Below are 57,671 nucleotides of genomic sequence, written 5' to 3'. Positions count from 1 at the left end.
TACAATAATATGGGAGTGCCGGGAGCAAAATCATTTCACCTATTAACACCAAATTATGGCGATATTGGTGTTGTGGCGATTGGTTTGTCAAATCCGTATTTTGCTCGTCATGCGACTTCTAATGCAGCTACAGTTTTAGGTGATGCAATGACTAAAAACCCAACATTCTTTACCAATTGGATTGGTGCTAATGATGTTTTAGCATATGCAACTTCAGGAGGTTCGGGTGTAGATCAAACTGGAAATCCAAATCCCTTAAGTTATGGTTCTAATGATATTACTGATCCAACTTATTTTGCAGGAGTGTATTCAACAATTATAAATACGTTAACGGCAAATGGAGCTAAAGGTGTTGTTGCAACTGTGCCAAGTGTTACATCTATCCCTTATTTTACTACTGTTCCTTACAATCCGCTTTCTCCAGCCGCTTTAGGAGGTCAAGCAAATATTGACGCGCTTAATGCAGCCTTATACGGACCTTTAGATGCTGTTTTTACAACTTTTGGTGAACCAAATAGAGTTAATCCTTTGTCTGGAACATCTGCAAACCCTATTTTAATTTGGGATGTTGACGCAATTGACAGAACTGCTGAAATTACAGGTGGATTAATGTTGCAAGGTGTTCCTGCGCCAGTGGCTGCTGAAATTGGAGCTGCATTTGGTAAAGCGCGCCAAGCTACGGCTAATGATTTAGTTGTTTTACCAGCTTCTGGAGTTATTGGTACGCCAAACGCTAATGCTTCGGCTACTTTAGTTGCTTTAGGTGCAAATATCAATGGAGTTTCTTACCCAATGGCAAACAGATGGGTGTTAACGGCAAATGAAAGAGCTAAAGTTGCAGCTGCAACAACCGCTTATAATAATGCTATCATTTCAATTGCAAGCGCTAATAATTTAGCTGTAGCAGATATGAATGCAATTTTAAATCAATTAGTTTCAGGGTTAAGGATTGAAACTGGACAATTATATACGGCTAACTATTTTAGCGGACCATCAAATGAAGGAGCTGTATTGTTTTCTTTAGATGGTGTACATCCTAATGCTCGTGGATATGCAGTTATTACAAATGAAATTATAAAAGTAATTAACAGACATTACAAGTCTAACTTACCTTTATATCATCCTTCTTATTTCCCAGGTATAAATATTTTACCTACAAATTAAGACAGGAGTATTTATAAAAAAATGAAAAAGGCACCATTTTTGGTGTCTTTTTTTTGTAATTTTAAAAATAAAAACATGAATTTACTTATCCGATTATTAATTACAACTATTCTTGTGTTTGTAATTTCCTATTTCTTGCCTGGAATAACAGTTGTTGATTTAACTACGGCTTTAATTGTTGCGGCAGTTTTAGGAGTTTTGAATGTGTTTCTAAAACCAATTTTAATCTTCTTAACTATTCCAGCAACAATAATAACTTTGGGATTGTTTCTTTTGGTAATTAATGCAGTCATTGTTTTAATTGCGGATCATTTCGTTTCTGGATTTCTAGTTTCCGGATTTTGGAGTGCTTTATTTTTCAGTATTTTACTTTCTTTCGGGCAATCTGTAATGAATAAAATATTGATTAATGAAGAATAAATTATAGTATTCTGAAATTGCCATAAATAAAGTCGTTTCCTTGCAAATATCTATAACTAAATGGCGATACCATATGTTACTTCTAAAAATAAAATTTAAACATATGAAATTCAATTAATTAAAAACTTGTTTGAGTTGTAAAAAATATATAATTTTGCAACCCGAATTTCATGATATAAAAATAAAGAAATAATGAACATTTCAAGATCGCAGGTGGATGCCTTAAATGCTATTGTAACAGTAGCAATTTCAAAAAATGATTACGCTGACAAAGTTGCTAAAGTTTTAGCAGATTACAGAAAAAATGCTAATATTCCTGGTTTTAGAAAAGGAGCTGTGCCAATGAGCTTAATTGAAAAGCAGTATGGTAAAGCAGTTTTGTTAGATGAAGTGAATAAAATTTTACAAGCTTCTTTAAATGATTATTTAGTAGAAGAAAAATTAGATATATTAGGAAACCCTCTTCCAAAAATCACTGAAGATTTCAATTGGGATAAAGAAGATTTTACTTTTGAATTTGAATTAGGTTTGGCTCCAGAATTTAAAGTTGACTTAAATGCAAAATCAAGTGTAGTAAAATACGAAATTGTTGCTGATGAAAAAATGTTAGACGAACAAGTGGAACGTATTCAAAAGCAATATGGTAAATTAATCTCTCAAGATAAAGTTGCTGAAGATCACACTTTAAGAGGAACTTTTACTAATGAAGAAAAAGGAATCAACAATACAACTACAATTACTTTAGATATATTCAATGATAAAAAGACAGCAAAATTATTTGTTGGTAAAAAAGTAGGTGATATAGTTGAATTAAAAACCAAAGGTTTATTTGACGACGATCACAAATTAATGGATTATCTAAAAGTGGGTCACGATGATGTACACGGTTTGGACATTGTAGTTAATTTTACTATCGAAGAAATCAATTCAGTAGAAAAAGCAGAATTAAACCAAGAATTATTCGATAAATTATTTGGTGAAGGTGTTGTAACTTCTGTTGAAGATTTAAAAGCTAAAATTAAAGAAGATGCTGAAGGTCAATTCGCGCAACAAGCTGATCAGAAGTTTTTAAATGATGTAATTGAATCGTTAATTGAAAACACCAAATTCGATTTGCCTGAAACATTCTTAAAAAAATGGATTCAAACTGTAGGTGAAAATCCACTTTCTGAAGATCAAGCTAATGAGGAATATGCAAAATCTGAAAAAGGATTGCGTTACCAATTAATCGAGGGTAAAATTATTGCTGAGAATAACTTGCAAATCACTTTCGAAGATTTACGATCTCATACAGCGGTTTTAATTAAACAACAAATGGCGCAGTTTGGACAATTAAACCCAACAGACGAAGAAATTGACGGAATCGTAGCTAGAGTAATGTCGAATCAAGATGAAGTGAAGCGTTTATCAGAACAAGTAATGAATGAGAAAATGATGCACTTGTTCAAGGAAAAAGTAAATGCTAAAGCTAAAAAAGTAAATTACCAAGAGTTTATTAAAGCAATGTACGGAGAAGAATAATTTCTCATAAAAAATAATTATCTTTGAACGTCAGACTCTATAGTTTGACGTTCTTATTTTAAACCTTTAATATTTTTATATATGAATTTTGGTAAAGAATTTAAAAATTACGCTACAAAGCACCATAGAATCAATAGTTTGTATTTGGATAAATTGGTAAGTAGAGTAACGCCAATTGGTATGACGCCATACATCATGGAAGAGCGCCAAATGAATGTAACTCAACTTGACGTTTTCTCTCGTTTGATGATGGATAGAATTATCTTTCTTGGAACAGGAATTGACGATCAAATTGCCAATATTGTACAAGCACAGTTGTTGTTTTTAGAAAGTTTAGATGCTTCTAAAGACATTCAAATTTATGTAAATTCTCCTGGTGGAGGTGTTTACGCTGGATTAGGGATTTATGACACTATGCAATTTATTAAGCCAGATGTAGCTACTATTTGTACAGGAATGGCGGCTTCAATGGGTGCGGTTTTATTATGCGCTGGAGCAGCTGGAAAAAGAAGTGCCTTGCCACATTCAAGAGTGATGATTCACCAACCATTAGGTGGCGCACAAGGACAAGCTTCAGATATCGAAATTACAACGCGTGAAATTTTAAAATTAAAAAGCGAGTTGTATGAAATTATAGCTAAACATTCAGGACAAGACATCGATAAAGTTCATAATGACAGTGATAGAGATTATTGGATGATTGCTAGCGAAGCAAAAACTTACGGAATGATTGATGAAGTATTAACAAGATAAAATCAGTTTTCGGTTTTCAGTCTCAGTTTACATTTTACTGCGACTGAAAACTGCGACTGTTGACCGAGAAATGGCAAAAGAAGTATTAGAATGTTCGTTTTGTGGAAGGAAAAAGCCAGAAACTAATTTATTAATTGCAGGTATTGATGCGCATATTTGCGACAGATGTATCGAGCAGGCACATGGTATTGTCCTAGAAGAATTACGCCAAAGTGGCAAAAGTGAGCTTATGGTTGACTTGGTGTTGCAGAAACCCAAGGAAATAAAAGCATTTTTAGATGCTTATGTAATTGGACAAGAGCAAACCAAAAAAGTAATGAGTGTAGCGGTTTACAACCATTACAAAAGATTATTGCAAAAAAATCAAGAAGACGAAGTAGAGATTGAGAAGAGTAATATCATCATGGTTGGGCAAACGGGAACAGGTAAAACATTAGTAGCAAAAACCATTGCTAAAATGTTGAATGTGCCGCTAGCTATTGTTGATGCAACTGTTTTAACTGAAGCAGGTTATGTAGGAGAAGATGTGGAGAGTATTTTAACACGTCTACTTCAAGCCGCAGATTATGATGTGGCCAAAGCAGAAAGAGGAATTGTTTTTATTGATGAAATTGATAAAATTGCACGTAAAAGTGATAATCCATCAATTACAAGAGATGTTTCTGGAGAAGGTGTGCAACAAGCATTATTGAAGCTACTTGAAGGAACAGTTGTAAATGTTCCGCCGAAAGGAGGAAGAAAACATCCAGATCAGAAATTTGTTGAGGTGAACACCCAAAATATTTTATTCATAGCTGGTGGTGCCTTTGACGGAATCGAAAGGATTATTTCTAAACGATTAAATCGTCAAGCAGTTGGTTATGGTTCTTCAAAAAATACTGATAATATTGACCAAGATAACTTACTGCAATATGTAATTCCAAAAGATTTAAAAGATTTTGGTTTAATACCTGAAATTATTGGACGTTTACCGGTTTTAACTTACATGGATCCATTGGACGCAGCTACTTTAAGGGCTATTTTAACGGAACCAAAAAACGCTTTAATCAAACAGTATAAAAAATTATTCCTAATGGATGATGTGGAATTTACTATTGATGAAGAAGCATTAGATTTTATTGTTGGAAAAGCGCTAGAGTATAAATTAGGAGCAAGAGGTTTGCGTTCTTTATGCGAAGCAATTTTAACAGATGCTATGTATGATTTACCAAGTTCTGACGACAAAGAATTACACATAACAAGAGATTTAGCTGCGCAAAGTTTAGATAAAAATTTATTACAACGTTTGAAGACTGCTTCATAATAGAAAATCATTGTAAAAAAACAAAGGCGACCAATTGGTCGCCTTTTGTATTATGCATTCTTTTTGTTTTCTATCGTGTTTTGCTTTTTGTCACTTTTAACGTATCTACTTTTGCAACTCCAGCCGCTTGAGCAAGAGGTTAGTAAAAAAGAACCTGAAATTAATGTAATTGCTACTGCTTTTCTCATGATTTTGATATAGTTGTGTGTTTATTTGATAATTTTAAATTCAACGCGTCTGTTTTTCTGATCTTCTTCAGTTGTACATTTTGTGCATTTTACAACCGGATTAGCTTTTCCAAATCCTTTTGAAGTTAAACGGTCTTTTGTAATTCCTTTTTTAACTAAATAGTCATAAGCTGCTTTTGCTCTTTTATCTGATAAAGGCAAGTTGTAATTTTGTGAACCTTTAGTGTCGGTATGTGCCTCAAGAGCTAATTTCATATTTGGAAATTGTTCCAAAACTTCCACAATTTTGTTTAAAGATAATTCCGATTCAGGAAGTAAGGTTGCTTTGTTGAATTCAAAGAAGATGTTTTCAATAACAATTGCATCTTCAGTAACAATTGCTTTTGCTTGTTTTAATTCAATCGGGTTAGTTATGATTTTCTCTGAAGTGAAATTGGTAGAAAATGGTTCGTAACCTTCTTTGTCAATAGTAATATAATTATAAGAAATAGGATTGATTTCTACATTTACCTTTCCATCTTTGTCTGAAATTGTTTCCGTTATGGTTTTACCAAATTCATCTTTAATAATAACTTTTGCATTTGGTAAAGCTACTCCAGTTTTTTTCTCAACAATGGTGAAATTAGTTTTTCCTTTTTCTAATTGTTTGATTTCGAACTTTAAAATATCAAAATTTCCTGCATTTGATTTGTCAGTAGAAACATAACCTTTGTTGCTATCAACTAATACAAAAGCTAAATCATCTCTTCTAGAGTTTAAAGTAACTCCTAAATTTAAGGCTTGTAAATAGTTGTCTCCAACAATAGAAGATCTAAATACATCATAACCACCCATATTCAAATGGCCTTTAGAAGAAAAATACAAATGTTTATTGTCAGGAGTAACATTTGGGTATTTTTCATCTTCTTTAGTATTTACATTTGGGCCTAAATTTTTATAAGCGCCAATTGTTCCGTCAGGATTGATTTCAGCTACATAAATATCAAATCCTCCAAATCCTCCAGGGATATCTGATGCAAAATAAAGTTTAGTGCCATCAGCAGAAATTCCCGGTGTTTCAACAGAATAGTTTTCAGGTAATAAGTCAATTTTTTTGATATTTCCCCAAAAAGGTCTGTTTGTTGTTGTGTCTAATTGCGCACTATACAATTCGTAATGATTGGTTTTGTTCGGATTTTCTTGCGTAAAGAAAATAGTTTTTTGATCTGGAGAAAAAGTTAAAGATCCTTCGTTGTTTTTAGAATCCAAATCTTTTGAAAACAATAAAGGAAAAGACAAGTTGCCATCTTTATCAACGTCTACACAATATAAGTTGTTGTTGAAAGCGTTAGTTTCTTCGTTAAAAGTAGTTTCGTAATGTCTTCTCTTTTTATTTGATAAGATAATGTATTTGTTTCTAAAAAAAGTGGTGCCAACTTCATTTAATTCCGAGTTTATTCCTGAATCGCTTAAAACATAACGCAATCCTTTAGTAGAATTCTTTAAAATGTTTGAAATAGAATCAGCACCTTCAACACGTTGTGGTTCTTGTGCAATTAAAGCTTGGCTTAAAAATAATGTGGCAATTAATGTTTTTACAAATACTCTCATAAAACCTTTTCTTAATATAAATTTAAAATCGGGTGCAAAAGTATGAGAATTTCTTTAAAATAGATACTTTAATTCATTAATTTTTAAACATTTGTTAAACATTTCGATAAAGTGTACAAATAATCGACGAAATGCGTTTTTGTTATATTTATAGTTAAGCTAAACTATTTTTGTTATAAATATAACTTTCAAGAATTGGAACTTCTGTTTTTTTAATTTCACATCGTCTTGGTCCACAACCATATCTTTTTGGTCCGCAAGAAGCAAGAAAACCTAAGATTAAAAGGGTGAAAATAATTTTATCTTTTTTCATATTTTTTTAAATTGTAATTAGTTGTAGCTTTAAAAGTTCGTCTAAATACTTTCTATCATTAGATAACCTTGGAACTTTGTGTTGTCCACCCAGTTTGTCATTTTCTTTAAGCCAGTCATAAAACAAACCAGAACGCGCTACATTAATTGTTAACGGGTTTAATGTCATGTTATTGTGTCTTTTAGCTTCGTAATCCGAATTGAGTTGTTGTAGGTTGTTATCCAAACATTTTGCGAAATTTGCTATACTATCTGGATAGGACTTAAATTCAACAATCCACTCGTGAGCTCCTTTTGCTTTGCCTTCCATGAAAATAGGGGCAACGGTATAATCTATTACTTCACAGTTCAATTCAGAACACGTTTTAGCAATGGCTTTATCGGTATTCTCAACCATTAATTCTTCACCAAAAACATTAATATGATGTTTAGTTCTACCAGTAACCATAATACGATACGGATTCAAAGACGTAAATCTAATGGTATCACCAATCATATAACGCCAAAGTCCAGAATTAGTAGTGATAACCAAAGCATAATTTTTAAACAACTCCACTTCACTCAATGGAATTACTTTTTGATTGGCAGTTCCAAAAGTATCCATTGGAATAAATTCATAGAAAATGCCATAATCCAACATCAACAGTAATTCATTGGAATTATTTTGGTCTTGAATAGCGAAAAATCCTTCTGAGGCATTGTAAATTTCATAGTATTTGAAGCTTTCTTTTGGAAACAACTTTTTATATTGTTCGCGATAGGGTTCAAAATTTACGCCACCATGAAAATAGACTTCTGCATTAGGCCAAATTTCCAATAAATTTTCTTTGCCTTTGGTTTCCAATGTTTTGTTAAGTAAAACTAACATCCAACTAGGAACTCCAGCCAAACTGGTTACATTTTCATTAATGGTTTCATTGATGATGGCTGGTAATTTGGTTTCCCAATCGCCCATTAAAGAAACTTTATTGCATGGTGTGGAACTAAATTCTGCCCAAACAGGCATATTGTCAATTAAAATGGCCGATAAATCACCAAAAAAAGTATTGTTGTTTTCATACAGTTGCTTGCTGCCACCCAAACGCAAACTTTTTCCGGTGAACAATTGCGAATCTTCATTATTGTTCAAATACAAACACAACAAATCTTTGCTCGCTTTGTAGTGACAATTTTCTAAAGCTTCACTACTAACAGGAATGAATTTGCTTTTAGCATTGGTAGTTCCAGAAGATTTTGCAAACCATTTTATAGGGGTGTTCCAAAAAACGTTTTGTTCACCTTTTCTGGTTTTTTCAATTAGGGGTTCCAATTCTTCGTAAGTGGAAACAGGAACTCTTTCGGCAAAGGTTTTGTAGTTTTTTATGCTTGAGAAATCGTAATTCTTGCCAATTTCAGTTTGTTCTGCGGCTTTTAGTAAACTATGCAAAAGTTCTTCTTGTACCTCATTGGGATATTTTAAAAACAATTCCATTTGATGAATTCGTTTTTTGAGCAACCATGAAGCTATAGAATTTATGAGTAAAGACATAGTTTAATTATGAAATTTGCTTGAAGCGTTATAACTTTACCAAAAATAACATTTTTTTTAAATTATTACTCATAAAAATTCATTTCATAATGACATACCAAGGCGTACTTCAGAAAATGCAAACCGAATTCACCAATCCAATTGCTTATTATTTGGTTTTTGAAGATAGTTTTTTGAATGTAAATCAGCTGCTTGGTAAAGAAATTGAAATTAATTTTCAAGGGTACCAATGTTTAAATTGTAGTCAATCCAAAAAAATATTTCGTCAAGGATTTTGTTACGATTGTTTTATGAAAAGTCCAGCAGTAGGGGATTGGATTATGAAACCCGAATTATCAACAGCACATTTAGATATCGAAGATAGAGATTTAGACTACGAAAAACGCGTACAATTGCAACCACATATTGTTTATTTGGCATTATCGAGTGAAGTTAAAGTTGGTGTTACAAGAAAAACGCAAGTTCCCACCCGATGGATTGATCAAGGTGCCATTCAAGCTATTCCGATTGTTGAAGTGCCCAATCGTTATTTAGCAGGAATTACCGAAGTAGCTTTAAAAAACCATTATGCGGATAAAACGAGTTGGCAAAAAATGCTAAAAAATGAAGTAGCACCAGCCGATTTATTTGCCGAAAGAAACAAAGCCGCCGATTGGTTACCAAGTGAAGTACGCCAACATTTTGCAACAGAAAGTCAAATTTTTGATTTGCATTATCCTGTTTTGCACTATCCAAAAAAAGTAACAAGCTTAAACCTAGACAAAACTCCAAATTACACCGGAACCGTAACCGGAATTAAAGGACAATATTTGCTTTTTGAAGACGGCACCGTTTTTAATGTTAGAACGTATGAAGGTTATGTGGTGAAAATGAGTTTATAAAAAAAAAGCGGTTTTTGAATAAAAACCGCTGTAAAGATTATTGTTTTATTAAAATATACTCTCCAAAAGGAATTTTGAATGGAGCAGGGATGATAGGATTACCATTTGCATCATGACGCTGGGTTTGATTAGTAGTAAAGAACCAAATTTTAATTTTTTCTACCCCATTTTCAATAAATTTTCTTACTACCATATAACCATTTGCAACACCCATACCATCGTAATTGGGTTCTGAATAGGAAAACTTCATTCGTTTTTCATCTTGTGAACATTCACTGCATTTTGGGAAATCAGTTGAACGACGTAAAAACATATCGCCAATTAAATTGTGCTCTAAATTTGAATCATAATCATTGCCATAATTAGTGTTAATATTGTGAAGGGTATTTATTTTTTCTATACCGTTTTCTATATAACGGTATTCTCCTATTAATAAATCTTCATTATATGAATTCAAACCATTGAAATTGGATATGTTATCTCTTTTTTGTATTTTTATTGTTAAGCTTGTGTTCCCTTGCGTTAAAATCCAAGTTCCAACAAATTGATCTCTAAAGTTATTAATGTCTTTGTAATAGACACCTCCAACTTTTCCAATTATTGTATTGTTGTCGTATCTATCTATAATTTGTGCTTTACAGCTTATGCTGAAAATAAGTAAAAAAATAATTGATTGTTTCATAGAGTTAAAAATACAGCAGTTTTTTTATAAAACCGCTATAAAAATTATTGTTTTGTTAAAACATACTCACCAAAAGGAATTTTGAATGGAGCAGGGATGATAGGATTACCATTTGCATCATGACGCTGGGTTTGATTAGTAGTAAAAAACTGTAAAATGTATTAAAATTTTTCAGTAATTATAATAGAGTTGTCTTTTGTGAATTTTATTACAAATTCATCAAAATACATTACGCCATTAGTATAATAACCAAAACCTTTAGTTATTTCATTATTGTCTACATAAAGTTTCAAAATATAAGAACCATCGCCACCAGATTTATTACAATTATCTAGCGCCCCTGTCTTTGAATTGTTAGGTGTTATGTTTTTTAGAACTAAAGGACTACATTTTTGATTACCAATTAATAAAATGCTATCAATTTTACTTTCGGATTCATTAATGATTTTAACAATATTATTTGAACTTGTGCATGATGAAATAATAGAGAAAATAAAAACACACAAAATGGATTTTTTCATAATTTATTGGTCAGTTGGTATTAGTATTGAATATATAGTTGGATAATAAGGTGAATTCGGATTTAAATTATTTAAATATCTCAAACCGCCTATATTTAAAAAATCTATAACATTTTGAGTTACAATAAAAATATTTGAAGTTTCTCCAATTAGCCTCCCTTTTTCATTATTATATAAATCCATATCAATTTCTTTTTGAGGAAAGGGATTGTCGGGATCAATATTTTCTTCGTGTGCGGTTGTTAATTGTTCAGCTAATGTTGCACCGCAGAAACCTGTAAAATAAGCATTCCATAATGCATGTCTTAACGCATCACCTTTTCCATTATGCGAATTTGATGGAATGAAAGTGTTTGGGAAAAGTTCGTTTGATTTTTCTAAAGCCTTATAAGCTGAAGCCATATACCACATTTTTCTATTTGGTAGTAAGTCATCAAAAATGGCTCTTTCAGTATTAGACATTTGATTTCTAAACTCTTCATATTTATTATTCCAAATGTTTACAACATCTAGTTCTAAATTAATTGATGTTTCAATTAACTCATTGGCAAACTCTTTACTATCATTGCTCCAATTTTGATTTATTAAATAACTTAAGATTTGATTGTATTGATCAGGATTTTGATTAACCCATAATTTTTGATGTAAATATAAACTATTATAAAATAAAATTATGTTTCTAGACTCATTAAAATTGTCTTGGTTTAAAACAGGTGAAGTAATAGTTTCATTCTCTTCATCTTGAGAAGGAGAAGCAAATGGGTCGCCATCAGCGCTTCCGCCGCCACTGCCAACACCAGAAAATGAATCGCCAAAATTATTATCGTTGTTATTACCACCGCCAGACCAAAAATCATCATCGCCACTGCCATCTTTATCAATAATAAAACAAAAATAGTAGCCTTAATTTTACAAAGCTACTATTTTAAAAAGAATGATTTTTAGAGGTTTTATTGTTTAATAAGTTCACAATTAGTTGGTACTCTGAAGTCTAATTGCGGAGCTGGTTCGCCTGGCAAAATTGGTAAATATCCAGTTACTACTAGTTCCCAATGCAATTTTTCAATACCACCAATATTTGAATAAGTTAAATAAACTTTTGCGCCAATTTTTGGTCTTTCAGGGTCATCAAAGAATAGAGCAATTTTTTCTGTACCATAATTCAAAAATGTAAAGCGAATTTTCGAATCATTACCTGTGAAATTTTCTGTATTCACAACTGTATTACCATTTACAACATATTTATATTTTCCTTGAATATCATCTCTAAAATGGTCGGCAATTGGAACCATTAACCCTTTATTTAAAGTAACTGTAAATGTATTTCCATTTTGGCTAAATATCCATGTTCCTGTAAACTTATTTAAAATATTATTGTTGTCTTTTACATAACAGCCATCAGGTGTCTCATTGCGAATTTCACCTAATGTATAAACAGGTGTTTGACCTTTACAAGCCGTAGCAATTAAAATTGCAGTTAAAATTATTAGTTGTTTCATATTTTTAATTTTTAATTACAAGGTGTCGTTACTTTATTGTTATTTGCATCTACTGTGATTTTACTCCAGTTACTTATATCTGAATTAGCTTGATATAAACCAATACCATAATTTGCTAAACCTTTAGTTACTTCAATAATCACATCTTCATCTGTTAAGTTTTGCTTTTCTTGCATCGATTTGTTAAAATTATCCCTTAACTGAGCATTTTGCTCAGTCCAAAGATTATACCCATTTGTATCAAACATGGATTCATTTTCAATCATCATGGCAAATACCCCAGCACGCGTTACTACCATTAGAGTAAGTTTGTCTTGTGATTTTTGATTGTATTTTCTCCATTGATAAATTGCGTTGAAAGTCATTAAGTCTTCAAAGGTAAATGTAGGCAACATATCTGGTCTGTCAAAATGTGAATGAAGTAAGCCTGACATTGAACCGTCTTCTGGAACAGTTACGGTTATAAAAGTACTATTTACACTACCATCATTTTGTATTAATTGTGTTTTGTTTTGATTGTCATCTACAAAATTAAATCCTTTTTCATAATTTAAATTTAGAACTTGTGGAGTCTTAAAATTATTAATTTTATCTTTTAAATTTGGAGTATTGTTAGTGATATTTTTAACTTTATTGCAGGGTGTCAAAGAAGGTAAATTACCTGACAAACCTGGTTTAACAGGTGAAGTAATAGTTTCATTTTCTTCATCTTGAGAAGGAGAAGCAAATGGGTCGCCATCAGCGCTTCCACCTCCACCGCCATGTGGGTCGTCAAAACCATCATTTCCACTTCCTCCAGACCAAAAATCATCATCACCGCCACTGCCATTTCCACTTCCGCCTTCGTCAATGCAATTCACTTTTACTCGTTTAGTATACGTTTGAGTACAATTTGCCCCTGCATGATGCTCAGTTCCTCCCCAATTACACATTGTATATTCAACATAACAATCTGAATTAGTTGTGTTTTCAAAATTAGTTTTATTTAAACCTGAAAAATGAATAGCTCTACTTTTTTGAATTGTTCCCTCAAATATAAAGGAATTATCGATTGAATTTGTAATGCTTGTAGGTGTATATTTTATTAATACCGCTTTTTGGTTGGCATTGTTGTCTTCTTGTATAACCAAATTTTCAAAAAAAGAATCATCAGTAACATTATCTCGATTGATTAACATAGTGTAAGAAGTAATGGAGTTGTATTCTATCACTTTTACATTCCCATCTAAAATTGTAAAACCATGTTGATTTTCGAAACTACTTCTTTGATTAGTTGAGGTAATTTTTTCAAACAAACTACTAAATTTTTTATCCTTTTTAAATAATTCATTAAATTTTACCTCTCTGATTTTAGGTTTTGAATTAGAATTTTGCCTTTTCTCATAAATTTCATCTTTTTCGCAACTGCCTAATAGCATTGCTGTGATAAAAAGCAAAGTAATTTTTTTAAGATTATGCTTCATATATAGTTTAATAAAAATTTCTACAAAACTAATCTTTAAAAACAACCTAATTTTACGGTAAAACCGTAAAAATGCAATAAATTTTATTTTTTTCAAAGTACTTCTTTTTAAAGATAATAGAAACCCTTTCAAAATTTGAAAGGGTTCAATCACTTTGTACTTTACACTTTATATTTTGCACTTAAAACTATTCATCTTTTTTCTTCTTACCAAAAAGATTCTTAACCGCGTCTTTCACACCATCTTTTACTTGTTCTTTTGGTGTTGGTGTGGTTTTAGTGGTATCGGTTGTTGTTGCATTTGTTGTTGCTTTATCACCACCTAATAAATTACTTAAGGCAGAAGTTCCTTGATTGACTAATTTATCCTTTTGCATTTTTACCAATTGTGTTGCTAAATTGGTAGTAGCTTGTTTCATATCGGTTCTCACGTTTGGTTGCGAAAAACTTCCCGTTAAATTGGCTGTTACTGGAACACTTTCAATTTTTTGTTGTTCTGCTGGTGTTAATTTTGAAAGTAAATTGGTTACTTCTGAACCTAAATATTTGGCAGGAACATCAAATTTTACGTCGTAATTCATTTTTTGGTCAAAACCGTGTGTTCCGCCTAATTCAATTCCAATGTCCTGGTATTTCAATTGCATTGGTTTTAGCGCTACTTTTCCGTCTTTGAAAGATAATGCTGCTTTTACATCGTTTAAGTTTAATTTACTAACATCTAAAAACTTCACATTGTTGCTCAACGAAGATAGCAATTGCGAGTTTTGTTGGTTCACAGAAGTATTCAACAATTGTCCGAATAAATCACCTGAAATGGTTTTTAAATCGGGAGTCATATCGTTAGTTAAATCACCCGATAGCTTAATGGTTGAATTTAATTTTCCATTTATAGTATTGGCAATTGGCGCAATACTTTTTAGCATGTCTAATTGGGTGAAAGATTCTGCAATATTTACCGCATTTAAAACTAAATCCATATTGAATTTTGGCGTATCTGTTTTGGTAGAAACCGTTCCGTTTAATCCAATATTTCCACCAAAAATATCCATTTTTAAGTTGCTCAAGGTTACAGCTTCATCTTTAATGGCTAAATTTCCTGAAACATTTTTCAAGTTCAAATTGTCATACACAACTGTCGTAGCTTTTGCAGTTAAATTACAATCTAAAAATGACGGAATTTTCACTGCTTCAGTTGCTTTTTTTCCAGCATCATCAGTCGTGGTTGTTGGTGCCATAAAATCAGAAACCACTAATTTATTGGAAGCCAAATTGAAACTTCCTTTTAACACTTGATTTTTGAATAAGAAACCATAGAAATTATCTAAATTTCCAGTAATATTCACGTCGCTACTTCCTGTTTTAGCATCAAATTCATTTAACTTGATTTGGTTCGGATTAAATGTGATGCTCGTTTTATTGATTTGGAATGGTTTTGCCATTTCCGGACCTTCATAATTGAAACCGGTTAACGACATTGTTCCCGAATTTTGAATGTTTTGATACTGACTAGTTTCAACGGATTTCATGTCGAATTTAGTTGTCACATCGGCTTTTAAAATTCCAGTTAATGGTTTGTCTAATTGCACTGGATACGCTTTGGTAACATTGGCCAAATTAATTGTTCCTTTTAGTTCGGCGTTTACCAATGCGTTTTCGGTTAAGTTACGCACATTAGCTTTCGCATTAAAAACATCTTGATCGATGGTGAATGACAATTGGTCTAAATTCACATACGTATCATTCATCAAACCCGTTTCGTTGATAATGTGTGTATCAATGACAATGTTTTTAACTGATTTTGGTAAATCAGGATATTGGAACGAAGCGTTTTTAGAGGTAATTTCAATGTTGAATTTTGGAATAGTCGTTTCGGTAAACTCACCAGCTACTTTTCCTTCTACTTTAAATTCGCCAGTTGTTTTTACTTGATTGATATTTCCAGCATAAGCTTCTGGAACCAAACCTAAGAAGTTTTTGAAATCAGATGTTGGAGTTTTGAATGTTAAGTCATACAATTGACCGTTTTCTTGCATTTGTAAAAATCCATTAAATTCCAAAGGCAATTGATTGATTAAAGCTTTATTGTCTTTGAATTCGAATTTCATTTTATCCAAATCGATTCCTAAAACAGCATCCAAACTTAAAGCTACATTTTTCATGTAGTTAGTACCTTCCATATCAAAAGATAATTTCGTAGTAGTTTTGGTATCCAAATCTAATTTTTGTTCAGCGAAATTTCCTTTTCCAGTATGATTCAATTCGTTCAAAGCCAGTTTTATATTGGAACCTTGATCCCAATATGCCATCTTCAAATTTTCTATTTCATAGTTTTGAATGCTTAAATTGAACGGTTTGCTCTCCGGATCGTCTTTCTTTTCTTCGTCATCTTTTAGAGCAATATCAAAATTTCCAATGCCATCTTTATTGAAAATAACATTTACAATGGCATCCTTCAAACGAAAACTCTGTAAATTCATAGTTTCATTTTCGCTTTTAAATAATTCTTTGATACTCATTTTCAGATGAGTTTCGCCAGCAAAAAGCAATGTGTCGCCTTCAAATGGTGCTTTATTAATAATACCTAAATCAGTAATGGTAACATTGGCATTGGGAAAACTTTTAAGCAAACTCAAGTCAACATCTGCAAAAGCCACCGTTGCATCAACATTTTCATTGATGGATTTCAGTACCATTGCTTTAATTTTATCTTTAAAAATAAAAGGAGCAGCCGCTAAAACAATAATAGTTACCAACAAAAAGATTCCTAAACCTTTTAATATTTTCTTAGTCATACGATTCAAATTTAAATTTTGAACAAAACTTATTCTGTTCAATACTACAAAAGTAGTACCAAATTAATCAAAGTAAATTAAGATTTCGTTAAACTTAGTAATTAATCAATAGAAAGTTCTTCATTGATTTTTAGATTGAATTTTCTCCTGAAAAAGTAAACAGCAATATATAAAAAGGGCGTATCAATCAATGCGATAAATAGTTTGAAAACAAATCCACTGATGAATAATCCGCTAAAAAGATGCCAAGGCAAAATATTGAAGGAACAAAGCAAAAATAAGACTGAAAAAGTGTCAACTGCTTGAGAAGTGATGGTTGAAAAATTGTTTCGTAACCAAAGCATTCTTCCTTTAGTCAATTTCTTCCAAAAATGATAGATTTGAATATCAATATACTGGGCAAATAAGTAAGCCAACATAGATGCCAAAACTGCCAAAGCGGTTTGACCAAAAACTGTTGAAAATGTAGCGTTATCGACTGGAGAATTCGGAATAGCTGGAACTTCATTAGCCAAATAAATAATTCCCAATGAAAAAACGGAAGCAAAAATTCCAGTAGTAACTACTTGATTGGCTCTTTTCTTACCGTAAATTTCTGAAATAATATCAGTTATCAAAAAAGTAATAGGATAAGGCAAAATACCAACGGAAATTTCAAATAATTTGGCACCAAAAATAGTCACATCACCAAACGGATACCAATAGAAAAACTTCTGAAAAATTAAATTCGAAACTACTAACGAGCAAATAAATAAGCCACTTAAAATAAAGTAGATTTTTTGTGCCAATAGTTTTTGTTGAATTTCCATTTGTTTAATAAAAAGCAAATATAATTAAACAAATTGATTAAAATAAAAATGCCGCTCCTTTTTTTGAAGCGGCGTTTTTATATTTTTAAAAGTAATCTAAAACATTAGAATTTATTATTAATCATTTTTTTAATTAGTCACAACAACAATTCCTCCGTCAAATGATTTTTCTCCGTATATCATGTTATGTATGTCATTTTTGCTTAATATTTTAATACTAGTTATTGTTTTAGGGTCAATTAAAAAGTTCTTTTTTCTTGGCAATCCATTTACTACTACTAGTATTTCTAATTGATTAACATCATGATTTTCATTTGTTTTCATCACACGATCTATATACAATCTGCTTACTTCAATAAGTTCAATAGTCTTTAATTGTTTAATGTGTAATGTTTTATTTTGCTTATCAATCTTTACATACTCTATATTGTCTTTATCAAGATACACATTTTCAAAATCTATTTTTTTATCATCAACATAAATGATATAATTACTTGAATATTTTTCTATTATATTAATGTGATTATATCTAATATTTTTTGTTGCACAACTTAAAGTTATATTCAAAAAAAGCAAAACAAGTAATATTTTCATTCGTTTATTTTTCAATATGTTGTGATTCAAAATAGCATATTTTTGATCGTTAGATTAAAGCTAAATTGTACGATTCGTGTTATTTGAATTATTTAATTTTAATCTCAAAAGGCATCAACGCTTGCACACCTCTAATTTCATTTGCACGTTTGATTTGTTGTAAAACTTGGTAATTTTCTTCGCCAATTTGCTCTCTAATCAAAGCTTCTTTCGATTGGAACATACCAAATCCGGTTAATTGTGCTAATAAATCTTCAAAACTCTTTTCGTATTCTGGATAATTTACCGTTTTATATTCTTTAGCTTTTCCAAGTTTTGCAGCATGAGCAATGGCTTTCTCTAGTCCACCTAATTCATCCACTAAACCGTTTTTCAAAGCATCATTTCCTGTCCAAACTCTTCCTTGAGCAATTTCGTTTACTTGTTCCACTGTCATTTTTCTTCCAGTGGCAACTCGTTGTAAAAATACCGAATAAATATTTTCAATGCTTTCTAAAGTAACGTTTTTGAAAGTATCATCAATTGGTTCAAATAAACTGTAACCATTTGCGTTATCATGTGTTTTTACTTGCTCTGCGTTTATACCAATATTTTTCGCTAATTGTGTCATGTTTGGTAATACACCAAAAACGCCAATCGAACCTGTAATTGTACTTGGTTCCGCAAAAATTCTATTGGCATTACAAGCAATATAATATCCGCCTGAAGCAGCCACATTACCCATAGAAACTACAACTGGTTTGGTTTTTTTGGTAATTTCAATTTCTCTCCAAATCAATTCGGATGTTAAAGCACTTCCACCTGGACTATCCACACGTAATACAATTGCTTTTACATTGTCATCTTCTCTAGCTTCTTGTAACGAACGTTTGATTGAACCTTCACCAATAATATTAATATCGCCTTCACCACCACGAATTTCACCTTGTGCATAAATGACAGCAATAATATCTTTTTTGGAATAATTTTTTACGGTTTTAGCATTGTTTTTTGCATAATCTAAAATGCTTACTTTGTTGTATTCTTTTCCTTCTTTAACTTTTAAATTTGATTTAATAGCATTGTGATATTCATCTTCGTAAGCGATTTTGTCAATCATGTTTTTTGCCAAAGCCAATTCAGGAGTTCTTGCGCCTAATGTGTTAGCAATTCCATTTAAACTGTCCACAGAAATTTTTCTGCTTTTAGCAATATCTTCTACCATAGTTGCCCAAGCCGAATTTAATAAAACCGTCATTTGCTCGCGGTTTTCTGGACTCATTTCTTGTGCCAAATAAGGTTCAACCGCACTTTTGTATTTACCGTGGCGCAATACTTCCATTTTAATGCCTGTTTTTTCTTGTAAATCTTTCAAGTATAAAATTTCAGACGATAATCCTTTAAATTCCAATTCTCCCACTGGATTCAAGTACAAACTATCCGCTACCGAGTTTAAATAGTAATCTCTTTGTGTGATGAAGTTGCTATAGGCAACTACAAATTTTCCTGATTTCTTAAAATCTTCTAATTGATCGCGAAGTGCTTTACTTTGGGCTAATCCCAGAAGCGATTGGTTATTTAAAATTGAAATTCCTTTGATTTTATCATCATTTTTAGCACTTTCAATTGCATTTAATACATCAATCAATCCGTTGTGGTTGGTTTCAAAATAGTTAAAATCTTTGAAGTTTACTTTTCCAGCATAATCAAGCGTTACTTTAGATAAATCTAACTCAATAACAGAGTTGTCTTTAACTTTTACCACATCATCATCACCACCTGCAATTACACCAATTAACAAGATTCCAAAAAAAGCAATCATAAAGAATACGAAGATTCCAATGATAGTTGCCAATACATTACTTAAAAATTTCATTTTTTTATTCCTTTGAATGTTATGCTTATAAGTAGTAGAAAAGCAATTTTTGTTACATGTTCATAAAAAAATATAATTAGACAAAAGAAAGTGTAAAAATGTTTGTTATTTTGCCACTAGATGAAAGCACAAAACCAAATCATAGTATCAATTGGAAGTAATCAAGGAAATCGATTAGATAACTTATTGGTTGCTATAGATTTAATTCATCGGCAAGTGGCAACAGTGGTTAAAGTTTCCGCTATTTATGAAACGCCAGCTTGGGGTTTTGAAAGCGATGCGTTTTACAATGCCGCTATATTGTTGCATTCCACTAAAAATCCGCAGAAGCTATTAAACCAACTTTTGAAAGTTGAAAAGCAATTGGGTCGCATTCGTACCAACGAAAAAGGATACCAAGCCAGAACTATTGATTTGGATATAATTGCTTTCAATGATGAAGTTATTTTAACCGAAAATTTACAAGTGCCGCATCCACAAATGCAACATCGCAAGTTTGTGTTATTGCCACTTCGTGATTTGGATAACCAATGGCAACATCCAGAATTACATCTTTCGGTTACAGAATTATTGGCAACAACTTCAGATGAAAGTCAGTGTGAAGTGGTGCATAAAATTACTTCTCCGATTGAAAAATTGCGTTTACCTGAATTCAATTATATTGCTATTGAAGGAAATATTGGTGCTGGAAAAACCACATTGGCAACAAAAATCGCGGAAGATTGTAATGCTAAATTGGTTTTGGAACGTTTTGCAGACAATCCTTTTTTACCCAAATTCTACAAAGACCAAAGCCGATTCGCTTTTCCATTAGAAATGTCATTTTTGGCTGATAGATACCAACAGTTAACGGATGATCTAGCGCAATTTGATTTGTTTAAGGATTTTATCGTAGCCGATTACCATATTTTTAAATCGCTAATTTTCGCTAAAGTCACGCTACAAGAAGACGAATACCGCTTGTACAAAACCATGTTCGACATCATTTACAAAGAAATGCCAAAACCTGATTTGTATGTGTATTTGTACCAAAACAGCGAACGATTATTAGCCAATATCAAAAAAAGAGGCAGAAGTTACGAACAAGAAATTCCACAAGAGTATCTAGAGAAAATTAATCGTGGTTATTTAGACTATATCAAAACCCAAACCGATTTGAACGTTTTAGTAATCGATGTTTCCGATTTAGATTTCGTGAAAAAACAGGAAGATTATGTGTTTTTGTTAGAAGAGATAAATAAGAAAATAGCATTAGCACGCGGATGAAACGGGATGCTATGCAACATTTATTTATGCAGATTTTCATACAAAATTGTCACGCTGAAAGCGTCTCTTTTGACTTATTTAAACACGAATTCCTAGCGTTCTTTGCGAAAAACTTTGCTTCTTTGCGTTTAAAGAACAAAATTTTTATTGAAGTTTTTGAAACAAATCCCAAATTACAATCCCAGCACTAACTGAAATATTCAATGAATGTTTACTTCCCAATTGCGGAATTTCAATCACACCATCACTCAAATTAATGGCTTCCTGCGAAACACCTTTTACTTCGTTTCCAAAGATTAAAGCGTATTTTACTTTTTTCTCAGGTTGAAAATTGTCTAACATAATCGCATTTTCTGTTTGTTCTACCGAAAAAACTTTTACATTTTCTGCTTTCAATTGGTTGACCACTTCCAAAACATCTTTGGTATATTCCCAAGTTACAGTTTCTGTTGCACCAAGTGCTGTTTTATGAATTTCTTTATTGGGTGGCGTTGCGGTAATGCCACACAAATAGATTTTTTCCATCAAAAAAGCATCAGCCGTTCTAAAAACCGAACCAATGTTGTGCAAACTTCGAATATCATCTAAAATAATAATAATCGGTGTTTTTACAGCTTCTTTAAATTCTTCGATGTTCTTACGTTCTAATTCCGCGTTGGCTAATTTTCTCATGTTGCAAAAATAAGGGAAATGTACCAACTAGGCAATTTGTTTTTTTAACCACAAGACTCACGAAGAAGGCACAAAGCGCACAAAGATTTTTTTAAATGAAAATTTATCAGAACATCCAAAAATCTAATTTCTATTTTCTTTATTCTTTCAACTTAATACTTTATTTTATTACCTTCGCCAATGCACTAAAAATTTCAAAATCGTGGCTAAAAAAACGGAAGTAACTACTGATAAAACACCAAAGGAAACCCCTTTAATGAAACAATACAACGAGATAAAAAGGAAATATCCTGATGCTTGTTTGTTGTTCCGTGTTGGCGATTTTTATGAAACTTTTGGTGATGACGCTGTGCGAGCAGCTCAAATTTTAGGCATAACTTTAACCAAACGTGGAGCTGGAAGTGAAAGCGAAATAGCATTGGCAGGATTTCCGCATCATTCTATTAATACCTATTTGCCAAAATTAGTAAAAGCTGGACTTCGAGTAGCGATTTGTGATCAATTGGAAGATCCTAAAATGACTAAAACCATTGTCAAAAGAGGCGTTACCGAATTAGTAACTCCAGGCGTTTCAATGAATGATGAGGTGTTGCATTCCAAATCCAATAACTTTTTGGCAGCCATTCATTTTGGTAAGAAAAACTTAGGAATTTCCTTTTTAGATGTTTCAACTGGTGAATTTTTAACCGCTCAAGGCAACGAAGAGTACATCGATAAACTATTGCAAAATTTCAATCCAAGTGAGGTTTTAATTCCAAAACAATTCAAAGCGCGTTTTAAAGAAGTTTTTGGTGAAGATTTTCATGTTTTTCATCTAGAAGATTGGGTTTTTAAAGATGATTATGCTTTGGAAACACTAACCAAACATTTTCAAACGGCTTCTTTAAAAGGTTTTGGAATTGAAGAATTAGCAGAAGGAATCGTGGCTTCAGGAGCGGTTTTGTATTATTTATCAGAAACGCAACACAATAAAATCCAACATATTACCAATATCCAACGTATTGCTGAAGACGCTTACGTTTGGATGGACCGCTTTACGATTCGAAATTTAGAATTGTATCATTCTACCAATCAAAATGCGGTTACGTTATTGGATGTTATCGATAAAACGCTTTCGCCCATGGGAAGTCGTTTGTTGAAACGCTGGTTGGCATTGCCATTAAAAGATGCCAATAAAATTAGAAGTCGACATGAAGTTGTAGCTTATTTGAAGGAAAATCAAGAAATGCTGCAACAAATTCAATACCAAATCAAGCAAATTTCAGATTTAGAACGTTTGATTTCTAAAGTGGCAACAGGAAAAATTTCACCGCGAGAAGTTATTTATTTGAAAGAATCTTTAGATGCTATTATTCCAATAAAATCGTTGGCACTTTCAAGTAAAAATGAAGCATTGAAAGTTATTGGTGATAGTTTGCACGCTTGTGAATTGTTACGAGAAAAAATTGGAAACACATTAAATCAAGATGCTCCTGTAAACATCAACAAGGGAAATGCCATTGCATCAGGAATCAATACAGAATTGGATGAATTGCGTGCCATTTCTTCCACTGGAAAAGGCTATTTAGACGATTTGGAACAAAGAGAAAGCGAACGAACAGGGATTCCATCGTTGAAAGTTTCGTTTAACAATGTTTTTGGTTACTATATTGAAGTTCGAAATACGCACAAAGATAAAGTACCAAGCGAATGGATTCGCAAGCAAACTTTGGTAAGCGCGGAGCGTTACATTACCGAAGAATTAAAAGAATACGAATCGAAAATTTTAGGAGCCGAAGAGAAAATTCAAGCACTCGAAAGTCAGCTGTATGAGCAATTGGTCATTTGGATGGGAACTTACATTAAACCGGTGCAGCACAATGCCAATTTAATTGCGCAATTGGATTGTTTGAATTCATTTACACAATTGGCAATTGAAAACCACTATACCCAACCCATTATAGACGATAGTTTTGCATTGGAAATTAAAGAAGGTCGCCATCCAGTGATTGAAAAGCAGTTGCCAATAGGTGTTCCGTATATTTCCAATGATGTGTATTTGGATGCAGATTCCCAACAAATCATTATGATTACGGGACCAAATATGTCGGGTAAGTCGGCCATTTTGCGTCAAACAGCTTTAATAGTGTTATTGGCACAAATGGGGAGTTTTGTTCCAGCGGAAAGTTTGAAAATGGGAATTGTTGATAAAATTTTTACTAGAGTAGGAGCGAGCGATAATATTTCAATGGGCGAATCTACTTTTATGGTAGAAATGAACGAAACGGCTTCGATTTTGAATAATATTTCCAATAGAAGTTTGGTTTTGCTAGATGAAATTGGAAGAGGAACGTCAACTTACGACGGAATTTCGATTGCTTGGGCCATTTCGGAATACTTGCACGAACATCCAAACCGACCAAAAACGCTATTTGCAACCCATTATCACGAATTGAATGAAATGGAAGTCACCTTCGATAGAATTCATAATTTTAATGTTTCTGTGAAAGAATTGAAAGATACGGTTTTGTTCTTGCGCAAATTGGTACAAGGCGGAAGCGCGCACAGTTTTGGTATTCACGTAGCAAAAATGGCGGGAATGCCTCAAATTGTGATCCAACGTGCCCAAAAAATGCTAAAAAAATTAGAGCAAAATCATTCAAGTGATGTTTTGGCAGGAGTAAAAGTAGCGAACGATGAAATGCAACTTAGTTTTTTTAATTTAGATGATCCGTTATTGGAAGAAATTAAAGAAGAAATCATTAATATCGACATTAATACGTTGACTCCAGTTGAAGCATTGATGAAGTTAAACGAAATAAAGAGGATGCTGACGAAAAAATAGTTTTGAATAAATTATTCGTTATCAAAAGGTTAAAGAAATGTTCCGAAAAAGTTTGTTTTTTTATTGAAAAAGTTCTTGCAGAAATAAAAATATGTTTTATATTTGCACTCGCAATACGGAACAAGTATGGCGACGTTCTTAAAAAAGAAAAATACGAAACGCGAAAATAGCTCAGCTGGTAGAGCGCGACCTTGCCAAGGTCGAGGTCGCGGGTTCGAACCCCGTTTTTCGCTCTACTACCAAAATAATTTGCTCGAGTGGTGGAATTGGTAGACACGCTGGACTTAAAATCCAGTGGGTAGTAATGCCCGTGCGGGTTCAAGTCCCGCCTTGAGTACAAAAAGCTTCTAACATTGTTAGAAGCTTTTTTTGTTTCAATAATTTTTTATTTTTTTATGAATAGAAATTATTAATAACTTCTAGCGTTTAAACTTCGAATCATCTTATAAAATGTTTATTTTGCAACAAATTCATTAGTGATGGGAGCATTTGTTATTAGTCAGCGTGTAAGTGGTTTGTATAAATTTGAATATGCTTCACGTAGAGGAAAAACTATAATAACGAGTAATGATTTTGAATTGCGTTTTGAATGTGAAGAGCAAATTGATTATTTGAAGCAAGCTATGGCGCGCGTAGTTTTTATGAAATTTAAATCTGGTAATGGTAAATTTTTCTTTCGAATGGTTTTGGATAAAAAAGAAATTGCAATTAGCAGAAAATATTCCACACAATTATTATTGCAAAAAGGGATTGATGAACTTTTGCGTTCGGTTGCAATAGCAGAAATTTTAGATTTTTCTTCCAACGAAGCTATATTTCCGGAAATCAATTGGGAATAGACATAAAAAAATCCCGATACAATCGGGATTAATTTTTCTGTTTGCTTAGAATTATTGAGCAACTTCTTCAGTAACTACTTCTTCAGTAGTAGCAGTAGTATCTTCAGCAACTGGAGCAGCAACTTCTTCAACTACTTCAACAGTTTCTTCAACTACAACTTCTTCAGTATTAGCTTCAGCTTCTTTACAAGAAACGAACATCATAGCAACTAATGCTAAGCTTAAAACAACTTTTTTCATCTTACTAAATTATAAAAGGTTAATTATTAATTCGGAGCAAAGATATAAATTTTTTGACATGTCAAAATATTTTTGCAACTTTTTTTTTATTTTTTTTTATTTCAGTTTTTCTTTAGTAATCAATAAGTTACTTAGAAGTACTTGCTTGTTTTTTTGGATGAACCAATTTCATTTCGTCAATAAGATGTTTTGCATTTGCAAATTTGTCTACAATAAATAAGACATAACGAATATCCACCATAATATTTCTACAAATCGCAGGGTCGTAATAGATGTCGCTCATAGTGCCTTCCCAAACCCTATCGAAGTTTAATCCAATTAAATTTCCGTTGGCATCAATAGCTGGACTTCCAGAATTTCCTCCTGTTGTATGATTGGTAGCAATAAAACAAACTGGCATTTTCCCGTTTTCTGCATATTGACCGTAATCTTTTTTGTTGATTAATTCAATTAACTTAGCTGGGACGTCAAATTCGTAATCACCTGGAACATATTTCTCTAAAACCCCTTCTAAATGCGTTACTGGTTCATAGTAAACCGCATCACTTGGACTGTAACCTTTCACTTGACCATAAGTTACACGTAATGTACTGTTAGCATCTGGAAAATATCTTCCATCAGGGAATAATTCCAATTGGGCTTTCATATACGTGCGTTGCAATGCTGCAATTTCTAAATTAATTTCATCGTATTTTGGTGAAATGGTATTGTAGAAATTATCAGCTAATTTTTTCACTAATTGGTAACCTGCATCTTTATTCAAGTTTTTGAAAACCGTTTTAGCATCTCCTTTCAATAATTCTTGAGTGCCTTTATAAGAAGTAAGTTTTGATTTACCATAAACTAAAGCCGTAGTCTTTTTAATATCCAAAGCTTTAATGTCTGTTGGAAGTAAAGGAGAATTTTTTGTATATAAAGCCATTAATTGCTCAAAAACTTTCTCATCAACTTTAGCATTAAAATCTTTATAAAAGCCTTCTAAACTTGTTATAGTATTGTTCTTTCTATCGGTAAAAGCTTGTTCGCCTCTAGCTTTGAATACTTGTTCCAATTGATACAAACGGAAACCAACGCTTAGTAATTCGGTATTACGTAATACGGTTTCAACAAAATAATCTCTTGCTAAAGCATATTGGTCAATCTCTTGGTAGTTTTTCTCAAAATTAGCTAATAAACTTCCATATTCGGCAGATTTTCCGCTTTTAGCCACTCTATTTTGGAACTCTTTCTCGAAATCTTTCTTGATTTGAACCGCATTAGATTTCTTTAAACCTTGACTTTCACCAATCCATTTTTTCCAATAATTCGCCACGCTAGCATATTTAGAAGCATATTGAATTTTAATAGCTTGATCTTTTCTCATGAAACCATCTTGTACTTTCAAAGCAGCATCACGAATCGTGATTTTAGCAGGATTTAATGAATTTACAATTTGCTCTACAGCAACTGCTGGTAAATATTCTTGTGTTCTTCCAGGAAAACCAAAAACCATTGTAAAATCGCCTTCTGCAACTCCGTCTAATGAAATTGGTAGGAAATGTTTTGGCGTGTATGGAACGTTATCTTTAGAGTATTCAGCTGGTTTGTTATCTTTTCCAGCATAAATACGAAACATAGCAAAATCTCCGGTGTGACGAGGCCAAACCCAGTTATCCGTATCTGAACCGAATTTTCCTATTGAACTTGGTGGCGCTCCCACTAAACGAACGTCTTTGAAAGTTTCAGTAACAAATAAAATGTATTGATTGCCTTCGTAAAACACACGAATTCTATTGTCTTGCCATTTTTCTTTTGGAAAAGTAGCTTGTACTCGTGCTATATTTTCTTGAATTCTTTTTTGTTTTTCAGCTTCTGAAGGCAATTGCATAACACCTTCCAAAACAGCAGTAGTAACATCGTGAATACTCACAATTAAAGTAGCTACCATTCCTGGATTTGGTAATTCTGAAGCTAAATCTTTTGCCCAAAAACCATCTTGTAAATAATCATTTTCTACTGATGAGTGTTTTTGTATTTCGCCGTAACCACAGTGGTGATTGGTTAATAATAAACCTTTTGGAGAAATAATTTCAGATGTACAACCTCCATTAAAATGAATAATGGCATCTTTTAAACTCGATTGGTTTACATCATAAATGTCTTGAGCCGACATCTTCATGCCTAAGCTTTTCATTTCGCTTTCGTTCATGCCTTTTAGCATGCTTGGAATCCACATTCCGCCTTGTTGGGCTTGCATTTGGAACGCTACAAAAAGCAAAAGTAATTTTAAAAATTTCATAGTTTTTGATATTTATTAAGGGTGCAAGTTACAATTTTAGATTTTTTTTACCATTTAATTTAGGGTTTCATTAAGAATATGATTCATAATGGTTTGTGTAGCTCCTTTATTCATTTGAACAAATGTGCTGCAAACATGTCCTTTTTCTAATCGTTCATCTTCGTTATGAAGTAACAAATCAAAAGCTTCATTCAATTGGGTTTGATTTTGAATAGAAATACAACCTTCCATATTTACTAAAGCCGTAGCTTCAGCAAAATGCGAGTAATTTGGTCCAATTATAACTGGAACACCAAAAGTCGCCGGCTCTAAAATATTATGAACACCCGGATTTCCAAAACCACCACCCACATAAGCAATATCGGCATAGGAATAAATTTTGGTTAAAATTCCGATGGTGTCGATGATGAAAACTTGATAATTTTCGAGGTTTGGTTTTCTTAATGTTTCTATCGAATAATCAGAAAATTTAAATTTAGTCTTATTGATTTGTTTGTAAAGTGAATGAATTTGCTCCGGTTTGATATTATGCGGAGCAATAATAAATTTCACATCATCCGAACTTTGATTGATGTAATTTACTAATAAACTTTCGTCTTTTGGCCAAGAACTTCCAATTACTATTGTAGTTTTGTTGTCTTTAAATTGTTCTATAAAATCCAATGAATTATCTCGTTCTAAAATCGAAACTACTCGGTCAAATCGTGTATCACCAGAAACTTTTACGTTAGTGAAACCAATACTTTGTAGTAGTTTTTTCGAGCTTTCATTCTGAACAAAAAAGTAATCAAATGTTTTTAAGGCATTTCTATAAAATCCGCCATACCATTTGAAAAACGCTTGTTTTTCTCGAAGAATTCCCGAAATTAAATAGGTTTTTATGTTCTGATTTTTTAGTTCGTTCAGGTAATTTGGCCAATATTCGTATTTGATAAAAAACGCCATTTCGGGATGAACTAATTTGATAAATTGTTTAGCATTGGAAATAGAATCCAAAGGCAAATAAACGGTAACATCAGCAACGGTGTTGTTTTTTCGTACTTCATAACCCGAAGGTGAAAAAAACGTAACTACAATTTTATGATTTGGAAATTGTTTTTTGATGGCTTCAATTACGGGTAAACCTTGTTCATATTCGCCTAAAGATGCTGCGTGAAACCAAATGGTTCTATCTGTTGTTTGAATTTTATCAGTCAAAGTTTGAAAAACCGACTTTCGCCCATCAACAAAAAGTTTCATTTTTGGACTAAAAAGTGCTACAATTTTTAAAAGTTGGGCAGCTAAAAGAACTACTAAGTTGTACAGAAATAACATAGTTGTAAATATCTAATGCGAAAATACAGTTTCTTTATTAAAATTCATTGCCAACTAATCAATTATTGACTATTTTTGTTCTTGTTAAAAGTAAAAATTAAGGTGAATCAACTTTTAAACTTTTAAACTTTAAACTTTTAAACTTATTTTTCAATGAGAAAATTACAAATGGTTGACTTGAAAAGTCAATATGAAAAAATAAAAGAAGAAGTAAACGCTTCTATTCAAGAAGTTTTAGAAACGAATACATACATCAACGGACCTTTGGTTCACCAATTTCAGGCGGATTTAGAAAAATATTTGGGCGTAAAACACGTAATTCCATGTGCTAACGGAACCGATGCGTTGCAAATTGCTATGATGGGATTGGATTTAAAACCAGGTGATGAAGTTATTACTGCCGATTTTACATTCGCAGCTACGGTTGAAGTAATTGCTTTATTGCAATTAACTCCAGTTTTGGTGGATGTGGATATGAATAATATGAATATTTCGTTAGATGGAATTCGTAAAGCTATAACTCCAAAAACAAAAGCAATTGTTCCAGTTCATTTATTCGGTCGCGCTGCAAATATGGATGCGATTATGGAAATTGCCAAAGAACATAATTTATACGTTATCGAAGATAATGCACAAGCAATTGGTGCAGATTATAATTCAAAAGATGGTTCTAAAAAGAAAGTAGGAACTATTGGGCACGTTGCAGCAACATCCTTTTTTCCATCTAAAAACTTAGGATGCTATGGTGATGGTGGCGCTATTTTTACCAATGACGATGCTTTGGCACACAAAATCAGAGGAATTGTAAATCATGGAATGTATGAAAGATACCATCATGATGTAGTAGGCGTAAATTCGCGTTTAGATAGTATGCAAGCTGGAGTTTTAAAAGCGAAATTACCGCATTTGGATACTTACAACAAAGCACGTCAAGAAGCAGCAAGAAAATACAGTTTGGCTTTAGGTCAAAATTCGAATATTTGGATACCAACGATTTGTGATTCTTGTGATTGTCACGTATTCCATCAATATGTAATCCGAATTTTAAACGGAAAACGGGATGGATTATTAGCACATTTACAAGAAAAAGGAATTCCTTGTGCAATTTATTATCCAATTCCATTGCACAGTCAGAAAGCCTATGCGGATTCAAGATATAAAGAAGAAGATTTTCCAGTTACGAATCAATTGGTAAAAGAAGTAATAGCATTGCCAATGCATACGGAATTAGATGACGAGCAAATTAAATTTATCACAGACGCCGTTTTAGAATACGTTAAATAGTCTTCAGTCTCAGTTATCAGTCTCAGAACTGTTAACTGCGACTGAGACTGATAACTAATTATATATGACAATACTTGTTACAGGAGGTTTAGGATTTATTGGTTCGCATACCGTTGTAGAATTACAAAATGAAGGTTTTGAAGTAATTGTAATTGACAATCTTTCGAATTCATCTATTGATGTTTTGGATGGAATTGCCCGCATTACAGGGAAAAAACCTTTATTTGAAAATATTGATTTACGTGAAAAAATAGCAGTTCAAAATTTCTTTTCAAAATACCAAGATATTTCAGGAGTTATACATTTTGCTGCATCAAAAGCAGTGGGAGAAAGTGTTGAAAATCCATTGTTGTATTATGAAAACAATATCAATTCTTTAGTGTATTTGCTTCAAGAATTACAAAAAAAAACAGAAGCCCATTTTATTTTCAGTTCGTCTTGTACGGTTTACGGTCAAGCCGAAAAAATGCCAATTACAGAAAATGCTCCTATTCAAGTTGCCATGTCACCGTACGGAAACACAAAACAAATAGGTGAAGAAATCATTACTGATGTAGCCAAAGTAACCAATATTAATTCGATTTTATTACGTTATTTCAATCCAATTGGAGCACATCCTTCAGCTGAAATTGGCGAATTACCATTAGGTGTTCCTCAAAATTTAGTACCATTTATTACGCAAACAGCTATTGGACTAAGAGAAAAGTTGTCTGTTTTTGGAAATGATTATCCAACGCCAGATGGAACCGCCATTCGTGACTATATTCATGTGGTAGATTTAGCCAAAGCACATGTGGTAGCATTACAACGATTATTGCATAAGAAAAATACGGAAAAAGTGGAAACGTTCAACATTGGAACTGGAACAGGAAGTTCGGTTTTGGAAGTAATTGCTGCATTTGAAAAAGTAACCCAACAAAAATTAAACTACCAAATCGTAGCACGACGCGCAGGCGATGTAACCGAAGCTTATGCCAATACCGATAAAGCGAACTCCATTTTAGGATGGAAAGCACAATTGTCATTGGAAGAAGCTTTAGCTAGTGCTTGGAAGTGGGAGAAGAAAATCAGACAGCAGTAATCAGTTTTCAGTCACAGTTGGCAGTAAAAAAAAAACAAAAAAATCCGAAAGTAATTTCGGATTTTTTTATCTGTAAACTGCGACTGCTTACTATAAAGCTGCAGAAACCGTTTCTACGTCTTTGTTAATTTTATTTACTAGTCCAACTAGTACTTTTCCTGGACCAACTTCTGTGAAACTTGTTGCGCCATCAGCAATCATTTGTTGTACGGATTGTGTCCATCTTACTGCACCTGTTAATTGTGAAATTAGGTTTTTCTTGATTTCTGTAGCATCGGAAACGGCATTTGCAGTAACGTTTTGATAAACTGGGCAAGTTGGTGTTGCAAAAGTAGTGGCTTCAATAGCAGCTGCTAATTCTTCTCTTGCTGGTTCCATCATGGGTGAGTGGAAAGCGCCTCCAACAGGTAAAATTAATGCACGTTTTGCACCTGCTTCTTTCATTTTTTCGCAAGCTAATTCAACTGCTTTGTATTCGCCAGAAATTACTAATTGTCCTGGACAGTTGTAATTGGCAGCTACTACAACACCATCAATCGAAGCACAAATATCTTCTACCATTTTGTCGTCTAAATTCAATACGGCCGCCATTGTTGAAGGTTTGATTTCACAAGCTTTTTGCATTGCCATTGCTCTTTTAGAAACTAATCGTAATCCGTCTTCGAATGATAATGCACCATTTACAACTAGCGCAGAAAATTCACCTAAAGAATGTCCAGCTACCATATCAGGTTTTACGTCTAATACTTTGGCTAAAATTACCGAGTGCAAGAAAACGGCTGGTTGGGTTACTTTGGTTTCTTTTAATTCTTCAGCCGTTCCTTCAAACATGATATCGGTGATTCGGAAACCTAAAATTTCGTTGGCTTTTTCGAATAATTCTTTTGCTAATGGGGAATTTTCATATAAATCTTTGCCCATTCCTGTGAACTGAGCGCCTTGACCTGGAAATACGTATGCTTTCATAAATTTTGTTTCAAGTTTAAAGTTTCAAGTTTTTCTCGAATGGCAAAAATAACATTTTTTTATAATTCGATCGAATTTACGATTTCTAGTAACTGATTTTTCAATTCTTTATTGGTAATTCCTTTTTCGGAATCGAAATTGTCATTGAAACTTGGTAATGAAAAACTTCCTTTTACGATGCCACCTTGAAAAGGAAAACGGTTTTTTGCAATTTCCAAAACAGAACTTCCGCCACGAGCACCTGGTGAAGTTGCTAATAATAACATGGGTTTTTCTTGAAAAGTTTTTCCATTGATTCGGGATGCCCAATCAAATATATTTTTGAAAGCTGTTGAATAGGCTCCATTATGTTCAGCAAAAGAAATTAGGATTAAATCAGCACTTCCTAATTTAGCATAGAAATCGTGTGCTAATTGAGGAATTCCGTTTTCTTTTTCCTTGTCAATTGAGAAAATAGGCATTTCGTAATCGTTCAAATCTAAAATTTCAACCGAAACATTTTTAAATTGATTTGCTGTATAAGTTGCCAGTTGTTTGTTAATTGAATTTTTACTTGAGGAAGCTCCAAAGACTAGAATTTTTTTTGTCATTTTATTTTTTGTTCAGATAATAGGTTAATGCGCCAGACGGACATTTTTTTACAGTTTCAATAATTTTTTCTGATGTTGAATTTTCAGGACTAATCCAAGGTTGCTCTTTGGGTTTAAAAACTTCTGGATTGTTTCTAACGCAATTTCCGGAATGTGTACACTTTCCAGATTGCCATACAATGGTAACTTCACCATTTGTATATTCTTTTTTTATGTTTTTTGGTTCCATAACTATTCCGTTTAAATTTATAAAACATCTCTAAATTCAATTGTTTTGTCAAAAACACTTTTGGCAAACGGACAAAGCGGAATAATTTTAATACCTTTTTCTCGGGCAAATTCCACCGCTTTGGTCACCATTTTTTTACCAAAACCTTTTCCTTCATTTCCAGGATTGACTTCTGTGTGGTCAATTATGATTTTATCGTCTCCTGCAAAAACAAAAGTCATTAAAGACTCTTGTTTTTCGTTTACTTCAATGTAAAAAGCACCGTTTTTATCATTGATTTTTAACTGTACTTCGTTGTTCATAGCTTTAATTATTGTTCCATCGGAATTTCCATTACTAAAAACTTCGCATTTGTATTGGCTTTGATTTCAATTTCATTGGTTGCCCAAATTCCAATTGCGTCTCGTCTTTCTAGTTGTTCACCATTTACTTCGATTTCACCTTCAATGTTCATGATGTAAAAACCGTTGCCTTCTTTTTTCAAACTTAGTTTTTTTGAAAAATCTTTGTCAAAATCACTCAAATAAAACCAAGCATCTTGATGAATCCAAACACCAGCATCATCTGGATTTGGTGATAAAATTTGTGCAAAATCATTTTTTTCTAACGATTTATCCAAAGTAATTTGTTGGTAACGAGGTTCTACGTTTCGATATTTTGGGAATAACCAAATTTGGAATAATTTAGTGTGTTGGTCTGCATTTGGATTGAATTCACTGTGTTGAATTCCAGTTCCCGCGCTCATTACTTGCACATCTCCTGTTTTGATAGTTGCAGCATTTCCCATGCTGTCTTTATGAGCTAAATCACCTTCTAGTGGAATAGTGATAATTTCCATGTTATCGTGTGGATGCGTTCCAAAACCCATACCAGCAGCAATAGTATCGTCATTTAAAACACGAAGCATTCCAAATTGTACTCTTTCTGGATTGTACCAACTAGCAAAACTAAAACTATGATATGCATTTAACCAACCATGATTAGCATTTCCTCTTGTATTTGCTTTATGTAAAACTGAATTTTTCATAATGTATAAATTTAGTAATTATTATGATACAAATTTACGCTTAGTAATAAAGAAAAGCACTTAACCTAGATTAAGAAATTATTTTTTCAACAATCTTGCTTTCATTTTACTGAAAAATTCGGGTGTAACTCCAATGTAAGAAGCAATATGTTTTTGAGGGACTTTCTGAATTAACGTTGGATATTTGGAACAGAATTTCTCAAAACGTTCTTCCGCGGTTAAACTCAAATTGTCCATTAATCGTTCTTGATGGCTTACCAATGAGTTTTCTGCTAAAATTCTGAAAAAGCGTTCCATTTTTGGAATTTCCTTGTACAGTATTTGATGATTCTCTTTGGTAATAATAATTACTTCCGCATCTTCTAAAACTTCGATAAACAAATTTCCTGGTTTTTCAGCAATGTAACTGTACATATCGCCAATCCACCAACCTTCGCAAGCAAAATGCAAAACGTGTTCAATGATATTGTCATTAATATTGAAGCTTCTTAAAATTCCAGCGTTTACAAAGTAGGTTTGTTTTGAAATTTCGCCTGTATTCAATAAAATGGTTTTGGCTTTGAAAGTTTCAGTTGAAGTTAATGACAATAGTAACTCTTCTTCTTGTGAAGTTAAGTCTACGTGTTTACTGATATTTTGAAGAAGTAATGACATAATTTATATGAACCTACAAGGTTTTATTCTTGTAGGTTTTAGTATATAAAATTAAGCATTTACTTTTATTAAACGAGCAGCTTCTTTTGCTTTTTCTACAATTGATTCAATTGGCGTTTCGATAGTATCGTAAGTTAGCGCAACTCCCATTCTTCTGTAAGGTCTTGAAGTAGGTTTTCCAAAAAGTCTGAAATCAGTTTTTGGTAATTTTGCTAAATTTTCAATTCCTTCGAATGTCGGATTTTCTGAGTTTTCTGTTGCTAAAATTACGGCACTAGCTCCATTTCTTTCCAAAGTAATTTCGGCAATTGGTAAACTTAAAATAGCGCGTAAGTGCAATTCAAATTCATTGAAATTTTGTGTTCCTGCCAAAGTAACCATTCCTGTATCGTGTGGTCTTGGAGATAATTCGGAGAAATAAACGCCTTCATTGGTTAAAAAGAATTCTACACCGAAAAGTCCAGCGCCACCTAAAGCTTCGGTAACTTTTCTTGCCATGTCTTGTGCTTCCAAAATGTCCTCATCTGAAACTTTTGCAGGTTGCCAACTTTCTTGATAATCACCACGTTCTTGTCGGTGACCAATTGGTGGGCAAAATAATGTTGGTAAGCCGTTATTTTGGGTTACAGTTAATAAAGTAATTTCTGCATGGAAGTTGACAAACGCTTCTACAATTACTTCAATTAAATCACCTCTTGAGCCTTCTACAGCATAATGCCAAGCTTTTTCAATGTCTTCCTGCGTTTTTATTGTAGATTGTCCTTTTCCAGAAGAACTCATTAAAGGTTTAACGACACAAGGAATTCCAACTTCAGAAACTGCTTTTTCTAATTCTTCTTTTGTAGTTGCATATCTGTAATTGGCAGTTCGTAATCCCAATTCTTTAGCGGCTAAATCACGAATAGCTTTTCGGTTCATGGTAAAGTTAGCCGCTTTGGCAGAAGGAACTACTGTAATTCCTTGCTTTTCGTAGTCATAAAAACGTTCGGTTCTAATGGCTTCTATTTCTGGAACTATAAAATCGGGTTGGTGTTTGGCTACAATTTTATCTAGTTCAGCGCCATCTAGCATATTGATTACCTCAAAAGCATCTGCTACTTGCATCGCTGGAGCTCCAGCATAACTGTCAACGGCAATTATGGTTTGTCCAATGCGTTGGGCAGCAATTACAAATTCTTTTCCTAGTTCGCCTGAGCCGAGTAGTAGTATTTTTTTGTTCATGAGTTGTGTATATAAAAGGAAATAAAAAAAGCCCCAAGTTTCCTTAGGGCATAAGTTGTATTAAGCTAATGCTTCTTTAATTCTTCGTAAGGCTTCGATTAATAATTCTTCGCTAGTAGCATAAGAAAAACGAATACAATTTGGATTACCAAAAGCATCGCCAGTTACGGTTGCAACATTGGCTTCTGCTAATAAATACATTGAAAAATCTGTAGCATCTTTGATGAATTGACCGCGTAATGTTTTTCCAAAGAAAGAAGAAACATCAGGGAAAACATAAAAGGCACCTTCTGGGACATTAATTTTCAATCCTGGAATTTCTTTGATTAAACCAACGACTAAATCTCTTCTTTTGTGAAAAGCTTCCACCATGTAGTTTAGTACTTTTGGATCAGCATCAACGGCGGCAATTGTTGCTCTTTGGGCAATTGAATTCGCTCCTGAAGTAACTTGACCTTGAATTTTGGTACACGCTTTCGCAATAAATTCGGGGGCTCCAATGTATCCAATTCTCCATCCTGTCATCGCAAAAGCTTTGGCAACACCATTAACTGTAATCGTTCTGTCTAACATTCCTGGTATAGAACCAATACTGCAAAATGTTCCTGAAAAGTTGATGTGTTCGTAAATTTCGTCAGAAACAACGTAGATATTTTCATGTTTTAGAATTACTTTTGAAAGTGCTTCCAATTCTTCTCTGCTATAAACAGAACCACTTGGATTACAAGGCGAACTGTACCAAATCATTTTGGTTTTAGGTGTGATAACCGCTTCCAATTGTTCTGGAGTAATCTTGAAATCATTTTCAATTGATGTTGGAACTTCAACTGGAACACCGCCAGAAAGTTTGATGATTTCATAATACGAAACCCAATATGGCGCTGGTAGAATAACTTCATCACCTTCATTTAGCATTACTTGAGCAATGTTATAAAGAGATTGTTTTGCTCCAGTTGAAACTACAATTTGTGACGGTTTATAATCTAAATTGTTGTCTCTTTTAAATTTTCTACAGATAGCTTCTTTTAAATCTAAGTAACCTTCAACTGGTGTATATGTACTGTAGTTTTCATCGATAGCTTTTTTTGCTGCTTCTTTAATGAATTCAGGAGTGTTGAAATCTGGTTCTCCTAAACTAAGGCTAATAATGTCTTTTCCTTGTGCTTTTAATTCTCTTGCCAAAGCTGCCATTGCTAAAGTTTGAGAAACGGCTAAATTGTTAATTCTGTCCGATAACGGGTTCATTGTGTGTTAGTTATTATAGTTAATACAAAAGACGCGATTCCTCGCGTCTCTTACTTTATTATGCTAATTGTGGTTTTTTTCCTAATTCTCTCAAATGCTTGAAGTGAGATGCTATTGCCGCTCGAGTAGTTTTAAACTCGTGATACGGTAAGTTGCATTCTGCTGCCGTTTGTTTTACAATTTCTGCAATTTTGTTGTAGTGAACGTGACTGATATTTGGAAAAATATGGTGCTCAATTTGGTGATTCAGTCCGCCAGTATAATAATTTACAATCCAGTTTTTTGGTGCGAAGTTAGCCGTTGTAAACAATTGGTGAATGGCCCAAGTGTTTTCGATTTCTCCTGTTTCATCTGGAATAGGGTTGATAGTATCTTCAACAACGTGTGCTAATTGGAAAACAACACTTAAGATTAATCCAGCGGTGTAGTGCATTACTACAAACCCTAATAAAACTTTCCACCAAGTTACCCCAACAATTATTGGTAATACAATCCAAATAGAAAAGTAAATGGCTTTGGTAATAATAAGTGTAGTCCATTGAAAAGCAGGGCTTTTAGCTTCACCATACGATAATTGTCTTTTCAAATAACGTTTCATTTGAAGAAAATCGGTTGTGATAGCCCAGTTGAACGTTAGTAATCCGTATAAGAAAACGGAATAATAATGTTGGAATCTGTGGTGGCTGTACCATTTTGCTGTTTTTGAAAAACGTAAAACTCTTCCTGCTTCTAAATCTTCATCGTGACCAATGATATTCGTATAGGTGTGATGTAAAACATTGTGTTGTACTTGCCAGTTGTACACATTTCCAGCTAAAATATAAATACTTCCGCCCATTAATTTGTTTACCCAAGATTTTGTTGAGTAAGCGCCGTGATTTCCATCGTGCATTACGTTCATTCCAACGCCAGCCATTCCAATTCCGATGACTACGTTAAGTAATAAATATACCCAAAATGGCATATCCATAGCCAATAGGAAAAAATACGGTGTAAGGAAAAGTCCGAACATTACAATGGTTTTCACATGTAATTTCCAGTTTCCAGTTTTATTGATTTTATTTTCTTTGAAATAATCGTTTACTCTTTTATTTAATGTTCTGAAAAACTTCAGGTTGTCTTCTTTTGAGAAAATCGGGGTTGTAGTACTCATGTTTTTGTATTCAAATTTTGCCAAAGATAATTATTATAATTTTTTCATTTATGATATTAGTCATTTTTATTCATCAAAAAACGTATTTTTGTGTAAAATTTAACTAATGGACGAGATTTTAAAGCAATTTCCTAATTTATCTGATAATCAAATACTTCAGTTTCAGAAATTACAATCATTATACGAAGATTGGAATGCAAAAATTAATGTGATTTCAAGAAAAGATATCGACGAATTGTACACGCGACATGTTTTGCACTCATTAGGAATAGCAAAAATCATCGAATTCCGTCCAGGTTCTAGAATTATGGATGTGGGAACTGGTGGTGGTTTTCCTGGAATTCCATTAGCGATTTTACATCCTGAGGTTGATTTTTACTTGATTGATGTAATAGCAAAGAAAATCAAAGTGGTAAATGAAGTTGCTATAGGTTTAGGATTAAAAAACGTAAAAGCGGAACAAAAACGTGCCGAATTAGTAAAACAAGAATTCGATTTCATCGTAAGTCGTGCTGTAACCAATATGCCTGATTTTGTAAAATGGGTCGATGATAAAGTAGCTAAAAAACAAAATCACGAATTAGCCAACGGAATTTTATATTTAAAAGGCGGTGATTTAACCGAAGAATTGGCAGCTTTCCCAAAAGCAACACAATATAATTTATCTGATTTTTTTACCGATGAGTTTTTTGAAACAAAGAAAGTGGTGCATTTGCCGTTGAAGTATAAGAAATAAGTGATTAGTGAAAAGTAATTAGTGCTTAGCTAGTTTTAAAAGTAAACCAAAAATGGGTAATTTTTTAAATAAGGAAAAATTAAATAAAGGTGAAGTAATATTTTTTATATTATATTTTTTAACCTCTTTTACTTTGTTTTTTACGATAGATTTTCCAATTAACAAAGAGTTGTCTAGGTTTTCGTTGTTTTTTTATTCGTATGGAACTGTGTTGTTTTTGTATATTTTTGGATATAAGTCATTGAGGAAATTACTTTTCACACAATTTTTTATATTAATTGGTTTAATACATATTATAATTTTTTTACTAATAAAGGACAATGGTGAATTATACTTTGAAAAAGGGCATTCTGGAAAAGGTTTAAATTACACAATTATAGCAATATTATTAATTCAAATTTTGAGATATCTAAGTCTTAAAATTCAACAAAAAGAATTGGTTTGTCCAGATAGAAGTGGAATAGATATGTTTGATAATAGAAAAACTAATTTTTTTGATTTTATATTCTTTCTTTTCTATTTGTTGTCATTTGTTGGTTTTATTGTAATTACATGTAATTAAAAACAATTACCTTTTAATAGGGATTTACTTGAATGGAACTTCCAATTTTACTTTTGTAAATTTGCTACGATAGAGGTTGTTTAGTCTGTTTTTATTGGTTCAAAACTATGAAAGTAAATTAAAAAATTTATAATGAAACAAAACCCGATTCTCATCTGAAAATCGGGTTTTGTTATTTCTATTTCGGACTAAGATTATCCTAAAAACGGATATTTATAATCTTCTGGTGTTACGAATGTTTCTTTGATGGTTCTAACAGAAGCCCAACGCAATAAGTTTTGTGCTGAACCAGCTTTGTCGTTAGTTCCAGAACCTCTTGCGCCTCCAAATGGTTGCATTCCTACAACAGCACCTGTTGGTTTGTCGTTGATGTAGAAGTTTCCTGCTGCATTTTGTAACGCAACGGTTGCTTCTTCCACTGCATAGCGACATTGGCTAAATACCGCACCTGTTAAAGCGTATTCTGAAGTTTCGTCAACTAACTTTAACGTTTCAGACCATTTGGCATCTTCATAAATATAAATAGTAACTACTGGTCCGAATAATTCGGTACACATCGTATTGTATTTTGGATTTGTAGTTAAGATAACCGTTGGTTCAATAAAATATCCTTTCGATTTATCATAATTTCCGCCCATGATTACTTCAGCGTCACTATCGTTTTTAGCTTGGTCAATGTAACGTGCTAATTTGTCAAATGAAGCTTCTGAAATAACTGCAGTTACAAAATTGCTCATATCTTCTGGTGAACCCATTGTCATTGAAGCTAAATCAGCTTCTAAATGTGATTTAACTGCTGGCCATAAACTTTGAGGAATATAAACACGAGAAGCAGCACTACATTTTTGTCCTTGGAATTCAAAAGCGCCACGTGTAATTCCTGTTGCTACTTGTTTTGCATTCGCAGATGGATGCGCAATGATGAAATCTTTTCCACCGGTTTCTCCAACGATTCTTGGGTATGTTTTATAAGTTGCAATATTATTTCCGATAGTTTTCCAAATATCATTGAAAACTCCAGTTGAGCCTGTAAAGTGAACTCCAGCTAAATGTGGGTTAGATAAAACTACATCTGAAACCATTCCAGAATCACCCATTACCATATTGATAACGCCATCTGGCAAACCTGCTTCTTTGAAAACTTGCATGATTACATTAGCCGAATATACTTGAGTTGCAGCTGGTTTCCAAACTACCACATTCCCCATTAATGCAGCACTTGAAGGTAAATTTCCTGCAATTGCTGTAAAGTTGAAAGGAGTGATTGCATATACAAATCCTTCTAATGGTCTGTATTCTACACGGTTCCACATATCTGATGTAGAAGCTGGTTGGTCTGCATAAATTTTTGTCATGAATTCTACGTTGTAACGTAAGAAGTCAATCAACTCACAAGCAGCGTCAATTTCTGCTTGGTGAATGGTTTTTGATTGTGCAATCATAGTTGCTGCATTGATTTTAGCACGGTATGGGCCTGCTAATAATTCAGCTGCTTTTAAGAAAATTCCAGCTCTGTTTTCCCAAGCCATAGCTGCCCATTTTGTTCGAGCTTCTAAAGCTGAAGTAATTGCTTTTTCAACTAATGCTTTGTCTGCTTGATGATAAATACCTACGATATGTTGGTGATCGTGTGGTGCCGACATTTTTTTGGTATTTCCGGTTTTGATTTCTTCGCTACCTATATATAATGGAACTTCTACTTGAGCATTCCACATGGCTTTGTATGTTTCTGCAACTTTAGCTCTTTCTGGAGAACCTGGAGCATATGATTTTACGGGTTCATTTACCGCTTTTGGGACATTAAAAAATCCTTTTAACATGGTGTTGAATTTTAGCTTCGCTCAGTTCGGACAAAGTCCTCGAGTGAAAATTAGACAATTATAGTGTTGGTATTTACCAAAAATTAAATGCGATTACAAAAATACAAAGTATATTTTGAATTATCGATAACAAATGTTACGAAACCGGAGAAATGGTTTTTACGATTTGTTTTAAACTTTGTAATTAAGGAATGTTTTTATTGATTTGCATTTTCCAAAATGAAAATATCTTCAAAGTGTGGTTCAATAATTTTTTGTTCGGAATTATAAAATATCCAATTTTCTTTTCTGATTTTTGAAGTTTTGATGTAATAATCACATCCGCCTTGTCCTTTAACTAACGAACTATCAATAGTAAATTCACCTTCAGCAATTAAATCTCTTTTTTGATTCCAAAATTTCCATTTACCAATCTTATATTGATAGTCTTTCTCTCTTGGAATTGATCCGCAAAAAGAATACTTGTCCTTTTTGAATGTTCCAAAACCATACACTTTTCCTAATTCATAAATCCATTTATTGTCATTAGTGAGAAAGTTAAAAGATAAAAATTCTTCAGGTGATATATTTTTAAAAAATTTGATGTTTTCTCCATTAGAATTGTAATATTCAATGTAGATTAAATCAACCGAAATAAGAATTTTTAAATTTTCGTTAATAAGAATATAGTTTGGGTAAATGTTTATTTCTTCTTCAGTTTTTATAAAACCTTTAAGGTTGTTGAAGTAATCTTTTAATTTTTCAAACTTCTCGGAACTATTAGTTATAAATTCAACTTTTCCGTTATTGTGTTCATTATTATCTCTAAACTCAATTATTGAATTTTTGTTTATGACCAAATCGTTCAAATCATTAGAGTCTTTTTCTTTACAAGACAAGAATGTTAACAAAAGTGTTAGTAAGAAGAACTTTATAGTTATCTTTTTCAATATTTTATATTTAGAGATTCTTGTGGTTAATTTAATTAATCGCAAAAGGAGCGCTCAATTTGAAAGTAGGAATAATAACCTTGAAACTTTTAGTTGAGGTAAAATTAATCATGTTGAAATAACCTTTCATGGCACCGATTGGAGAATTTAATAAACATCCTGAGGAATAGGTGTAAATTTCTCCCGGTTTGACTACGGGTTTTTTTCCTACAACACCTTCGCCATCAACTACTTCGTTTTGGTTTAAAGCGTCATAAATTTCCCAATGGCGTGAGGTTAATTGAACAGAATCTTTGCTTTGGTTTTCAATTGAAACTTGGTACGAAAAGGCAAAATGAATCTTGTAGTTCTTGAAGTAAGTGCCTTCAAAACTAGTTAAAACAGAAATTTTTATGCCTTTTGTAATTTGAGTTACCATAAAGTTACATTAAAAGTATTCCAAGAAATAGCATAAATAATATACAAATTCCTAAGAATAAGCCAAATAAAGGATTCAAAAGTATGAATTTTAAAACTGTAATCCAACGGCTATGTTGATAAAAATTTCTTAAAGATTTATAAAAGTAGATTGGGAATAATAAAGCAAATGATAGAATTACAATAAAATTGGCTAATCCAGAGCTGATTAATTCAATCAAATTAAAGAGAATCATGCAAATAAACATGAAAGTAAAAAAACTATAAGCGAAAACCAGATGCTCCGTATAGTTGATGTTTTTGGAATAAAAAACCAACCAAAAGATTAGCGTTAAAATGGGTAAGGATAAGAAAATGAAAAAAGGCAATTTGGAATAGAAATATTCGATTACTTCCCTTTCTATTTCGTTTGATTTGAATGTTTTAGATTTATTGAAAGCGGCTTTGTTGAAGAAATTGGGATTATGTCCCAGACTAATAAGCGCTTCTTCATCTGTTTTATCAGGATATTTGCGATGAAAATTTCTGAATGAAAGAATGTTAAAAACTAAAGGGTCTGCATTTTTACTGAACAAGGAATCAATTTCTTTTTTGGTGTAAATTGAATCTCGGCTGTAAACTTGTCGTTCTTTCTTAGGATTTAAATTAGCTACGTTGATATTTAATTTCTCCAGTTTGATGGAGTCGCTTTTGCTTATTTGTTGTTCCTTTTGTGTAATTTGTGAATTGCTTTTACCATTTTCGTCATCATTTAAGTTGAACGTTAAAAATAGAATGATAGAAACGCTCAAAAACAAACGAAATGGATTGGCATACGTATGTCTTTTTCCTCTGTTAAATTCTCTTGCCAAAATACCAGGTTTTGTAAATAGCGAAACAAGAGAATTTCTTAATCGGGAATCGTAAGCGTAAAAATTGGCGAAAAACTCTTCAATAAAATCTTTGACCGTTAGTTTTTTGGTAGAATTCAATTGACCACAATGGTGACAAAATTTTTCACTAATATCTAAAGAGGTTTCGCAGTTCAAACATTTTATTCCTCTGTATTTAGCGTCTTTTCTACTCACTTTTTTAGTTTTTAATTACTTCACTACTTGTTGTAGAAACTCCAATTACTCTATCATAACGATCGTTGTTGCCTCTATAATACACAATTGCTGTGTAGCTGTTTTCGGTTTGGAAGAAATTCCCATCAATAGCATCTCGATGTTGAATTTTTCCATTTTTATCTGTTACTACATAATTGTAATTGGTAAAACCTTGTTTGATTAAAATGGCTTTTTCATACATTTTAGTTTGTTTGTTGAAAACCATTTTATTTTCTTCGGTAAGCGAATAGTTATTAAACATTCCAGTAATGTAAATAGATTCGTTTTTGAAAAAAGTTGGTGCATCTAAAGTAAAATATACCCAAGAATAATCCGCTTCAATATCGGGATTTTCAGTATTAATGTTTCTTACAATGAAATTCCCATTAAAGTCTGGAAAATAAGTGTAGACATTCTTTTTTCTTGGATAATTTACATATAAAAAAGAGTTGTAAATATTATCGCCCGATGTTACTCTAGCTACACTATTATTAACCATTCTAATGTTGGAATTGTCAATAGTGTAATATTCGTTTCCAGCCCAAAATTGCGTTTCCTTATCATAGCGATAAATCAATTCTGTTCCAATGGTATATTGCGGTTTGATGTTTTTAATTTCTGACTTCCAATTGCCATTTTGAAATAAAGTAACTTTTACGTTGTTGATTGGATCTTGCAAAATTCTATCGCCATAGTTGATGCTCATTTCCACATTGTGTTTTTCGTTGATAAATTCCATATCACGTGCTCTTCGGGTGCCAATTCTTACATTCAATTGGTCTTCAAAAACGATAAATTTTCTTGAAAACAATAATTCTTGCGAATCGTTATAAATTTTTATCATGTAATTGCCACTTTTTGTGATTCGGTTGAATCTATTCGGAAATACTTGTCGGTAATGCGAATATTGTTGTAAAGTGTTGTATGAATTTTCGTAAGTAATAATTCTTTGGTTATCAACGCCGTTCAAATATTCTACTTTGGCTAAATTGGTTGGCGTCCAATCGTAATTGTATTGGGTGATGGTGTAATAGTAATCGGCTTCATTTCCGAATAAATCATCGAATTGAATTTCAAAACTTTCTCCCAATCTAAAAAAAGGCAAAATGCTATTTCCGCCTTGTGTAAAAGCTACAGTTTTAATGTTAAACGGTGGCACTTTCTCTTCTTCTACTTGAGCCCAAAGGCTTGAAAATGAAAAAGTAATTAGGAATATAAGTAGTTTATTTTGCATAATTTTCTTGCTAATTCTTGTAAAAATACTAAATCTAAACTATTGGTTGCAAATTTTATGCTGGAAACTTAAATTTTAATAATTTAGAATAAATATAAATAACACAAATTGCGTCGTTTATTTTTGGTGTAATCTTTAGTAAATGGTTAAATTTGCACGTTTTGAAAAATTAGTACTAACCATATCTTCAATAAACATGTCAAAAGACATTCGAATTAAAAAAGGTTTAGACCTTAAGTTGAAGGGTGAAGCAGAAAAAAGTGTTTCTGACGTTGCCCGCTCGAAAGTCTATGCTATTAAACCTTCTGATTTTCATGGAGTAACGCCAAAAATGGTGGTTAAAGAAGGTGCAAGTGTTAAAGCTGGTGAAGTTGTTTTTTATTCCAAAAATGACGAAGCGGTTAAATTTGTATCTCCAGTTAGCGGAACAATTCAAGAGATTAAGCGTGGTGAAAAGAGAGTTATTTTAGAAATTCTTATTGCTGCAGATTCTCAGGATACTTTCGTAGAGCATAGCAAAAAAAATCCTAAAGATTTATCCGCTCAAGAAGTGAAAGAGCAATTGTTGGCTTCAGGTGCTTGGCCGTTTATTGTACAACGTCCGTATGATGTTGTTGCAAATTCTGCTGACACACCAAAGGCAATCTTTGTTTCAGGTATCAATTCGGCTCCATTAGAAGCTGATTTGGAATTCACTATGGCTGGTAAACAAGAAGCTTTAACTGCTGGATTAACTGCACTTACCAAATTAACTTCTGGTAAAGTTCATGTTACTGTTGGGCCAAATGCAACGTTTTTACCTTCAGTTGATGGTGTAACGGTTCATAAAGCACAAGGTGTTCACCCAGTTGGATTAGTTTCTACTCAAATTGGTAAAATTGATCCAATTAACAAAGGAGAAAAAGTTTGGGTGGTTCAAATGGAAGATGTTGCTATCATTGGTAACTTATTCTTAACTGGAAAATTAATCCAAACAAAAACTATTGCTTTAGCAGGATCAGGATTCGAGAAACCTTCTTATGTGAATGTAACTTTTGGAGCGCAAATTGCTGATGTGGTAGCTGGAAATTTAAAAGACGGAAACTACAGAATCATTAGTGGTGATGTATTAACAGGCGACCAAAAATCGAAAGAGGGTTTTATTGGTTTTTATCACAATACCATGACTGTTATTCCAGAAGGAGATGATTATGATTTCTTTGGATGGAACTTGCCAAGACCAAATAAATTTAGTGTTTACAGAGCCAATATGTTCTCTTTTTTAACACCAAATAAAAAGTACGATTTAAATACCAATACCAATGGAGAACACAGAGGTTTTGTATTAACTGGAGAGTACGAAAAAGTTTGTCCACTTGATATTTATCCAATGCAACTATTGAAGTCAATCTTAGTTAAAGATATTGACCAAATGGAAGCGTTAGGTATTTATGAAGTTGCGCCTGAAGATTTTGCTTTAACAGAATACGTTTGTGTTTCTAAGCAAGATCATCAAAGAATTGTTCGCGAAGGACTTGACGTAATGATCAAAGAAGTAGGTTAATTTCATCGGAACTTAAATTATAACGAAAAATGAGTTTAAAACAAAATTTACATAATTTAAAAGAAAAGTACAGAGGTACAAAGATGGAGCAAAGCTTCAATGCTTTACACACTTTTCTTTACTTGCCAAACATGACTACCCATGGTGGTACGCATGTTAAAGACGCAACCGACTTAAAACGTGTGATGAACACGGTGATTATGGCTATGGTTCCGGTATTGATATTTGGTATGTTCAATGCGGGTTACCAACACTTCGGTCAAATCAATGGATTTGATGCTGTAGAATTCTTCACAATTGAAAACTTAATCTTAGGTTTAACAAAAATCTTACCTATTTTAATTGTTTCTTATGGTGTTGGTTTAGGTATTGAATTTATTTTTGCTACTGTCAAAAAACACGAAGTTGAAGAAGGTTACTTGGTAACAGGAATGTTAGTGCCATTAATTATGCCAATTGATTTACCATTATGGATGTTAGCTGTTGCAGTTGCATTTGGAGTAGTAATTGGTAAAGAATTATTTGGCGGAACTGGAATGAATATTCTAAATCCAGCATTAACCATTCGTGCGTTCTTATTCTTTAACTGGGCAGCTTGGATGTCGGGTGATAAAGTATGGGTTCACGGAGCTGTTGATGGAGTAAAAAATACAGCTGGTACTGATGCAATTTCAGGAGAAACTATATTAGGTTCTTTGGCAGCTAATAAAGAAGTTGGCTATTCTACTTATGATATGTTCATGGGATTCATTCCAGGTTCAATTGGAGAAACTTCTACTTTCTTAATTTTATTAGGAGGTTTATTCTTAATCTTAACTGGAATTGGAAGTGCAAGAATCATGCTTTCTGCTGTTATTGGAGCTGCTGTAATGGGATTAATCTTTAACGGATTAGTTGATTCAGGAGTAATTTTGGAAGGAAGTAAATTCTATAGCTTAATGAATTTCCCATTTTGGCAACATTTGATTGTTGGTGGTATCGCTTTTGGTATTGTGTATATGGCAACTGATCCAGTTTCTGCTGCACAAACCAACACAGGAAAAATCATTTACGGATTCCTAATCGGTTTCTTTAGTATTATGATTCGTGTGTTCAATCCAGCGTATCCAGAAGGAGTAATGATGGCTATCTTATTATTGAATGTATTTGCTCCAACTATCGATCATTATGTAGTTCAAGCAAATGTGAAGAGAAGAATGAAACGTTTAAAAGTTAAAACTGCTTAATATGTCAACTAAAAGAACAGATTCAAATAGTTATACTATCATTTTCTCAGTGATAATGGTGGTTGTGGTAGGTTCGTTGTTGGCATTCTTTGCAAATTTCACTAAAGACCTACGTGTGAAAAACGATCAAGTTAAAGCGCAAATTGATATTTTATCAGCAATTGGTGTGGAATCTGACCGTTCAAACGCAACAGAAATGTTTACACAATATATTAAACAGCAAAAAGTTATCGCAGGGACAGAAGTTTCTGATGATGAAAAAGCGTATTTAATTGATGTGAAAAAGGAAATGGATGGTGCAAAAAAAGGAAATGTACAACGTTTGCCTTTATTCGTAGCTGAAAAAGATGGTAAAACCTTATATATTTTACCAGTAAGAGGTAATGGTTTATGGGATGCTATTTGGGGTTACATTGCTATAAATGATGATTTAAAAACTATCAATGGAGTGTATTTTGATCACAAAGCAGAAACACCAGGTCTAGGAGCTAATATTACAGAAAGTTTCTTTACAGATGATTTCAAAGGAGAATATTTATATGATGCTTCTGGAAACTTCAAAGGAATTGAAATTTCTAAATCTAATGGTGATCCAAACAACGAAGATAAAACAGATAATCAGGTAGACGCAATTTCTGGAGCTACAATCACAGGAAATGGTGTTGGAGCAATGATTAACTCTGGTATCAGAGCATATTTACCTTATTTCGAAACTTTAAAAAAATAAACTATGGCAAACACAAATGTAGAAAAAGAGCCATTGTTCTCTAAAAAGAATTTAGGTTTAGTAAAGGATCCATTAACAGATAACAACCCAGTAACCGTTCAGGTTTTAGGTATTTGTTCTGCTTTAGCAATTACTGCAGAATTAAAAGCATCTGTTATTATGGCACTTTCTGTGGTTTTCGTATTAGGTGTTGGTAACGTATTGGTGTCTTTATTAAGAAACGCCATTCCATCATCTATTCGTATTATTGTGCAATTAGTAGTAGTAGCTGCTTTGGTTATTATTGTTGATTTAACATTAAAGGCTTATATGCCAGATTTAGCTAAAAAACTTTCCGTTTTCATTGGATTGATTATTACCAACTGTATTATTATGGGACGTTTTGAAGCATTTGCTTTAGGTAATGGACCATGGAAATCATTTTTAGATGGTATTGGAAATGCAGCTGGTTATGGGTTAATCTTAATTATAGTTGGTTTCTTCCGTGAATTATTAGGTTCTGGTAAGTTATTTGGCTTCCCAGTATTTGGTGATCCAGTAGAAAAAACAGGATTGTATGCAACGGGTTACGAAAACAACGGATTTATGTTATTAGCTCCAATGGCGTTAATTACATTGGGATTAATCATTGGTTTCCAACGTTCAAGAAATAAAAACTTAATAGAAACACACTAAGAAAATGGAATTATTAGAAATATTTTTAAAATCAATTTTTATTGATAATATGGTATTCGCCACATTCCTTGGGATGTGTTCGTACTTAGCGGTTTCTAAAAAAGTAACTACCGCTGTTGGTTTAGGTGCAGCTGTTATCTTCGTAATGTTGGTTACAGTTCCTTTAAACTACTTATTAGATCAATACATTCTTCGTCCTGGAGCATTAGCTTGGATGGGAGAAGATTATGCAGAATATGATTTAAGTTTCTTAACGTTCATTTTGTTTATTGCTACTATTGCAACAATGGTACAATTAGTTGAAATGATTGTTGAAAAATTTGCTCCTGCTTTATACAACTCTTTAGGTATTTTCTTACCACTTATTGCTGTAAACTGTGCCATCTTAGGAGGTTCGTTATTTATGCAACAAAAGGAATTTAACAATATTACTGAAGCTACTGTTTACGGTGTTGGTTCAGGTATTGGTTGGTTCTTGGCTATTTTAGCAATTGGTGCAATTAGAGAAAAAATCAGATATTCAAATGTGCCACCTGCATTTAGAGGTTTAGGTATGACATTTATTTTAACTGGTTTAATGGCTATTGGTTTCATGTCTTTTGGAGGGATGTTAACTGGTGGTGACGAAGCGCCTACGAAAGAAGTTGTTGAAAACGTAACACCTGCTGAAACAGTAGAAGTTAATGAAGTAGCAACTGATTCAACCGCTTTAGAGACTGTAACAGATTCATTAACTCAAACTGTACAACAATAATTATGATAGCACTAGAAGTAAGCACAACTGGTTTAATCAGTACCACAGTAATTGCCTTTTTGGTTTTATTATTGATTTTGGTTGCTGTTATTTTGTTTGCTAAAGCAAAGTTAGTACCATCAGGTCCAGTTAAAATTAAAATTAACGGAGAAGAGGAAATTGAAGTAGGTTCAGGGAGTACTTTATTATCTACTTTGAGTGGAGCAAAAATCTTCTTACCATCCGCTTGTGGTGGTGGTGGAACTTGTATCCAATGTAAATGTAAAGTTCTTGACGGTGGAGGTGAAGCACTTCCAACAGAAGTTCCTCATTTCAGCAGAAAAGAATTAGCAGACGGATGGCGTTTAGGCTGTCAGGTAAAAGTGAAAGCAAACATGGTAATCGAAGTTCCAGAAGAAGTTTTTGGAATTAAGAAATTCAACGCTACTGTTTACTCTAACTACAACGTGGCTTCTTTTATTAAAGAATTCATTGTAGAGTTACCAGATGATATGCACTACGAGCCAGGAGGTTATATCCAAATTGAAATTCCAAAATGCGAAGTAAAATATTCGGATATTGATATCACTGCACACCCTGTAGAACATCCAGGTGAACCAGAAAAATTCAAAGCGGAATGGGATAAATTTAATTTATGGCCATTAGTAATGAAAAATCCTGAAACTGTAGAAAGAGCGTATTCAATGGCTTCTTACCCAGCTGAAGGAAGAAAGATTATGTTGAACGTTCGTGTAGCTACTCCACCATGGGATAGAAATATCAATGGTTGGGCTAAAGTGAATCCAGGAATTGCTTCTTCATACATTTTCTCAAGAAAAGCTGGAGATCCAGTAGTAGTTTCTGGTCCTTATGGAGAATTCTTCATCAATGAAACAGAAGCTGAGATGTTGTATGTAGGAGGTGGAGCTGGTATGGCGCCAATGCGTTCGCACTTGTATCACCTATTCCGTACAGTAAAAACAGGAAGAAAAGTAACGTATTGGTACGGAGGTCGTTCTAAGCGTGAATTATTCTATACAGATCACTTCAGAGCTTTAGAGAAAGATTTTCCTAACTTTAAGTTCTATTTAGCACTTTCTGAACCACAACCAGAAGACAATTGGAAAGTGAAAGATAATATTGATGGAGATGGTGACGGATTCGTAGGATTCATTCACAATGTGGTAATTGATAATTACTTATCTAAACACGAAAACCCAGAAGATATTGAATTGTACTTCTGTGGACCACCAATGATGAACAAAGCGGTTCAAAAAATGGGTGAAGACTTTGGTTTAGATCCAGATAATATTAGATTTGATGATTTTGGAGGATAATCCAATTTTTAAATATCAAAACCGATTCAGAAATGAGTCGGTTTTTTTATGCAATCCACTTGAAATATTTACCTTTGCACTATGGAACCATTATCATTACAAGACTTACATCATTTGGCCATGAATCACGTGGGGAAAGAACTCGAAAAACAAGGATTTGAGTTCATTGCCATTAACAGTCAGTTGAAAAAACATCCGCAATTTGTTTGTGTGGATAAACCTACGAATACCTTACATTTTGTAATGGTACAAGCCGTAATGTATCCTGAAAATCCTGCCGAATATGATGTCGTTTTCATGGAAACATTTATCAACCATGCTAAAACGAAAAATGCAAAAGTGTTATTTGCTGGTGTTGGTTTTGCCAATGCTATAGATTTCGAAAAGCCAATTTTACAAAACCAAGATTATATTATTCATTATGAAGGTATTCAAACCATTTTGTAGTTTAGTTATAGCATTATTTTTCTTTAGCTGCCAACAAGAGTCAAAACCAACTTTTTTCATCATTCAAGGAGAAGCACAAGGAAGTACGTATGCAATTAAATACATCGCAACTGAAGAAGTAACCTCAAAAACGGAAATCGATTCATTATTAACCGCTTTTGATTTATCGCTTTCAACGTATCGCCCAGATTCTAAAATTTCCAAAATTAACGCAGGTGATTCTACGATTGTTGTAGATGATTTTTTTGTGAAAACTTTTGAGGTTTCCAACCAAATTTTCCAAGAAACTAACGGACTTTTCGATCCAACAATCGGCGTTTTGGTAAATGCTTATGGTTTTGGACCCAATAAAAAATCGGTGAATTTGAGTCCAAATCAAATTGATAGTACGTTGCAATATGTTGGTTTTGATAAAGTGAAATTAAACGAAGATAACACCATTTCAAAAAAACACAACCAAACCTATTTCGATTTCAATGCCATTGCTCAAGGGTATTCGGTTGATGTTGTGGTAGATTTTTTAAAGTCCAAAGGAATCAAAAATGCGATAGTTGAAATTGGTGGTGAATTATTTGCTTTGGGGAAAAATACGATTGAAAATAAAAATTGGGTTGTTGGCATTGATGATCCTTTGCAAACTCCTGAGGAAAGAAAACTTATCGCAAAAGTAAACCTAGAAAACCTTGGCATGGCAACTTCAGGAAATTACAGAAAAGTAATGATCGATGAAAAAACAGATGAAAAGTTTGTTCATATCATCAATCCAAAAACGGGTTTATCTCAAAAAGGAAATATATTAAGTGCCACAGTTTTAGCAAAAAATGGAGCTCTAGCTGATGGTTATGCTACCGCATTTATGATAATGCCATTGGAAGAATCAAAAACTTTTTTACAAAACCATCCTGAATTGTATGTAATGTTGTTGTACACAGATGTCGAGAATCAAATGCAACAATATTTAACAGATAATTTTAAGAAATTAATTATTGAGTAAATTTAGGGCTTTCTTTTGAGAGCCTTTTTTATTTATAACAAACCGGAATAATCTCACCTTTTGCCAAACAATATTTTTCTACCAATTCGGGAGCAATCTTAGCCGTGTAATCTTCTTCAATTACAGTGAAACCTATATTTCTTAATTTATCGAAATAATCTCTCCCATAAACACGAACGTGGTCGTATTGCCCAAAGATTTTTGCGCGTTCTTTTGGATCTGTTATTGAATTATCTGTAAAAGTTGTCGCTCTAGATAAATCTTGAGGAATTTGGAAAATTCCCATGCCACCAAGTTTTAAAACACGATACAATTCTTGCATAGCTTTGGTATCATCTGGAATGTGTTCCAAAACGTGATTGCATAAAACAATATCATACGAATTATCTTCGAAAGGTAAATTGCAAATATCGGCTTTTACATCAGCCAATGGTGAAAATAAATCGGTAGTGGTATACTCTAAATTCGATTGTTTTTTGAAACGCTTGTAAAATTCTTGTTCGGGAGCAAAATGCAATACTTTTTTGGGAGTGGTAAAAAAATCCGTTTCGTTTTGTAAATACAACCATAATAAGCGATGCCTTTCTAACGACAAAGTACTCGGTGATAACACATTGTTTCTTTGGTTGCCATATCCATAAGGCAAGAACATACGAAAGCTTTTTCCATCAATAGGATCCGTAAAACGACTCCCTTTCAATAAAAATGCTAAAATTGGTCGTACTACAATACTCAACCTGATAAGAATAGGTCTTGGAATGGTGTTGAGTATTAGTTTAAAAAGTTTTTTCATAAGTTGTTACACAGAGATTCACAAAGAAATCACAGAGATTCACGAAGTTGTTCTTTTAAGTATTTATATATCTTTTTATGTTGTTTTTTAGTATTTTAGAGTGAAAATTAATTAAGAGCCCCAAGGGAAAATCACCAAGTTTTAAATAAGTTAGCACTTGCGCTTTGTGAACATCAGTTAGTTCTTCAACTGTTTTTAATTCAATTACAATTTGTTCGTTTACAAGTAAATCAATTTTATACCCATGATTTAACTCTATATTTTTATAAACAATTGGAAGAGAAATTTCTTTTTCAACTTTTAGACCAGCTTTTTTGAGTTCGTAAATTAAGCAATTTTGATAAGCGGATTCTAAAAGTCCCGGTCCAAGAATTCTGTGGACTTCTATAGCACAGCCAATTATTTGGTAAGATAAATTATTTAATTCTTCACTAAGTTCATTCATTTTTTAGCATTTTTTGCGAATCTCTGCGATTTCTTTGTGAATCTCTGTGTTATAGCACTAACGGTTTCTGTCTCAAACCATCTTCTTCATTACTTACAATTCCTAATGCTTCATAAATATAAGCGAAAGTAGATAACAACTCTGGTTTTCCGTCTACGATTGCCACATCGTGTTCAAAGTGAGCGCTTGGTTTTCCGTCGGCTGTTGTTATGGTCCAACCATCTTTGTGTTGCTTGATGTTTTTGGTTCCTTGATTAATCATGGGTTCAATGGCAATTACCATTCCGTTGACTAATTTTTTGCCGCGACCACGTTTTCCATAATTAGGAACTTCTGGATCTTCGTGCATTTTTCTGCCTAAACCGTGTCCACATAATTCACGAACTACTCCATAACCGTGTTTTTCGCAATATTGTTGGATGGCATAACCAATGTCTTCTACACGATTTCCCACTTTAGTTTCACGAATACCAACGTATAAAGATTCTTTGGTAACTTGTAATAATTTTTTGGTTTCTGGAGCCACTTCACCTACTTCAAAAGTGTAGGCATGATCGCCATAAAAACTGTTTTTCAACACACCACAATCCACCGAAATAATATCGCCCTCTTGTAAAGGAATATTGTTTGGAATTCCATGAACTACCTGAGTATTCGGACTCATACACAATGAATTAGGAAAACCATACATTCCTAAAAATGCGGGTTCCGCGCCGTGCGAACGAATAAAATCTTCCGCAAGTTTATCTAAATATAAAGAAGTTACACCTGGTTTGATTTCTTTGGCAATCATTCCCAAAGTTTTTGAAACCAATAAAGCGCTTTCACGCATTAATTCAATCTCTTCTAAAGTCTTAATTACAATCATAATGCAAATTTTCGTGACAAAAGTACGAAATCAAGTTCAAATTCAAGTTCAAATTCAAAAATCAAGTTCAAGTTCAAATTCCAATATCTGAAAATCTGAAAATCCATCATCCGAAAATCAAAATCTAAAAAAAAATAACCATATAAGATATATAAGTTTTCTAAAGGTCAATTTGATTACGCTGATAAGTTCATTTAAGATTTTAAAGATTTTTCAAATTTTTTTAATCTGTGTTCCAAAAGTTTTAAGTTCAATTTTAAATTCTAATATCTGAGAATCTGAAAATCTAACTTCTAATCTCTCATTTCTATCCTCTTAAATTAACATGAGAAAAGTCATATTTTATCCTTAATTTACTAACTAATTTTGCACTATAAATTCATTAGGTATGAGTAAATATGTAACCGCAGCGCAAGCTGTACAAGTAGTAAAAAGTGGAGATAGAGTGTATGTTCAAGCTGCAGCAGCAACGCCAACCATTTTAACCAAAGCCTTAACCGAAAGAGCTTCAGAATTACGTAATGTAGAAATTTGTCATTTACACACCGAAGGCGATGCTCCTTATGCGAATCCAGAATTAGCCGAAAGTTTTCATGTGAATTCGTTTTTCATTGGTGGAAATGTTCGTCATACATTAAAAGCAGGAAATGGTTCTTATACACCAGTATTTTTGAGTGAACTACCACATTTGTTTCGTAAAAAAGTGGTGCCGTTAGATGTGGTTTTTATTCAAGTTTCGCCACCTGATTCTCATGGTTATTGTTCTTTGGGAGTTTCTGTTGAAGCCTCTATTGCGGCAATTGAAAATGCAAAAACAGTAATCGCTCAAGTAAATCCAAATATGCCAAGAACTTTTGGTGACGGCATTCTTCATGTTTCGGAAATTGATTATTTGGTAGAGGTAAATATTCCAATTTATGCCCATGATGTGGTGCCTTTTACTGAAGCAGAGGAGAAAATTGGAGAATATGTGGCGTCATTGATTGATGATAAAAGTACGTTGCAAATGGGAATTGGTTCGATACCCAATGCAGCTTTGAGTAAACTAACCCATCACAAGAATTTGGGATTACACACCGAAATGTTTTCTGATGGTGTAATTGATTTGATTGAAAATAATGTAATTGATTGTAATTACAAATCAGTTTACAGAGGAAGAGTTTTGGCTACATTTTTATTGGGTTCCAAAAGATTGTATGATTTTGTGGATGATAATCCATTTATTGAGTTAAAAGAATCTTCGTATGTGAATGATTCAGCTAAAATTCGTAAAAATCCAAAAATGGTAGCTGTCAATTCGGCTATTGAAGTTGATGTAACGGGTCAAGTTTGTGCCGATTCTATTGGAAGTAAAATGTATTCTGGAGTTGGCGGACAAATGGATTTTATTCGCGGTGCTTCTTTGAGTGATGGAGGAAAAGCTATTATTGCATTACCTTCTATTACCAAAAGAGGCGAAAGTAGAATTGTGCCGTATTTGAAACAAGGAGCTGGTGTAGTAACCACGCGTTCGCATGTGCAATACATTATCACCGAGAACGGAATTGCCGACTTATACGGAAAGACATTAAAACAACGGGTGAAAGAAATGGTTAAAATCGCACATCCATCACATCAAGAACAAGTGGAGAAAGCGTATTTTGAAATGGTTAATTGTTTTTAAAAAAAGAATAAAGAGAATAGATAAAAGAATATAGACTTTATTGTTGAAAATTCTTCAAAAATATAGCGTATTGATTTTAAACTTTTTAAACATATTCTGTGTTATTTGAAAATAAACCAAACTTTAACCTTTTGACAACATTAATTAGCTTACCTTTGTAAGGAATTAAATTATTTCATAGATGAATATTTTTGTAGGAAGTCTTCCATTCAGTATTGAGGAAGCAGATTTAAAAGGTTTTTTTGAAGATTATGGTACTGTTGATTCAGTAAAAATAATCACTGACAAATTTACCGGAAGAAGTAAAGGATTTGGATTTGTAGAAATGCCAAATGACGCAGAAGCTCAAAAAGCAATTGATGAGTTAAACGGAGGAACAGTTGAAGGAAGAACTATTGTAGTTAACAAATCTGAACCAAAACCAGAAGGCGAAAGAAGAAGCTTCGATCGTAATGGTGGTGGTGCTAGAGGAAATTTCTCTAACAACAGAGATAACAATAGAGGTCGTTACTAATTGTCTTTAGTGTTATAAAAGCAAAATCCCGAAATTTATTTTTCGGGATTTTTTTTATTCTGGATTTGCCAATACTCTAAACAATTCTAAACTCGACGCCAAATAGGAATTCTCTAAGGCAATTTCAGATAATTTGGCACTTACCAAACTGTTTTCTCGTGTG

Annotated in this window: 59 protein-coding genes and 2 tRNA genes (2 of these 61 running past the window's edge); 25 read left to right on the top strand and 36 right to left on the bottom strand. The window is 33.0% G+C overall.

The genetic code is table 11. From position 1 onward, the window contains the following. The 5 genes from DPN68_RS02785 to clpX form a co-directional block, all read left to right on the top strand. A protein-coding gene (locus DPN68_RS02785) for a G-D-S-L family lipolytic protein (protein ID WP_113988069.1) crosses the window boundary here: on the top strand, window positions 1-1,164 show its 3' portion. The gene continues 432 nt to the left of window position 1, outside the view; 1,164 of the gene's 1,596 nt are visible here — the last part of the coding sequence; its start codon lies beyond the left edge, outside the window; its stop codon occupies window positions 1,162-1,164. 75 nt (window positions 1,165-1,239) lie between these two features. Continuing rightward, window positions 1,240-1,584 (top strand): phage holin family protein, encoded by a 345-nt coding sequence (locus tag DPN68_RS02780; protein ID WP_113988068.1) that lies wholly within the window; start codon window positions 1,240-1,242, stop codon window positions 1,582-1,584. Window positions 1,585-1,776: 192 nt separating this feature from the next. Beyond that, entirely contained in the window at window positions 1,777-3,105 is a 1,329-nt protein-coding gene (gene tig, locus DPN68_RS02775; protein ID WP_113988067.1) for a trigger factor, read from the top strand. 81 nt (window positions 3,106-3,186) lie between these two features. Next, complete coding sequence (clpP, locus tag DPN68_RS02770; RefSeq protein ID WP_113988066.1) at window positions 3,187-3,858, top strand: ATP-dependent Clp endopeptidase proteolytic subunit ClpP; 672 nt, start codon at window positions 3,187-3,189, stop codon at window positions 3,856-3,858. 70 nt (window positions 3,859-3,928) lie between these two features. Then, the gene (clpX, locus tag DPN68_RS02765) at window positions 3,929-5,161 is read left to right on the top strand and encodes an ATP-dependent Clp protease ATP-binding subunit ClpX (protein WP_113988065.1); all 1,233 of its coding nucleotides are present in this window, start codon (window positions 3,929-3,931) and stop codon (window positions 5,159-5,161) included. A gap of 50 nt (window positions 5,162-5,211) precedes the next feature. On the opposite strand, the gene DPN68_RS13135 is transcribed toward clpX, so the two are convergent. The 4 genes from DPN68_RS13135 to DPN68_RS02755 form a co-directional block, all read right to left on the bottom strand. Continuing rightward, entirely contained in the window at window positions 5,212-5,349 is a 138-nt protein-coding gene (locus DPN68_RS13135) for a hypothetical protein (RefSeq protein WP_157958493.1), read from the bottom strand. A gap of 21 nt (window positions 5,350-5,370) precedes the next feature. Beyond that, the gene (locus tag DPN68_RS02760; RefSeq protein ID WP_113988064.1) at window positions 5,371-6,939 is read right to left on the bottom strand and encodes an OmpA family protein; all 1,569 of its coding nucleotides are present in this window, start codon (window positions 6,937-6,939) and stop codon (window positions 5,371-5,373) included. A 154-nt stretch (window positions 6,940-7,093) separates the two neighbouring features. After that, the gene (locus DPN68_RS13130; RefSeq protein ID WP_157958492.1) at window positions 7,094-7,252 is read right to left on the bottom strand and encodes a hypothetical protein; all 159 of its coding nucleotides are present in this window, start codon (window positions 7,250-7,252) and stop codon (window positions 7,094-7,096) included. A 6-nt stretch (window positions 7,253-7,258) separates the two neighbouring features. Then, on the bottom strand, window positions 7,259-8,779 hold the full coding sequence (locus DPN68_RS02755) for a GH3 auxin-responsive promoter family protein (RefSeq protein WP_113988063.1): 1,521 nt from the start codon (window positions 8,777-8,779) through the stop codon (window positions 7,259-7,261). Window positions 8,780-8,868: 89 nt separating this feature from the next. Between DPN68_RS02755 and DPN68_RS02750 the strand changes: the two genes are divergently transcribed. After that, window positions 8,869-9,660, top strand: a complete 792-nt coding sequence (locus tag DPN68_RS02750; protein WP_113988062.1) for a DUF2797 domain-containing protein — start codon at window positions 8,869-8,871, stop codon at window positions 9,658-9,660. A 37-nt stretch (window positions 9,661-9,697) separates the two neighbouring features. Here DPN68_RS02750 and DPN68_RS02745 read toward each other — a convergent pair whose 3' ends face one another. From DPN68_RS02745 to sppA, 10 genes are all read right to left on the bottom strand, one after another. Next, complete coding sequence (locus DPN68_RS02745; protein WP_113988061.1) at window positions 9,698-10,342, bottom strand: DUF6705 family protein; 645 nt, start codon at window positions 10,340-10,342, stop codon at window positions 9,698-9,700. Between the two features lie 161 nt (window positions 10,343-10,503). Continuing rightward, window positions 10,504-10,863, bottom strand: coding sequence for a hypothetical protein (locus DPN68_RS02740; RefSeq protein ID WP_113988060.1), 360 nt, complete (start codon window positions 10,861-10,863; stop codon window positions 10,504-10,506). A 3-nt stretch (window positions 10,864-10,866) separates the two neighbouring features. After that, a complete protein-coding gene (locus DPN68_RS02735) occupies window positions 10,867-11,325 on the bottom strand; it encodes a DUF6973 domain-containing protein (RefSeq protein WP_113988059.1) in 459 nt (152 codons plus the stop codon). Window positions 11,326-11,567: 242 nt separating this feature from the next. After that, entirely contained in the window at window positions 11,568-11,735 is a 168-nt protein-coding gene (locus DPN68_RS13125; protein WP_157958491.1) for a hypothetical protein, read from the bottom strand. A gap of 78 nt (window positions 11,736-11,813) precedes the next feature. Continuing rightward, window positions 11,814-12,362 (bottom strand): DUF6705 family protein, encoded by a 549-nt coding sequence (locus DPN68_RS02730; RefSeq protein ID WP_113988058.1) that lies wholly within the window; start codon window positions 12,360-12,362, stop codon window positions 11,814-11,816. Window positions 12,363-12,373: 11 nt separating this feature from the next. After that, window positions 12,374-13,921 (bottom strand): hypothetical protein, encoded by a 1,548-nt coding sequence (locus DPN68_RS02725; protein ID WP_133256556.1) that lies wholly within the window; start codon window positions 13,919-13,921, stop codon window positions 12,374-12,376. A 91-nt stretch (window positions 13,922-14,012) separates the two neighbouring features. Continuing rightward, the gene (locus tag DPN68_RS02720) at window positions 14,013-16,616 is read right to left on the bottom strand and encodes an AsmA-like C-terminal region-containing protein (protein WP_113988056.1); all 2,604 of its coding nucleotides are present in this window, start codon (window positions 16,614-16,616) and stop codon (window positions 14,013-14,015) included. 101 nt (window positions 16,617-16,717) lie between these two features. Beyond that, window positions 16,718-17,425 carry a queuosine precursor transporter gene (locus DPN68_RS02715; RefSeq protein ID WP_113988055.1) on the bottom strand — a complete coding sequence of 236 codons (708 nt, stop codon included), beginning with the start codon at window positions 17,423-17,425 and terminating at the stop codon, window positions 16,718-16,720. A 129-nt stretch (window positions 17,426-17,554) separates the two neighbouring features. Continuing rightward, a complete protein-coding gene (locus tag DPN68_RS02710) occupies window positions 17,555-18,019 on the bottom strand; it encodes a hypothetical protein (RefSeq protein WP_113988054.1) in 465 nt (154 codons plus the stop codon). Window positions 18,020-18,107: 88 nt separating this feature from the next. After that, window positions 18,108-19,874 (bottom strand): signal peptide peptidase SppA, encoded by a 1,767-nt coding sequence (gene sppA / locus DPN68_RS02705; RefSeq protein ID WP_113988053.1) that lies wholly within the window; start codon window positions 19,872-19,874, stop codon window positions 18,108-18,110. A gap of 120 nt (window positions 19,875-19,994) precedes the next feature. On the opposite strand from sppA, the gene folK reads away from it, so the two are divergent. Next, complete coding sequence (folK, locus tag DPN68_RS02700; protein WP_113988052.1) at window positions 19,995-21,140, top strand: 2-amino-4-hydroxy-6-hydroxymethyldihydropteridine diphosphokinase; 1,146 nt, start codon at window positions 19,995-19,997, stop codon at window positions 21,138-21,140. 144 nt (window positions 21,141-21,284) lie between these two features. Here folK and DPN68_RS02695 read toward each other — a convergent pair whose 3' ends face one another. After that, the gene (locus DPN68_RS02695; RefSeq protein ID WP_113988051.1) at window positions 21,285-21,812 is read right to left on the bottom strand and encodes an RNA methyltransferase; all 528 of its coding nucleotides are present in this window, start codon (window positions 21,810-21,812) and stop codon (window positions 21,285-21,287) included. A gap of 256 nt (window positions 21,813-22,068) precedes the next feature. Between DPN68_RS02695 and mutS the strand changes: the two genes are divergently transcribed. From mutS to DPN68_RS02675, 4 genes are all read left to right on the top strand, one after another. After that, window positions 22,069-24,636: a DNA mismatch repair protein MutS gene (gene mutS / locus DPN68_RS02690; RefSeq protein ID WP_113988088.1), complete on the top strand. Its 2,568-nt coding sequence runs from the start codon at window positions 22,069-22,071 to the stop codon at window positions 24,634-24,636. Between the two features lie 160 nt (window positions 24,637-24,796). Beyond that, window positions 24,797-24,869, top strand: a tRNA-Gly gene (locus tag DPN68_RS02685). Between the two features lie 18 nt (window positions 24,870-24,887). Continuing rightward, window positions 24,888-24,973, top strand: a tRNA-Leu gene (locus tag DPN68_RS02680). A 142-nt stretch (window positions 24,974-25,115) separates the two neighbouring features. Further along, complete coding sequence (locus tag DPN68_RS02675) at window positions 25,116-25,475, top strand: DUF1508 domain-containing protein (RefSeq protein ID WP_113988050.1); 360 nt, start codon at window positions 25,116-25,118, stop codon at window positions 25,473-25,475. Between the two features lie 51 nt (window positions 25,476-25,526). Here the strand turns inward: DPN68_RS02675 and DPN68_RS02670 are convergent, their stop codons facing one another. From DPN68_RS02670 to DPN68_RS02660, 3 genes are all read right to left on the bottom strand, one after another. Continuing rightward, window positions 25,527-25,715, bottom strand: a complete 189-nt coding sequence (locus tag DPN68_RS02670) for a hypothetical protein (RefSeq protein ID WP_113988049.1) — start codon at window positions 25,713-25,715, stop codon at window positions 25,527-25,529. Window positions 25,716-25,842: 127 nt separating this feature from the next. Further along, window positions 25,843-27,993, bottom strand: a complete 2,151-nt coding sequence (locus tag DPN68_RS02665; protein ID WP_113988048.1) for a S46 family peptidase — start codon at window positions 27,991-27,993, stop codon at window positions 25,843-25,845. Between the two features lie 54 nt (window positions 27,994-28,047). Then, the gene (locus DPN68_RS02660) at window positions 28,048-29,307 is read right to left on the bottom strand and encodes a 3-deoxy-D-manno-octulosonic acid transferase (protein ID WP_113988047.1); all 1,260 of its coding nucleotides are present in this window, start codon (window positions 29,305-29,307) and stop codon (window positions 28,048-28,050) included. A 153-nt stretch (window positions 29,308-29,460) separates the two neighbouring features. Here DPN68_RS02660 and DPN68_RS02655 point away from each other — a divergent pair, with 153 nt between their 5' ends. Together DPN68_RS02655 and galE are read left to right on the top strand one after the other, a co-directional pair. Further along, the gene (locus tag DPN68_RS02655) at window positions 29,461-30,591 is read left to right on the top strand and encodes a DegT/DnrJ/EryC1/StrS family aminotransferase (RefSeq protein ID WP_113988046.1); all 1,131 of its coding nucleotides are present in this window, start codon (window positions 29,461-29,463) and stop codon (window positions 30,589-30,591) included. A gap of 64 nt (window positions 30,592-30,655) precedes the next feature. Then, window positions 30,656-31,672 carry a UDP-glucose 4-epimerase GalE gene (gene galE, locus DPN68_RS02650; protein WP_113988045.1) on the top strand — a complete coding sequence of 339 codons (1,017 nt, stop codon included), beginning with the start codon at window positions 30,656-30,658 and terminating at the stop codon, window positions 31,670-31,672. A gap of 90 nt (window positions 31,673-31,762) precedes the next feature. Here galE and fabD read toward each other — a convergent pair whose 3' ends face one another. The 9 genes from fabD to DPN68_RS02605 all read right to left on the bottom strand — a co-directional run bounded on the left by fabD (window position 31,763) and on the right by DPN68_RS02605 (window position 38,757). After that, entirely contained in the window at window positions 31,763-32,638 is an 876-nt protein-coding gene (gene fabD, locus DPN68_RS02645) for an ACP S-malonyltransferase (protein ID WP_113988044.1), read from the bottom strand. A gap of 59 nt (window positions 32,639-32,697) precedes the next feature. Next, the gene (locus tag DPN68_RS02640; protein WP_113988043.1) at window positions 32,698-33,228 is read right to left on the bottom strand and encodes an NADPH-dependent FMN reductase; all 531 of its coding nucleotides are present in this window, start codon (window positions 33,226-33,228) and stop codon (window positions 32,698-32,700) included. 1 nt (window position 33,229) lies between these two features. Beyond that, complete coding sequence (locus DPN68_RS02635; protein ID WP_113988042.1) at window positions 33,230-33,457, bottom strand: (4Fe-4S)-binding protein; 228 nt, start codon at window positions 33,455-33,457, stop codon at window positions 33,230-33,232. 17 nt (window positions 33,458-33,474) lie between these two features. Continuing rightward, a complete protein-coding gene (locus tag DPN68_RS02630) occupies window positions 33,475-33,759 on the bottom strand; it encodes a GNAT family N-acetyltransferase (RefSeq protein WP_113988041.1) in 285 nt (94 codons plus the stop codon). A gap of 8 nt (window positions 33,760-33,767) precedes the next feature. Then, on the bottom strand, window positions 33,768-34,484 hold the full coding sequence (locus tag DPN68_RS02625) for a pirin family protein (RefSeq protein WP_113988040.1): 717 nt from the start codon (window positions 34,482-34,484) through the stop codon (window positions 33,768-33,770). 78 nt (window positions 34,485-34,562) lie between these two features. Beyond that, entirely contained in the window at window positions 34,563-35,138 is a 576-nt protein-coding gene (locus DPN68_RS02620) for a Crp/Fnr family transcriptional regulator (protein WP_113988039.1), read from the bottom strand. Between the two features lie 51 nt (window positions 35,139-35,189). Beyond that, entirely contained in the window at window positions 35,190-36,359 is a 1,170-nt protein-coding gene (purT, locus tag DPN68_RS02615; RefSeq protein WP_113988038.1) for a formate-dependent phosphoribosylglycinamide formyltransferase, read from the bottom strand. A gap of 60 nt (window positions 36,360-36,419) precedes the next feature. Then, window positions 36,420-37,604: a pyridoxal phosphate-dependent aminotransferase gene (locus tag DPN68_RS02610; protein WP_113988037.1), complete on the bottom strand. Its 1,185-nt coding sequence runs from the start codon at window positions 37,602-37,604 to the stop codon at window positions 36,420-36,422. A 58-nt stretch (window positions 37,605-37,662) separates the two neighbouring features. Then, on the bottom strand, window positions 37,663-38,757 hold the full coding sequence (locus tag DPN68_RS02605; protein WP_113988036.1) for a fatty acid desaturase family protein: 1,095 nt from the start codon (window positions 38,755-38,757) through the stop codon (window positions 37,663-37,665). Between the two features lie 106 nt (window positions 38,758-38,863). Between DPN68_RS02605 and rsmG the strand changes: the two genes are divergently transcribed. After that, on the top strand, window positions 38,864-39,493 hold the full coding sequence (gene rsmG, locus DPN68_RS02600; protein ID WP_113988035.1) for a 16S rRNA (guanine(527)-N(7))-methyltransferase RsmG: 630 nt from the start codon (window positions 38,864-38,866) through the stop codon (window positions 39,491-39,493). A 52-nt stretch (window positions 39,494-39,545) separates the two neighbouring features. Next, window positions 39,546-40,055, top strand: coding sequence for a hypothetical protein (locus DPN68_RS02595; RefSeq protein ID WP_113988034.1), 510 nt, complete (start codon window positions 39,546-39,548; stop codon window positions 40,053-40,055). A gap of 194 nt (window positions 40,056-40,249) precedes the next feature. Here DPN68_RS02595 and pruA read toward each other — a convergent pair whose 3' ends face one another. The 5 genes from pruA to DPN68_RS02570 all read right to left on the bottom strand — a co-directional run bounded on the left by pruA (window position 40,250) and on the right by DPN68_RS02570 (window position 45,543). Then, window positions 40,250-41,875, bottom strand: coding sequence for an L-glutamate gamma-semialdehyde dehydrogenase (gene pruA / locus DPN68_RS02590; protein WP_113988033.1), 1,626 nt, complete (start codon window positions 41,873-41,875; stop codon window positions 40,250-40,252). Between the two features lie 197 nt (window positions 41,876-42,072). Next, a complete protein-coding gene (locus DPN68_RS02585; RefSeq protein ID WP_133256555.1) occupies window positions 42,073-42,804 on the bottom strand; it encodes a hypothetical protein in 732 nt (243 codons plus the stop codon). 31 nt (window positions 42,805-42,835) lie between these two features. Beyond that, on the bottom strand, window positions 42,836-43,222 hold the full coding sequence (gene apaG / locus DPN68_RS02580; RefSeq protein WP_113988031.1) for a Co2+/Mg2+ efflux protein ApaG: 387 nt from the start codon (window positions 43,220-43,222) through the stop codon (window positions 42,836-42,838). A 4-nt stretch (window positions 43,223-43,226) separates the two neighbouring features. After that, the gene (locus tag DPN68_RS02575) at window positions 43,227-44,288 is read right to left on the bottom strand and encodes a DUF3667 domain-containing protein (protein ID WP_113988030.1); all 1,062 of its coding nucleotides are present in this window, start codon (window positions 44,286-44,288) and stop codon (window positions 43,227-43,229) included. A 4-nt stretch (window positions 44,289-44,292) separates the two neighbouring features. Next, window positions 44,293-45,543 carry a type IX secretion system plug protein gene (locus DPN68_RS02570; protein ID WP_113988029.1) on the bottom strand — a complete coding sequence of 417 codons (1,251 nt, stop codon included), beginning with the start codon at window positions 45,541-45,543 and terminating at the stop codon, window positions 44,293-44,295. A gap of 196 nt (window positions 45,544-45,739) precedes the next feature. Here DPN68_RS02570 and DPN68_RS02565 point away from each other — a divergent pair, with 196 nt between their 5' ends. From DPN68_RS02565 to DPN68_RS02530, 8 genes are all read left to right on the top strand, one after another. After that, complete coding sequence (locus DPN68_RS02565) at window positions 45,740-47,086, top strand: Na(+)-translocating NADH-quinone reductase subunit A (RefSeq protein WP_113988087.1); 1,347 nt, start codon at window positions 45,740-45,742, stop codon at window positions 47,084-47,086. A 29-nt stretch (window positions 47,087-47,115) separates the two neighbouring features. Beyond that, window positions 47,116-48,312 (top strand): NADH:ubiquinone reductase (Na(+)-transporting) subunit B, encoded by a 1,197-nt coding sequence (locus tag DPN68_RS02560; RefSeq protein WP_113988028.1) that lies wholly within the window; start codon window positions 47,116-47,118, stop codon window positions 48,310-48,312. Window position 48,313: 1 nt separating this feature from the next. Further along, complete coding sequence (gene nqrC / locus DPN68_RS02555) at window positions 48,314-49,039, top strand: NADH:ubiquinone reductase (Na(+)-transporting) subunit C (RefSeq protein ID WP_113988027.1); 726 nt, start codon at window positions 48,314-48,316, stop codon at window positions 49,037-49,039. 3 nt (window positions 49,040-49,042) lie between these two features. Beyond that, entirely contained in the window at window positions 49,043-49,714 is a 672-nt protein-coding gene (locus tag DPN68_RS02550; protein ID WP_113988026.1) for an NADH:ubiquinone reductase (Na(+)-transporting) subunit D, read from the top strand. A 4-nt stretch (window positions 49,715-49,718) separates the two neighbouring features. Continuing rightward, window positions 49,719-50,468: an NADH:ubiquinone reductase (Na(+)-transporting) subunit E gene (gene nqrE / locus DPN68_RS02545; protein WP_113988025.1), complete on the top strand. Its 750-nt coding sequence runs from the start codon at window positions 49,719-49,721 to the stop codon at window positions 50,466-50,468. A gap of 2 nt (window positions 50,469-50,470) precedes the next feature. After that, entirely contained in the window at window positions 50,471-51,784 is a 1,314-nt protein-coding gene (nqrF, locus tag DPN68_RS02540; protein ID WP_113988024.1) for an NADH:ubiquinone reductase (Na(+)-transporting) subunit F, read from the top strand. An 81-nt stretch (window positions 51,785-51,865) separates the two neighbouring features. Further along, window positions 51,866-52,231: a Na(+)-translocating NADH-quinone reductase subunit F gene (locus DPN68_RS02535; RefSeq protein WP_113988023.1), complete on the top strand. Its 366-nt coding sequence runs from the start codon at window positions 51,866-51,868 to the stop codon at window positions 52,229-52,231. Continuing rightward, window positions 52,206-53,225 (top strand): FAD:protein FMN transferase, encoded by a 1,020-nt coding sequence (locus DPN68_RS02530; RefSeq protein WP_113988022.1) that lies wholly within the window; start codon window positions 52,206-52,208, stop codon window positions 53,223-53,225. Before DPN68_RS02535 ends, DPN68_RS02530 begins: the two co-directional genes overlap by 26 nt. Before the next feature lie 28 nt (window positions 53,226-53,253). Here the strand turns inward: DPN68_RS02530 and DPN68_RS02525 are convergent, their stop codons facing one another. Genes DPN68_RS02525 through map form a run of 3 tightly spaced genes read right to left on the bottom strand, consistent with a single transcriptional unit; the run spans window position 53,254 to window position 55,331 of the window. After that, the gene (locus DPN68_RS02525) at window positions 53,254-54,018 is read right to left on the bottom strand and encodes a class I SAM-dependent methyltransferase (protein WP_113988021.1); all 765 of its coding nucleotides are present in this window, start codon (window positions 54,016-54,018) and stop codon (window positions 53,254-53,256) included. Window positions 54,019-54,073: 55 nt separating this feature from the next. After that, window positions 54,074-54,463 (bottom strand): GxxExxY protein, encoded by a 390-nt coding sequence (locus DPN68_RS02520; RefSeq protein ID WP_113988020.1) that lies wholly within the window; start codon window positions 54,461-54,463, stop codon window positions 54,074-54,076. Window positions 54,464-54,512: 49 nt separating this feature from the next. Further along, window positions 54,513-55,331: a type I methionyl aminopeptidase gene (gene map, locus DPN68_RS02515; RefSeq protein ID WP_113988019.1), complete on the bottom strand. Its 819-nt coding sequence runs from the start codon at window positions 55,329-55,331 to the stop codon at window positions 54,513-54,515. Window positions 55,332-55,719: 388 nt separating this feature from the next. Between map and DPN68_RS02510 the strand changes: the two genes are divergently transcribed. Continuing rightward, on the top strand, window positions 55,720-56,994 hold the full coding sequence (locus DPN68_RS02510; protein ID WP_113988018.1) for an acetyl-CoA hydrolase/transferase family protein: 1,275 nt from the start codon (window positions 55,720-55,722) through the stop codon (window positions 56,992-56,994). A gap of 181 nt (window positions 56,995-57,175) precedes the next feature. Beyond that, a complete protein-coding gene (locus DPN68_RS02505) occupies window positions 57,176-57,508 on the top strand; it encodes an RNA recognition motif domain-containing protein (RefSeq protein ID WP_113988017.1) in 333 nt (110 codons plus the stop codon). 54 nt (window positions 57,509-57,562) lie between these two features. On the opposite strand, the gene DPN68_RS02500 is transcribed toward DPN68_RS02505, so the two are convergent. Further along, a protein-coding gene (locus tag DPN68_RS02500; protein WP_113988016.1) for a TolC family protein crosses the window boundary here: on the bottom strand, window positions 57,563-57,671 show its 3' portion. 1,271 nt of this gene lie beyond the right edge of the window; only the last 109 of its 1,380 coding nucleotides appear in the window; the start codon falls outside the window, past its right edge; its stop codon occupies window positions 57,563-57,565.

The organism is Flavobacterium tibetense (genome assembly GCF_003293845.1).
GTDB classification, from domain to species: domain Bacteria; phylum Bacteroidota; class Bacteroidia; order Flavobacteriales; family Flavobacteriaceae; genus Flavobacterium; species Flavobacterium tibetense.
The sequence above is the reverse complement of the archived record's forward strand: the minus strand, read 5'-3'. Positions and strand labels throughout refer to the sequence as shown.

Coding starts and splice junctions, on each gene's coding strand:
- DPN68_RS02780 (WP_113988068.1), top strand. CDS start 1,240: ATGAATTTACTTATCCGATTATTAATTACAACTATTCTTGTGTTTGTA.
- tig (WP_113988067.1), top strand. CDS start 1,777: ATGAACATTTCAAGATCGCAGGTGGATGCCTTAAATGCTATTGTAACA.
- clpP (WP_113988066.1), top strand. CDS start 3,187: ATGAATTTTGGTAAAGAATTTAAAAATTACGCTACAAAGCACCATAGA.
- clpX (WP_113988065.1), top strand. CDS start 3,929: ATGGCAAAAGAAGTATTAGAATGTTCGTTTTGTGGAAGGAAAAAGCCA.
- DPN68_RS13135 (WP_157958493.1), bottom strand. CDS start 5,349: ATGAGAAAAGCAGTAGCAATTACATTAATTTCAGGTTCTTTTTTACTA.
- DPN68_RS02760 (WP_113988064.1), bottom strand. CDS start 6,939: ATGAGAGTATTTGTAAAAACATTAATTGCCACATTATTTTTAAGCCAA.
- DPN68_RS13130 (WP_157958492.1), bottom strand. CDS start 7,252: ATGAAAAAAGATAAAATTATTTTCACCCTTTTAATCTTAGGTTTTCTT.
- DPN68_RS02755 (WP_113988063.1), bottom strand. CDS start 8,779: ATGTCTTTACTCATAAATTCTATAGCTTCATGGTTGCTCAAAAAACGA.
- DPN68_RS02750 (WP_113988062.1), top strand. CDS start 8,869: ATGACATACCAAGGCGTACTTCAGAAAATGCAAACCGAATTCACCAAT.
- DPN68_RS02745 (WP_113988061.1), bottom strand. CDS start 10,342: ATGAAACAATCAATTATTTTTTTACTTATTTTCAGCATAAGCTGTAAA.
- DPN68_RS02740 (WP_113988060.1), bottom strand. CDS start 10,863: ATGAAAAAATCCATTTTGTGTGTTTTTATTTTCTCTATTATTTCATCA.
- DPN68_RS02735 (WP_113988059.1), bottom strand. CDS start 11,325: ATGTCTAATACTGAAAGAGCCATTTTTGATGACTTACTACCAAATAGA.
- DPN68_RS13125 (WP_157958491.1), bottom strand. CDS start 11,735: ATGGCAGTGGCGATGATGATTTTTGGTCTGGCGGTGGTAATAACAACG.
- DPN68_RS02730 (WP_113988058.1), bottom strand. CDS start 12,362: ATGAAACAACTAATAATTTTAACTGCAATTTTAATTGCTACGGCTTGT.
- DPN68_RS02720 (WP_113988056.1), bottom strand. CDS start 16,616: ATGACTAAGAAAATATTAAAAGGTTTAGGAATCTTTTTGTTGGTAACT.
- DPN68_RS02715 (WP_113988055.1), bottom strand. CDS start 17,425: ATGGAAATTCAACAAAAACTATTGGCACAAAAAATCTACTTTATTTTA.
- DPN68_RS02710 (WP_113988054.1), bottom strand. CDS start 18,019: ATGAAAATATTACTTGTTTTGCTTTTTTTGAATATAACTTTAAGTTGT.
- sppA (WP_113988053.1), bottom strand. CDS start 19,874: ATGAAATTTTTAAGTAATGTATTGGCAACTATCATTGGAATCTTCGTA.
- folK (WP_113988052.1), top strand. CDS start 19,995: ATGAAAGCACAAAACCAAATCATAGTATCAATTGGAAGTAATCAAGGA.
- DPN68_RS02695 (WP_113988051.1), bottom strand. CDS start 21,812: ATGAGAAAATTAGCCAACGCGGAATTAGAACGTAAGAACATCGAAGAA.
- mutS (WP_113988088.1), top strand. CDS start 22,069: ATGAAACAATACAACGAGATAAAAAGGAAATATCCTGATGCTTGTTTG.
- DPN68_RS02675 (WP_113988050.1), top strand. CDS start 25,116: ATGGGAGCATTTGTTATTAGTCAGCGTGTAAGTGGTTTGTATAAATTT.
- DPN68_RS02670 (WP_113988049.1), bottom strand. CDS start 25,715: ATGAAAAAAGTTGTTTTAAGCTTAGCATTAGTTGCTATGATGTTCGTT.
- DPN68_RS02665 (WP_113988048.1), bottom strand. CDS start 27,993: ATGAAATTTTTAAAATTACTTTTGCTTTTTGTAGCGTTCCAAATGCAA.
- DPN68_RS02660 (WP_113988047.1), bottom strand. CDS start 29,307: ATGTTATTTCTGTACAACTTAGTAGTTCTTTTAGCTGCCCAACTTTTA.
- DPN68_RS02655 (WP_113988046.1), top strand. CDS start 29,461: ATGAGAAAATTACAAATGGTTGACTTGAAAAGTCAATATGAAAAAATA.
- galE (WP_113988045.1), top strand. CDS start 30,656: ATGACAATACTTGTTACAGGAGGTTTAGGATTTATTGGTTCGCATACC.
- fabD (WP_113988044.1), bottom strand. CDS start 32,638: ATGAAAGCATACGTATTTCCAGGTCAAGGCGCTCAGTTCACAGGAATG.
- DPN68_RS02640 (WP_113988043.1), bottom strand. CDS start 33,228: ATGACAAAAAAAATTCTAGTCTTTGGAGCTTCCTCAAGTAAAAATTCA.
- DPN68_RS02635 (WP_113988042.1), bottom strand. CDS start 33,457: ATGGAACCAAAAAACATAAAAAAAGAATATACAAATGGTGAAGTTACC.
- DPN68_RS02630 (WP_113988041.1), bottom strand. CDS start 33,759: ATGAACAACGAAGTACAGTTAAAAATCAATGATAAAAACGGTGCTTTT.
- DPN68_RS02625 (WP_113988040.1), bottom strand. CDS start 34,484: ATGAAAAATTCAGTTTTACATAAAGCAAATACAAGAGGAAATGCTAAT.
- DPN68_RS02620 (WP_113988039.1), bottom strand. CDS start 35,138: ATGTCATTACTTCTTCAAAATATCAGTAAACACGTAGACTTAACTTCA.
- purT (WP_113988038.1), bottom strand. CDS start 36,359: ATGAACAAAAAAATACTACTACTCGGCTCAGGCGAACTAGGAAAAGAA.
- DPN68_RS02610 (WP_113988037.1), bottom strand. CDS start 37,604: ATGAACCCGTTATCGGACAGAATTAACAATTTAGCCGTTTCTCAAACT.
- DPN68_RS02605 (WP_113988036.1), bottom strand. CDS start 38,757: ATGAGTACTACAACCCCGATTTTCTCAAAAGAAGACAACCTGAAGTTT.
- rsmG (WP_113988035.1), top strand. CDS start 38,864: ATGGACGAGATTTTAAAGCAATTTCCTAATTTATCTGATAATCAAATA.
- DPN68_RS02595 (WP_113988034.1), top strand. CDS start 39,546: ATGGGTAATTTTTTAAATAAGGAAAAATTAAATAAAGGTGAAGTAATA.
- pruA (WP_113988033.1), bottom strand. CDS start 41,875: ATGTTAAAAGGATTTTTTAATGTCCCAAAAGCGGTAAATGAACCCGTA.
- apaG (WP_113988031.1), bottom strand. CDS start 43,222: ATGGTAACTCAAATTACAAAAGGCATAAAAATTTCTGTTTTAACTAGT.
- DPN68_RS02570 (WP_113988029.1), bottom strand. CDS start 45,543: ATGCAAAATAAACTACTTATATTCCTAATTACTTTTTCATTTTCAAGC.
- DPN68_RS02565 (WP_113988087.1), top strand. CDS start 45,740: ATGTCAAAAGACATTCGAATTAAAAAAGGTTTAGACCTTAAGTTGAAG.
- DPN68_RS02560 (WP_113988028.1), top strand. CDS start 47,116: ATGAGTTTAAAACAAAATTTACATAATTTAAAAGAAAAGTACAGAGGT.
- nqrC (WP_113988027.1), top strand. CDS start 48,314: ATGTCAACTAAAAGAACAGATTCAAATAGTTATACTATCATTTTCTCA.
- DPN68_RS02550 (WP_113988026.1), top strand. CDS start 49,043: ATGGCAAACACAAATGTAGAAAAAGAGCCATTGTTCTCTAAAAAGAAT.
- nqrE (WP_113988025.1), top strand. CDS start 49,719: ATGGAATTATTAGAAATATTTTTAAAATCAATTTTTATTGATAATATG.
- nqrF (WP_113988024.1), top strand. CDS start 50,471: ATGATAGCACTAGAAGTAAGCACAACTGGTTTAATCAGTACCACAGTA.
- DPN68_RS02535 (WP_113988023.1), top strand. CDS start 51,866: ATGGAACCATTATCATTACAAGACTTACATCATTTGGCCATGAATCAC.
- DPN68_RS02530 (WP_113988022.1), top strand. CDS start 52,206: ATGAAGGTATTCAAACCATTTTGTAGTTTAGTTATAGCATTATTTTTC.
- DPN68_RS02525 (WP_113988021.1), bottom strand. CDS start 54,018: ATGAAAAAACTTTTTAAACTAATACTCAACACCATTCCAAGACCTATT.
- DPN68_RS02520 (WP_113988020.1), bottom strand. CDS start 54,463: ATGAATGAACTTAGTGAAGAATTAAATAATTTATCTTACCAAATAATT.
- map (WP_113988019.1), bottom strand. CDS start 55,331: ATGATTGTAATTAAGACTTTAGAAGAGATTGAATTAATGCGTGAAAGC.
- DPN68_RS02510 (WP_113988018.1), top strand. CDS start 55,720: ATGAGTAAATATGTAACCGCAGCGCAAGCTGTACAAGTAGTAAAAAGT.
- DPN68_RS02505 (WP_113988017.1), top strand. CDS start 57,176: ATGAATATTTTTGTAGGAAGTCTTCCATTCAGTATTGAGGAAGCAGAT.